We start from the raw sequence: 56132 nt of genomic DNA, 5'->3' as shown, positions 1-56132 counted from the left end.
CGCGCCAAGCGGCGCTGTCGTAGTAGGACTGCGGGCGGGTCCAGAACACATTGACGTTGACCATGTAGATCCGCCCGAAGCGCCCGGCTGTGACGGCGTTCTTCAGCACCTGCAAGGTTGGGTTGCGACGGTTCTGCTTCACGACGAAGAGTCGCACGCCGGCTTCGTCGCAGGCGCGGACCATGTCCAGGCCTTCCTGCCAGCGCGTAGCCATGGGCTTCTCGGTCATCACATGAAAACCAGCCTGCGCGACCTGGATGGCCTGGCGCGAATGCAGCCCGCTTGGCGTCGTGAGAATCACGCAGTCGGCCGTGGTGGCGGCCAGCATGTCCGTCAGGTTCCCGTGGCCCTTGGCACCGGTCGACGCGGTAGCGGCCGCCAGCGCGTCGGGCTCGATGTCGCATACGTCGACCAACTCGCAGTCGTCGGCGAGCTTCCTGATCGACTCGAAATGGTTGTTCGCAATCCGGCCGCAGCCGACCAGAGCGAATCGGACCTTGCGGCCGAGAATGGGTTTTAAAAGGGCGTTCATGCAGGGGCCTGCTCGGTATGGGGGAACTGGATTTCCAGGCAGAAACGGTTCTGCCGGGCAATCAGCGCTCTAGATCTGGCTCTTGGCGCGTTGGCGGACCAGCACCAGCGCGGTATGAGCAGCCACTGCGATCAGGGCCAGGGCAAAACCGGCCATCATCAGCTGGCTGCGCTTGGGTTTGTATTTGCGCTCCGGCACCTGGGCCACGTCGATGACCTGCAGTTGGCCACCGTCGCGGCTTTCATCCACGCGCGCCAGTTCGTACTGGCGGGCGATCAGGTCGAACAGCGTCTCCTGATACTTGAACTCGCGATAGGCGCCGATGTAGCCCGCCCCCGCGGTGGACTGCTCAGCCTGACCGGCACGCGCCAGTTCGCTGCGCAGCCGCGTGACCGCGGCGGTCTGCTGCTGCACCTCGGGCGTGTGCTCGGCCAGGCTGCTGCTGAGCATCTGCAAACGCACTTCGGCGCTGGTGAGCTCGGCGCGCAAGCGGGCCACGGCTTCCATCGCAGCCTTGGGTTCCGCCTTGAGAGTCTCGGCCGACACACCAACGCCCTGCAGCGCAGCCTGGGCGGCGTCGAGCTTGGTGCGCACCTGCTTCAACTGCCCCTCGAAGAAGGCTCGCCGCTGCTGTGCCTCGGTCAGGGTCAGGCCGGCGGTGAGCTTGCGCAGCTCTTCAACATAGGCGTTTGCCATGTCTGCAGCGCGCTTGGGATCGTGGTCGTCCACTTCAATGGAGATCACACCGTCCTTCTTGCCAAGATTGATCCGGGTGTTGCGCATGAGCTCAAGGCGAGCGTCGTGCGCCAGCTTTTCTTCGTAGACCGTCTTCAGGTCGAAGCGCTCAAGCATGCGGTCGGCGATGGTGCGGCTCTGCGCGAAGGTGACGTACTGGTCGCCGGTATTGCGAACACCGCCGGATATCCCGGCCAGCGCTCCAAGAGAAGCCAGGGCGCCGGCCGCGGCGCTCTGCTGCTGTTGGGGCGGCATGATGCTCGTGCGGGCCATGAACGTGGGCGCAATGAGGTAGCTGGCTCCCAGGCCCAGCACGGCAGTCGCGAGCGGTGCGACCACCAGCAGGCGCCATCGAGCGCCCAGCGCGCCTGCAAACTCGGAGAGGGTCAACTCGGATTCGACGGGCATGTTTGCCGCATTGTTGGGAAGCATCGAAAAACCTGCCCGTTAGTTCTTGAGAGTCTTCAATGCAGCAGCGCCCAGACCGAACTGGTACAGGATCTGCGTCCATTCCTTGGCTTCCTGGCTGAAGCTCGTGCGTGTCAGGTCCTCGGGCACGAAGACGGTGTCACCCGGCAAGGCGGCGAGTGTCGAGAAGCCGGAGCCCATGGAGATCCAGCCCGAGGACTGCTGTTTGGCGCTGACCACGCTGCCGTTGGCGCGGATCACGAAGGTGCTTGACGTGTCGGCGCCGCGGGTTGGGCCGCCAGCCAGGCGCAGCATGTCTTCAATGCTCGCATCCGGGCGGAACACGAAACTGCCACCATTGAAGACGCTACCGAATACGCCAACGGTGGTTGGCCTGGCAGGCACGGTAAGGCGGTCGCCGTCTTCGACCATCAAGTCTGGCAGGCGAGCGGCGTTGGGTGCGGTTTGCAGCACGATGCGGCCGGTCGGCTTGACGGCGCGCAGTCGGTCTATGAGTCGATTGGAGCTCTGCACTCGCGCGCCCTGCGCGTTCGCTTCATCGGCTGTCAGCGCCTTCTGACTCACTTGAACGCGAGCGAACTCGGTTTCGAGATCCCGCAGTGCGCGTTCATACTGAGTTTGCTGCGTGACGCGCACGCTTTCCCGGTTGAATTCGGCGCCGTAGACAAAGGCGCCTGGCGTCAGGCCACCGGCGGCATTGACGGCGTCCGTCAGGCTGCTTCCGGGCGGGAGGATGTATTCCCCTGGGCGCTGGACTTCGCCCTCAATTCGCACCCGCTTGTTCTGGCGGTGCTGGGGCAACAAGGCGGCCGTCGCGTTGAAGGCGCGCACCAGGTCGCCGCTCTTGAGCGTTGCGCGCAGTTGTTGCGGCAGGGTCAACTCGGTGATGCGAGCATCGTTGCGCGTATCCAGGCTTTCAACGGCCAGGCGCGACCGGTCGGCTACCGCATTGAAGCCTGCGCCCATCCGCAACAGGTCGTCAATGGTCTCGCTCGGCTTGAGTTCGAAGATGCCAGGGCGGTTGACGCTGCCAATCAGTGCGACTTGCTGCCCAACAGGCCCGATATGGACGACGTCCTCCGACTGCAGCACGCGATCCGCCGTTTTGTCGCCGCGCAGGAGCAGGTCGTACAGGTCGAACTGGCTGACCAGCTTGCCGCCGCGGCGCAATTCGATCTGACGCAGACTGCCAGCTGCGGAAGGCCCGCCTGCCTGGATCAGCGCATTGACGATGGTTGACAGGCTGCTGACTGCATAGGCGCCGGGCTTGAGCGTGAACCCCGTGACATAGACGCGGATGCTGCGCAGCCTGCCCAGCGAGGTGCTGAGTCGGTAGTTCTTGAACACCTGGCTCACCCGCTGGTCGATGGCTGTATTCAGGTCGCCATAGCGCAGGCCCGCCACCATGACCGGTCCGACCCGCGGAATGGTGATGCGTCCGTTCCGGTCGACGGTCAGGCGCAGGTCGGCCTCGACAGCGCCCCAAAGGTTGACCAGCAGCTCATCGCCCACGCTGACGACATAGTCGCCGGGAATCTGGCTGGAACCTTCGCCTGGCGTGCCGACGCGCGGGCTCAGCAGCTCCATGCCGAAGCGAGGCACTTCAACGTCTTCACCGACGGCACGCTGCACGTAGCGTTCGAACTCGCTCATCTCGAGAATCCGACGCGCATCGCGTTCCGAAGGATCGAGCGCGCGCAGCGACTCCCGCTGCGGCCCGCGCTGCGGCTCGCGCTGAGATTCCCGCGGTGCTTCGCTGCCCGGGTCGCTGCCTGCGGGGCGCGCTGGCGTCTGCGACGGTGCGACCAGCCGCACCGGCCCTACCTGTGAATCGTTGCTGTTGGTCTCGGCCGCACGGCTGCTCAGCGAGGTCATGCTGGCCAGCAGGCCGAATGCCAGCGAGGCCATCAGGTGGCAGGCCAGATGGGTGGACGCCCCGCGCTTTACCTTGGCGAATGTCTGAGTCACGGTGGATGGTGAATATTTAGGCAATTCCAAGAGACCGGGACTAGTCATGGGGGCTGCGTGAAGTTGAGAGGAGCAGCCCAGACGCCGGACGTCCGACGGGGCTCGAATCGGCGCGGATTCTAGCTACGCGCCTGGGGGCAACCCGGATAGCGCCCGGCGCAGTCTCCCGTCGTTACACTGCTGATGTCGGCCGAACGGTGGTCACAGCCGCTGCCCCGCATCCAGGCCTGCGCTCTTATTCCATGCTTCCGATTCTCGCCCTGAGCTTTGCGATTGCAGCTGCTGCAACGCTGCTCATCATCCGTTCATCGCACCTGCACGGTGCGCTGTCGGCCGACCATGACCTGTCCGGCCCGCAGAAGTTTCACTCCCGCCCCGTGCCGCGCATTGGCGGGCTTGCCATCTTCGGTGGCTTTGCCGTCGGCACGGTCTTGCTCACCTGGCGTTATCCGGCCATGCGCCACATGGCTGGGCTGCTGCTCGCGTGCAGCGCGCCAGCCTTCGCCTCCGGCGTCATCGAAGACCTGACCAAGCGCGTCAGCCCGCTGCGCCGCATGCTGGCCACGCTGCTGGCAGCCGCCCTGGGCGCCTGGCTGCTGGGCGCGCAGATCAAGGTGACCGAGATCCCCGGGCTGGACTTGATCGCGGCCACGACGGTGGGCGGCTACCTGCTTGCGCTGCTGGTTGTCAGTGGCGTGGCCCATTCGATCAACATCATCGACGGCATGAACGGTCTGGCGTCCATGTGCTCGGCCATCATGCTGGCGGGCCTGGCCTATGTCGCCCTGCAGGCGGGCGACCAGTTCGTCGCGGCCATGGCCATCGCGGTCATAGGCGCCGTGCTGGGCTTCTTCATGTGGAACTACCCGTTCGGCCTGATCTTCCTGGGCGACGGCGGGGCTTATTTCCTCGGTTTCATACTGTCGGAGCTGGCCATCCTGCTGCTGGTGCGCAACCCCGAGGTCTCGCCGATGTTCCCGCTGCTGTTGTGCGCCTATCCAGTCTGGGAGACGGTGTTCTCCATGTACCGGCGCAAGGTGGTGCGTGGCCGGCCGGTCGGCATGCCCGATGGCATCCACCTGCACAGCCTCATCTACCGCCGCCTGATGCGCTGGGCCATCGGCAGCCGGGACGCCGCCGTGCTGACGCGCCGCAATGCCCTGACCGCGCCCTATCTCTGGGTGCTGTGCAGCCTGTCCGTCGTGCCAGCGACGATCTGGTGGGACGACACCGTCATGCTGCAGGTCATCCTCGGGCTGTTCGTTGTCTTCTACGTGCTGCTGTATTGGCGCATCGTTCGCTTCCGCACGCCCCGCTGGATGGTGCTGAATACGCGAGCCGAATTACGGCCGCCGGTGACCCGGCCGGAGTAGGGCTGGCAGGCCTTTTCCCCTATCCGGGATAATCACCGGATGCAAGAAACCCCTGAGTCCGCAGTCGCGGTGCCCGCCGAGGCGCCCGCGCCTGCCCGTTTCGACACCCTGCCGCTGGACCCCAAGCTGCTGCGCGCGGTGGCTGATTCCGGTTATCTGACGATGACGCCCATCCAGGCCAAGGCGATTCCCATCGTTCTGGAAGGCCGTGACGTCATGGGCGCCGCCCAGACCGGCACGGGCAAGACGGCGGCATTCTCCATCCCCTTGCTGCAGCGCATGCTCAAGCACGAGAACCCCAGCGTCTCGCCGGCCCGCCATCCGGTGCGCGCCCTGGTGCTGGCGCCCACGCGTGAGCTGGCTGACCAGGTGGCAGAGAACGTCAAGAAGTACGCCAAGCACACGCATCTGCGCTCCGTCGTCGTCTTCGGCGGCATCGACATGAAGCCGCAGACGGCCGCGCTCAAGGCCGGCGTCGAGGTGCTGATCGCCACGCCGGGCCGCCTGCTGGACCACATCGAAGCGAAGAACTGTGTGCTCAACCAGGTCGAGTACGTCGTGCTCGACGAAGCCGACCGCATGCTGGACATCGGCTTCCTGCCCGACCTGCAGCGCATCCTCAGCTACCTGCCCAAGGCGCGCCAGACGCTGCTGTTCTCGGCCACCTTCTCGCCCGAGATCAAGCGCCTGGCCCAGAGCTATCTGCAGGACCCCATCCTGGTCGAGACGGCCCGCCCCAATCAGGCGGCCTCGACCGTCGAGCAGCGCTTCATCAGCGTCACCGATGACGACAAGCGTGCCGCAGTGAAGCAGATCCTGAAGGAGCGCTCCATCCGCCAGGCCATCGTCTTCGGCAACTCCAAGCTGGGTGTGGCCCGTCTGGCGCGCTCCTTCGAGCGCGACGGCCTGCGCACGGCCGCCCTGCATGGCGACAAATCGCAGGATGAGCGCCTGAAGTCGCTCGACGCCTTCAAGCGCGGCGAAGTGGACCTGCTCGTCGCCACGGACGTGGCTGCGCGCGGCCTGGACATTGCCGACCTGCCGGCGGTCTTCAATTTCGACGTGCCCTTCAATGCCGAGGACTACGTCCACCGCATCGGCCGCACGGGCCGCGCGGGGGCTTCGGGCCTGGCAGTCACGCTGGTCACCAAGTCTGACGCGCGCCTGGTGGCCGACATCGAGAAGCTGCTCAAGCGCAAGATCGACCTCGACCCCTTCGAGCTGCAGGACAGCCGCCCGCCGCGTTTCGAGCGCCCGCGCGAGGAGCGAGGAGAAGCTTCTTTCGAGGCCCGTCCCGCCGTGCGGCCCACCTATCGCCCGCCTTCCCCGCCCAAGGATCCCTTCTTCGACAAGCCCTACGAGGCCAGCGCTGCCGGTGAGGCACCAGCCTGGGAAAAAACCAAGGCTGCAGCGGCGCCGGCTGGCGCAGGCAAGGGCCTGTCCAGCTACATCAAGCCCAAGAAGCAAGTGGCCGCGTTGTTCGGTGCCAAGCCCGCGCCGGCGCCGGTCGAGTCCTAAGCCAGGATTGAAAACACGGCCGGGATGCGGTCGGGTACCTTGGTGCCGTTGGACCGCCAATCCGCCACGGTGGCGGTCTGCGTCCAGCCGCCTGGCAGCGTCAGGCCGACGCTGATCGACAGCCGCGTGCCGGGCTTCAGCGCTGCCAGCAGCGCCTGGCGCAGCGCCTCGTTGCGGTAGGGCGTCTCGATCAGCAACTGGGTCTGCTGGGCCTTGGCCGACAAGGCCTCCAGCTCGCGGATGCGTGCCGTACGAGGTGCGGCGTCCACCGGCAGATAGCCGACAAACGCGAAGCTCTGGCCGTTGAGCCCGCTGGCGGCCAGGGCGAGCAGCAGCGAGCTCGGCCCGGACAGCGCCACCACCTCGATGCCGTTCTCATGGGCCAGCGCGACCAGGCGAGCGCCCGGGTCAGCCACGGCGGGCAGGCCCGCTTCCGAGATCAAGCCGAGGTCGTGCCCCGCCAGCGCCGGGTCCAGCAGAGCCAGCCAGGCGACCGCGTCATCGCCGCCGCCCCTGCCGCCCTTGGGAGGGCGTGGCAATTCGACGATCTGCATGGCCTGCAGCGGCTGGACGAGCGGCGCAATGGCATCGACGCGCTTGAGCAGCGCTCGCGTGGTCTTGGCGCTCTCGGCAGCCCAGTGCGTCAGCCGCGCGGCCTGCTCAATGACCCGCTGGGGCAGCACCTCGCGCAGGTCCAGGGAATCGTCCACGCCGAAATCCAGCGTATTGGGCATCAGAATCAGACGGCCCTTGTTCATGCGAGAGGCTCCAGGCCGGCGCGCCGCAGCAGGGCGCAGGTGCGGATCAGCGGCAGGCCGATCAGCGCGGTCGGGTCGTCGGACTCGACGGCCTCCAGCAGCGCAATGCCCAGGCTCTCCACCTTGGCGCTGCCGGCGCAGTCATAGGGTTGGTCGGCGCGCAGATAGGCTTCGATGGCTGAGTCGCTGAGCTCACGCAAGCGCACACGAACTTCGGCGCGCTCAATGGCCGCCAGACCCGGTGCGACGACGGCGACGGCGGTCTGGAACACGACCTCGCGCCCGCTCATACGGCGCAGTTGCGCAGTGGCGGCCTCGTGGGAGCCGGGTTTGCCGATGGCCTCCCCGGCCAGGTCGGCAACCTGGTCGGAGCCGATGACGATGGCACCAGGAAACCGCGCCGCGACCACGCGTGCCTTGGTCAAGGCCAGCCGCTCGGCCAGGGCCGCCGGGGCCTCGCCGGGCAGGGCGGTTTCATCGACGTTGGGCGCAACCGCTTCGAACGGCAGGCGCAGCCGGGCCAGCAATTCCTGTCGGTAGCGGGAGGTCGAGGCAAGGATCAACTGGGGCATCGGGACATTCTCCCCCGCCTAAACTCTCGACCATGAAATCGCGCGCCTTTGTTCCCGAGAAGCTCGATGTCGCGGCTCTCGCTCATGATGACGCCAGCCTGTCTGGCGAATGGCCGGCGACGTTGCTGGAGCGGCTGGCCGACTCGGCCGCTCCCGAAGCGCCGGCCAGTGACTGGCCAGCGCTGCAGTGGAGCCTGCACGGCGAGATCCGCCAGCCCAAGGGCAGCAAGGCCCAGACTTGGCTGCACCTGACCGCCTCCGGTCAGGTCGCGCTGACCTGCCAGCGCTGCCTGCAGCCGGTCCACGAAGACATTGATATCGACCGCTGGATCCGCTTCGTCGACACCGAGGTCGAGGCGGCCGCGCTCGACGCGGACAGTGACGATGATGTGCTGGCCCTGCCGCGCCACCTCGACGCGCGCGAATTGATCGAAGACGAACTGCTGCTGGCCCTGCCGCTGGTGCCGCGCCACGAGATCTGCCCCGAGCCCCTGGCCCATGTGGACGAAGTGATTGAGCCAGGAGAGGAGGAGCGTCCCAACCCTTTCGCCAAGCTCGCAACCCTGAAGCGGGGCGGCAGCGCCTGAAGGCATGGCTTCAGGCGCTTGGCTCTCGCTGTCGACAGTAGCAGCTTGGCGGGTTTCTCATCCGGTGCTACACTCGTGGGCTTTTCTGCGGTCTGGAGTTCGAGCTTTGATCTCACTCCCCGGGGTTGTGACCACAAGGCCCCACAGTCCGCCCCCAAATCCCGCAGAGTCTGGAGAATTTCATGGCTGTTCAGCAAAACAAGAAGTCGCCTTCCAAGCGCGGTATGCACCGTTCGCACAATGCCCTGGTCACCCCGGGTACCGGCATCGAGCCGACGACCGGCGAAGTGCATCTGCGTCACCACATCAGCCCCACCGGTTTCTACCGTGGTCGCAAGGTGCTGAAGAGCAAGGCCGACGCGGCCTGATGGTGCCCGGTGCCGCCAGGCGCGGCGCCAAACTATCGATGAATCTGCCGACCCGGCCTGCGTACCGCGCAGCGCCGGGTTTGGTCTTTGTGGCTCACGAAAACCACTGACATGACCGCAGTACCCCCGCCTGAACCGATCCGCCTGGCTGTTGACTGCATGGGCGGCGATCACGGCCCCTCGGTCACGCTGCCGGCCTGCCGCGCCTTTCTGGACAAGCATCCGGGCGCCGAGCTCATCCTTGTGGGCAAGCCCGAGGAACTGGCGGCCGCTGCGGCCTGGCCGCGTTGCCGTGTCGTCGCCGCCAGCGAAGTCGTCACGATGGACGACCCCATCGAGGTCGCGCTGCGCCGCAAGCGTGACTCGTCCATGCGCGTCGCCATCCAGCAGCTCAAGGCCGACCGCGATGGCAACCCGGCTGTGGCCCATGCCTGCGTGTCCGCCGGCAACACTGGCGCGCTGATGGCCGTGGCCCGCTACCTGCTGAAGACGCTGGACGGCATCGACCGCCCGGCCATCGCCACCGTCATGCCCAACCAGCGCGGCCGCTTCACGACCGTGCTGGACCTGGGCGCCAACGTCGACTGCACGGCCGAACACCTGCTGCAGTTCGCCGTCATGGGCAGCGCGCTGGTGTCGGCCGTGGAGGGCAACGAGGAACCCAGCGTCGGCCTGCTCAACATCGGCGAGGAAGCCATCAAGGGCAGCGAGACCATCAAACATGCCGGCGAACTGCTGCGTGCCGCTGGTACGGCCGGCCAGTTGAACTTTTTCGGCAATGTCGAGGGCAACGACATCTACAAAGGCACGACAGACATCGTCGTCTGCGACGGCTTTGTCGGCAATGTCATGCTGAAGACGTCGGAAGGCCTGGCGACCATGATGGGCGGCTTCATCAAGGAAGAGTTCAATCGCAATTGGCTGACCAAGCTGGCCGGCTTGATCGCCATGCCCGTGCTGAATGCCTTCAAGCACCGTGTCGACCACCGTCGTTTCAACGGCGCCGCCCTGCTGGGCCTGCGCGGCCTGGTGTTCAAGAGCCATGGCTCGGCCGACGCCTTTGCCTTCGAGCAGGCCTTGGCCCGCGCTTATGATGCCGCCCGCAACCGGCTGCTTGACCGGGTCCACGACCGCATCGTCGCCACGCTTCAGGCCAAGGCGAATGATGCTGGAGACAACGCGGCGAACTCCGTCGCGCAGGCTGCATGAGCCCCATCGCCACCTCTACCACTCGCTATTCCCGCATTCTCGGCACCGGCAGTTTCCTGCCCGCCGACCGCGTGACCAACCAGGCGCTGGCCGATCGCCTCGCGGCCGACGGCGTCGAGACCTCGGACGATTGGATCGTCGAGCGCACGGGCATCCGCGCGCGCCATTTCGCGGCGCCTGACCAGACTGCCAGCGACCTCGCCTTGCCGGCCGCGCAGGCGGCGCTTGAAGCCGCCGGCATCGCTGCCGAAGAGATCGACCTCATCATCGTCGCGACGTCCACGCCTGACATGGTCTTCCCGTCCACGGCCTGCATGCTGCAGAAAAAGCTGGGCGTGCATGGCTGCGCGGCCTTCGATGTGCAGGCTGTCTGCTCGGGTTTCGTCTATGCGCTGAGCGTAGCCGACTCGATGATCAAGAGCGGTGCTGCCAACAAGGCTCTGATCGTCGGCGCCGAAGTGTTTTCGCGCATCCTCGACTTCAAGGACCGCACGACCTGCGTGCTGTTCGGCGACGGCGCGGGCGCCGTCGTGCTGGGTGCGAGCTCAGAGCCCGGCATCCTTGCGACCGAGTTGCATGCCGATTCGCGCCATGTTGACGTGCTATGCACGCCCGGCACAGTCGCCGGTGGCCAGGTGTTGGGCAGCCCTTTTCTCAAGATGGACGGCCAGGCCGTTTTCAAGCTTGCTGTCGGTGTGCTTGAGAAGGTGGCCCGCTCGGTGCTCGAGAAGGCCGGCCTGACCGAGGCCGACCTCGACTGGCTGATCCCGCACCAGGCCAATATCCGCATCATGCAGGGCACGGCCAAGAAGCTGAAGCTGGACCTGAACAAGCTCATCGCCACCGTCGACGAGCATGGCAATACGTCGGCCGCTTCCGTGCCACTGGCGCTGGACGTCGCGGTGCGCAATGGTCGCATCCAGCGTGGCGACACCCTCATGCTGGAAGGGGTCGGCGGCGGTTTCACCTGGGGCGCCGCCCTGCTGAAGTACTAGCCGTCCAGATGCTGCCGCATCGGCACCTCTGACTGCTACTGATTTGGAATTGTTCTCATGACCGCACCTTTCGCCGTTGTCTTTCCCGGCCAGGGCTCGCAGGCCGTCGGCATGCTCGACGCCTGGGGCGACCACCTGGAAGTCCGCCGCACACTGGAAGAGGCCTCGTCCGCCCTCGGCGAGGACATCGGTGCGCTCATCCATGCCGGTCCCAAAGAGCAGCTGGACCTGACCACCAACACCCAACCCGTCATGCTGACGGCCGGCATCGCCTGCTGGCGCGCTTTCGTCGCCGAGACGGGTGCGGTGCCCGTCGCTGCGGCTGGTCATTCGCTGGGTGAGTACACGGCGCTGGTGGCTGCCGGCGCGCTGAGCCTGGCCGATGCGCTGCCGCTGGTGCGCTTTCGTGCCCAGGCGATGCAGGAGGCGGTGCCTGTCGGCGCCGGCGCGATGTACGCCATCCTGGGGCTGGACGGCGAGGCTGTCCGCGCGGGCTGCGCCCAGGCCGCAGCCGAGACTGGCGAGGCGGTCGAGGCGGTCAACTTCAATGATCCCAAGCAGACGGTCATCGCCGGCAGCAAAGTGGGCGCCGACAAGGCCGCCGAGATCCTGAAGGCCGCCGGTGCCAAGCGCGCGCTGCCGCTGTCGGTGTCCGCGCCGTTTCACTCCAGCCTGATGAAGCCGGCCGCCGAGCGGCTGAAGGAAAAGCTGGCGACCGTGCAGTTCCATGCCGCCGCCTTCCCGGTCATCAACAACATCGACGTGGCCATCACCGACAACGACGCGACACTACGCGACGCCCTCTACCGCCAGGCCTTTGGCCCGGTGCGCTGGGTCGAGGTCGTGCAGGCGCTGAAGGCCCGCGGTGTCGGCCACATCATCGAGGCCGGCCCCGGCAAGGTGCTGACCGGCATGGCCAAGCGCATCGACGCCGAGCTGCAGGCCGCCTGCGTCTTCGACCCCGCTTCGCTGGCCGAAGCCCGTGCGCTGCTGGGAGGCGGCTGAAATGACTGAATCCGCACCCAAGGGCGTCGCCCTCGTCACCGGCGCCAGCCGCGGCATCGGCCGCGCGATCGCGCTGGCCTTGGCCAACGAAGGCTGGCGCGTCATCGGCACAGCCACCTCTGAATCGGGCGCCGCTGGCATCACCGAGGCCCTTGGCCCCCAAGGCGGTCGTGGCATTGTGCTGAACGTGACCGACGCGGCCGCCAGCCAGGCCGCCGTGGACGACATCGTCGCCAAGGAAGGCGGCCTGCATGTGCTGGTCAACAACGCCGGCATCACGCGCGACGGCCTGTCCATGCGCATGAAGGACGACGACTGGGACGCCGTCGTCGACACCAACCTGAAGGCGGTCTTCCGCCTCGCCCGCGCCGCCACCAAGCCGATGATGAAGCAGCGGTCGGGCCGCATCATCAACATCACGTCCGTCGTCGGCGCCTCCGGCAATGCCGGCCAGGCCAACTACGCCGCCGCAAAGGCTGGTGTGGCCGGCCTGACGCGCTCGCTGGCCCGTGAACTGGGCAGCCGCAACATCACGGTCAACTGCATCGCACCCGGCTTCATCGCCACCGACATGACCGAGGTCTTGCCCGAAGCCCAGAAAGCCGCACTGCTGTCGCAGATCCCGCTGGGCCGCCTGGGCGCCCCCGAGGAAATTGCCGCTGCGGTCGTCTTCCTGGCGTCACCGGGCGGTGCTTACATCACTGGTTCCGAGCTGCACGTCAACGGCGGCATGTACATGGCCTGATTTGGCCCGGGCGCCCTGATCTAGGGGAGCCCATCTAGAGCCCGTAGAATGCTGGGCTGTTTTCAGCAAATCCCTCCTGGAGGATTCATGAGCGATATCGAAGCACGAGTCAAGAAAATCATCGCCGAGCAACTTGGCGTGGCGGAAGCCGACGTTACGAACGAGAAGGCTTTCGTTGCCGACCTGGGCGCCGATTCTCTGGACACCGTGGAACTGGTGATGGCCCTCGAAGACGAGTTCGGCATCGAGATCCCGGACGAAGAAGCCGAGAAGATCACCACCGTGCAGCTGGCGATCGACTACGCCGTCAAGCACCAGAAGGCCTGAAGGCTTTCTTTCTCTCGCAACTCTGATCCGCACTGCATGAGCCGTCGCCGCGTCGTCGTCACCGGTCTTGGCCTGATCAGTCCCGTCGGCAATACCGTTGCCGAAGGCTGGGCCAATATCCTCGCCGGTCGTTCCGGCATCGCCACCGTCACCCGTTTTGACGCCAGCAATCTGGCGTGCCACTTCGCGGGTGAGGTCAAGGGCTTCAAGATCGAGGACTACATCCCCGCGAAAGAAGCTCGGCACATGGATATCTTTATCCATTACGGGCTGGCGGCGTCCATGCAGGCGGTGCGCGACGCCGGTCTTCCGACCGGCGATCAATTGACCGAAGAGCAGGCCGAGCGCATCGGCGTGCTCGTCGGGTCCGGCATTGGCGGCCTGCCGCTGATCGAGGACACCAAGACCGAGCTGATGAACCGCGGCCCCCGCCGTATCTCGCCGTTCTTCATCCCGGCTTCGATCATCAACATGATCTCGGGCCATGTCTCCATCCAGTTCGGTTTCCAGGGACCGAATTTGGCGATCGTGACGGCCTGCACCACGGGCCTGCATGCGATCGGCGAAGCTGGCCGCCTCATCGAGTACGGCGATGCCGACGTGATGGTCGCGGGCGGTGCCGAAGGCGCGGTGTCACCGCTGGGCATCGGCGGTTTTGCCGCTGCCCGCGCGCTTTCCACCCGCAACGACGACCCCGCGACCGCTTCCCGCCCGTGGGACAAGGACCGCGACGGCTTCGTGCTGGGCGAGGGCGCCGGCGTGCTGGTGCTCGAGGAGTACGAACACGCCAAGAAGCGCGGCGCCAAGATCTACTGCGAGCTGTCCGGTTTCGGCATGGGCGCGGACGCGTACCACATGACCGCTCCCAACGTTGATGGCCCCAAGCGCTCCATGCGCGCGGCGCTGCGCAATGCGGGCATGAACCCCGACCAGGTCCAGTACATGAACGCCCACGGCACCTCCACGCCGCTCGGCGACGTGAACGAGACCAACGCGATCAAGCTGGCTTTTGGCGACCACGCCAAGCAGATGGTCATCAGCTCGACCAAGTCCATGACCGGCCACCTGCTGGGCGGCGCGGGCGGCATCGAGTCGGTGTTCACCGCGCTGGCCATCCGCGACCAGGTCGCGCCGCCGACGATCAACATCTTCAACCAGGACCCCGAGTGCGACCTGGACTACTGCGCCAACGAGGCGCGGCCCATGAGGATCGACGTCGCAGCGAAGAACAACTTCGGTTTCGGCGGCACCAACGGCACGCTGATCTTCAAGCGCGTCTGATCGCGCTCGCCGGCGATGCGCCGCACGCCGCCGGTCGTCGTGCATCTGCAGCCCCAGCCGGCGGTGCAGGCCTTCGTGTCGTGCATCGCGGCCTTGGCCTCGGGTGGCCTGGCTGCCTGGGCACTCAGTTACCGGGCTCTGGCCTGGCCCATTCTGCTGGCCGTGCCTCTGGTCGCCTGGTGGGCCTGGCGCATGGCCGCCGTGCTGCCGCGACGGCTGCGCTGGGACGGCGAAGCCTGGTGGCTGGACGAGCCTGGTCGCGATGACGGGCCCCGAGTGCAACTGGCCGTGCTGATCGATCTGGATGCCTGGCTGTTGCTGCGCGCCAGCCCCGGCCCACGCTGGCTGCCTTTGTCGCGTACCCAGCAGCCCACGCAATGGACGGCACTGCGCGCGACGCTGTTCTCCGCACCGCGGGCGCCGCAATGAGTGACGCCGATGCCGATGCCCTGCTGGTGCGGGAAGCCCAGGGCGGCAGCCGCGCGGCCTTCGACATGCTGGTGTTGAAGTACCAGCGTCGCGTCGAGCGGCTGCTTTCGCGCAGCGTGCGCTCGCCCGAAGACGTGGCCGATCTCTGCCAGGAGACTTTCCTGGCCGTGTATCGCGCATTGCCGGCCTTTCGCGGTGAGAGCGCGTTCTACACCTGGGTCTACCGCATCGCGATCAACGCGGCCAAACGCCACAACGCCCAACGCGCCCGCCAGCGGCCCGTCGAATCCCTGGACGACGGCGAGGGAACTTTCGGCACCGACGCGACTCCAAGCGACGATGCGACCCCCGAGGCCCTGCTCGCCGGTCGCCAGCTGGCACGGGAACTGGACGACGCGGTCGCAGCCCTGGCCGAGGATCAGCGCCGGGCGCTGTTGCTGCGAGAGGTGGATGGCTTGAGCTACGACGAGATCGGCGACCTGATGAACTGCCCGCCGGGCACCGTGCGCTCGCGCATCTTCCGCGCCCGCGAGGCCGTCGCGGCGCGGCTGCGGCCGCTGCTGGGCGGCGGCGGAGGGCGGCGATGGTGAGCGCTGCCGACAACTCACTGAACGAAGCGCTGTCCGCCGTCATGGACGGCCGCGCCACGCCGGTCGATTGGGCGCGCGTGAACGCGGCCTGGGCGAGCGACCCGGGCCTGCGCGAGCGCTGGGCGCTCTGGCATGCGGCCGGTGATGGCCTTCGCGCCACCGAACTGCCGGAACTGCACCGGCAACCTCAAGCGCTGCTCGCAGCCCTGCATGCGCAATTACCGGCCGAGGTGGTCGACCACCCGCGCCGACGCGACTGGCTGGCGCCCGTCGCGGTGGCCGCCAGCTTCGTGGCCCTGGCCCTGGGCGTTGGCCTGCTGCGGCCTGCGCCTGCGCCGGACGCCCAGGTCGCCGCTGCACCGAACACAACACCGCGCGCGCAGGGACTTGGCGGCCTTAGCTTTGCGCAGACCGCTGCAGGCCGTACCCTGCCTGCCGTTGGCGCGGCGCGGGAGGCCGGATTGCCAGGAGAGGCGCCGGCAGAGATCATTGATTGGGGCTTGGCCCTGCCGGAATCCGCCGCCTCGCAGTCCCGTCCTTGAAGTGACGCTTCGATGCCCCATCTGCCTTGTCCTGCTGAATCCCTGGAACTCCCTTATGCACGCTGAGACCCGCCTTCACCCCGCGCGCGCGCGCTTTCTGTTTTCCGGCACGGCGCTGGCGCTTGCGCTGACGCTGGGGCAGGCACCCGCCGTGGCGCAGTCGCGCGAGCTGCCGGACTTCGCCGAGATCGTGGAGCGCGTCGGCCCAGCGGTCGTCAACATCCGTACCGCCGAGAAGGTCAAGATGGCCGAAGGCCAGGCGGAGATGAACGAGCAGATGCAGGAGTTCTTCCGCCGCTTCGGCATCCCTGTGCCCAACCAGCGCCGCGGCGCGCCGCGCGGTGGCGGCACGCCCGACGACGACGGCCCCATGCGCCGTGGTGTCGGCTCCGGCTTCGTCCTCAGCGCCGATGGCTACGTGCTGACCAATGCCCATGTCGTGCAGGGCGCTGACGAAGTCATCGTCACGCTGACGGACAAGCGCGAACTCAAGGCCAAGCTCATCGGTGCCGACCAGCGCTCCGACGTGGCGGTCGTGAAGGTGGAGGCGACCGGCCTGCCGGTAGTGAAGGTCGGCGACAGCAACAAGTCACGCGTCGGCGAATGGGTCATGGCCATCGGCTCGCCTTTCGGCCTGGAGAACACGGTGACGGCCGGCATCATCAGCGCCAAGCAGCGCGACACAGGCGATCTGCTGCCGCTGATCCAGACCGACGTGGCCATCAATCCTGGCAACTCCGGCGGCCCGCTCGTCAACATGCGCGGCGAGGTCATCGGCATCAATTCGCAGATCTACAGCCAGAACGGCGGCTACATGGGCATCTCGTTTGCGATCCCCATCGCCGACGCGATCCGCGTGGCCGATGAGCTGCGCGCTGGCGGGCGTGTCGTGCGCGGCTACCTGGGCGTGCTGCCGGACGACATCACCAAGGAAATCGCCGAGGCCATCGGTCTGGGCAAGCCGCAGGGCGCCGTGATCCGCTCCGTCATCGCCGGCAGCCCGGCCGAGAAGGCGGGAGTGGAAGGCGGCGACGTCGTCACCAAGGTCGACGGCAAGACCGTCGACAAGGCGGCCGACTTGCGCCGCCTCGTGGCCAATGTGAAGCCCGGCGCCAAGACGACGCTGACCGTCTTCCGCCGCGGTGCGACCAAGGATGTCGTCGTCACCATTGGCGAAGACGAGCGCAGCAAGAAGCCGGGTAGCGGCAGCGAAGGCGGCAACGAGCCAGCGCCGGCGGCGACGGCACCCAGCGCGGCCCTTGGCCTGAAGGTGTCGGAACTGACCGATGCGCAGCGCAAGGAAATGAAGCTCAAGTCCGGTGTCAAGGTCGACAATGCCGCGGGTGCAGCCGCTCGCGCCGGGCTGCGCGAGGGCGACCTCATCCTGTCGGTGGACAACGTCGAGGTGTCCTCGGTGAAGGCCTTCCAGGCCCAGATCGCCAAGGCGGACAAGAACAAGGCGATGAATCTGGTCGTGCGCCGGGAGGACGTCACCAGCTTCGTGCTGCTCAAACCGGTGCGGTGAGGCGGCAAAACCTGGGCTGTCTGCTCGGGCTTTCCGCGATGCGGTAAGCCCGCTGGGCGCCCCGACCCGGGTTGTCCACTGAATATGGAAGTTGGCGCTGGCTAACTCTTAGATAAAGGCGGGGATTGTTCGCGTCCGCCGCTAAAATGGCGGCTCGATGCGTCCTGGAACGGGTGTCTGACGGTGGAATCGACGCCCACCGGCAACGCCTTGATTTGATCCACAGGCGATCCACAGGAACTTGTGGATAACCTGTGGTTAAAATTCCTTGTTGGCAGCCTGCAACGACCGGAAAACCAATACTGGTGCGGCTTCCCGGCTGGGCCTTTTGGCTACAATGAAGGCCCAACAAGCAGTTGCCATACCTTTTGTTGGAAGGCACGTCGCCTCTTCGACGTGCCTTTTTTTTAGCTGTAGCACGCCGCTTCGCGGCTTCACATCGCAAGCGATGTGAGCTTGCGCTGCAACGGCCTTCGCCGTTGTGTCCTGCTCCGTTGGCGTGCCCCCGATCTCCATGAATCACATCCGCAACTTCTCCATCATTGCCCACATCGACCACGGCAAGAGCACGTTGGCCGACCGCATCATTCAGCGCTGCGGCGGCTTGAGCGATCGCGAGATGGAAGCGCAGGTGCTGGACTCGATGGATCTCGAGCGTGAGCGCGGCATCACGATCAAGGCGCAAACCGCGGCACTCCAGTACAAGGCCAAGGACGGCCAGATCTACAACCTCAATCTGATCGACACGCCGGGGCATGTGGACTTCTCCTATGAAGTCAGCCGTTCGCTGTCGGCCTGCGAAGGCGCACTGCTCGTCGTCGATGCCTCGCAAGGTGTCGAGGCGCAGACGGTGGCCAACTGCTACACGGCGCTGGACCTGGGCGTCCAGGTCGTGCCGGTGCTGAACAAGATGGACCTGGCATCCGCCGACCCAGAGAACGCCAAGGCGGAGATCGAGGACGTCATCGGCATCGACGCCGACGACGCCATCCCCTGCTCGGCCAAGACCGGCATGGGCATCGACGAGATCATCGAGGCCGTCATTGCCCGCATGCCGGCGCCGCGCGGCAACCCGGACGGCCCGCCGCGCGCGATGATCATCGACGCCTGGTTCGACAACTACGTTGGCGTCGTCATGCTGGTGCGCGTGGTGGATGGTGAGCTCAAGAAGGGCGAGCGCATCCGCATGATGAACACCAACACGGTGTACCCGATCGAGCACATGGGGGTGTTCACGCCCAAGAGCGAGAACCGCGATGGCTTGAAGGCCGGCGAGGTGGGCTTCATCATCTGCGGCATCAAGGAGCTGGCGGCGGCCAAGGTCGGCGACACCGTCACGCTGGAAAAGAAGCTGCCCAACAATGCCGGCCCGGCCACCGAGGCTTTGCCCGGCTTCAAGGAAATCCAGCCTCAGGTCTTCGCGGGCCTGTATCCGACCGAGGCCAGTGAGTACGACCAGCTGCGCGATGCGCTGGAAAAACTCAGCCTCAACGACTCGTCGCTGCGCTACGAGCCCGAGGTCAGCCAGGCGCTGGGCTTTGGCTTTCGCTGCGGCTTCCTGGGCCTGCTGCACATGGAGATCGTGCAGGAGCGGCTGGAGCGCGAGTTCGACCAGGATCTCGTCACCACCGCGCCCAGCGTCATCTACGAAGTCGAGATGAACGACGGCGAGGTCATCCAGGTCGAGAACCCGTCCAAGATGCCCGAGATCGGCCGCATGAAGGAGATCCGTGAGCCCATCGTCACGGTGCACCTCTACATGCCGCAGGATTACGTCGGCGTCGTCATGACGCTGGCCAATCAGAAGCGCGGCGTGCAGCTCAACATGGCCTATCACGGCAAGCAGGTCATGCTGACCTACGAGATCCCGCTGGCCGAGATCGTGCTGGACTTCTTCGACAAGCTCAAGAGCGCCTCGCGCGGCTACGCGTCCATGGACTACGAGTTCAAGGAATACCGCGCGGCCGACGTCGTCAAGGTCGACATCATGATCAACGGCGAGAAGGTCGACCCGCTGTCCATGATCGTGCATCGCAGCCAGAGCCAGTACCGCGGCCGCGGCGTGGCCGCCAAGATGCGCGAGCAGATCCCGCGCCAGATGTACGACGTGGCCATCCAGGCCGCCATCGGCGCCAACATCATCGCCCGCGAGAACATCAAGGCGCTGCGCAAGAACGTGCTGGCAAAATGCTACGGTGGTGACATCACCCGCAAGCGCAAGCTGCTGGAAAAGCAAAAGGCCGGCAAGAAGCGCATGAAGCAGATCGGCTCCGTGGAAGTGCCGCAAGAAGCCTTCCTCGCCATCCTGCAAGTCGACGATTAACTCCCCATGCCCCTTCAATCGATGAGCGTTCTCACCGGCGTTTTGTATGCGGCCCTGGTGGCCTACTTGGGCGGCTGGTACGCCGGCCGATGGAACGGCAATTTCGCGCTGCTGCTCTTTGTCCTGACGGCGGTGACGCTGTTCTACTGGCTGGCCGAGCGCTTTCATTTCGCGCCGGCGCGCCGCGCTGCAGCCGACGCGCTGGTGTCCAACGACGCCAAGCGCCGCGAGAACCTGGCTGCTCAGGGCATCGCCCGGGTGGATGGCGACGTGGAGCCCGCCCGCCAGCAAATCCTGCAGCAGCCCTGGTGGCTGGACTGGACCGCCGGCCTGTTCCCGGTCATCCTCGTCGTCTTCCTGCTGCGCAGCTTCTTGTTCGAGCCGTTCAAGATCCCATCGGGCTCGATGGTGCCGACGCTGCTGGTCGGTGACCTCATCCTGGTCAACAAGTTCCACTACGGCATCCGCCTGCCGGTGATCAACAAGAAGATCATCCCGAACAACGACGTCAAGCGTGGCGATGTGATGGTCTTCCGCTACCCTGAAGACCCGAGCACCGACTTCATCAAGCGTGTGGCCGGCATCCCGGGCGACGAGATCAGCTACGTCAACCAGAAGCTCTATATCAACGGCCAGGCCGCGCCGGTGCAGCCCCAGGGCAATTTCTATGACGACAGTGGCTCGCCGCGCGTCTACCGACCCCGCTTCCTGGAGAAGCTCGGCGACAAGGAGCACGAGATCCTCGTGCAGCCGCAGGCCCAGACCTTCTTCCGTGCCGACCGTGCCGACGGCCCCTTCCCTTTCCAGGAGAATTGCCGCTACACCATCGAGGGCGTAACCTGCAAGGTGCCCGCCGGACACTACTTCATGCTGGGCGACAACCGCGACAACTCGCGCGATTCGCGCTTCTGGGGATTCGTGCCGGATGAAAACATCGTCGGCAAGGCCTTCTTGGTGTGGATGAATTTCGGTAACCTCAAGCGCATCGGTACCTTCTTCAATTGACACCCAGATGAGCAGCAGCCTCCTTTCGTCGCCGACCTCCTCTCGCCGCCAGCGTGGCGTCACGCTGTTCGGCCTGCTGTTCTGGGGCATCGTTCTCGCCGCCACGGCCGTCGTCGGCATGAAGGTCTTCCCGACGGTGCTGGAGTACTACACCGTGCAGCGCGTGGTCGACCGTATCTCGGCCGGCAACCCCTCCACCGTGCCTCAGGTGCGCCAGGAGTTCGACAAAGCCATCGCCGTCGAATACTCGATCCAGAGCCTCAAGAGCAGCGACCTCGTCGTGACCAAGGACGGCAATGACCGTGTCGTCATCGAGTTCGCCTGGGACAAGGAGATTGACCTCTTCGGGCCGGTCTACCTGCTGATCAAGTACCACGGCAAGTCGCGTTGACCTTGCTTCCGCTTCGATGAGCGCCGTGCTTGAGGCCCTGCAACAGCGCCTGGGCCATCGTTTCCAGCGACCCGAATTACTGGCACGCGCCCTGACCCATCGCAGCTACGGCGCCGATCACAACGAGCGCCTGGAGTTTCTCGGCGACGCCGTGCTCAGCCTGGCCGTATCCAGCCTGCTGTACGAGCGCTATGCCGGCTCCGACGAAGGCGACCTGACCCGCGTGCGCGCCCATCTCGTGCGCGAGGAAAGCCTGCACAAGTTGGCGCTGGCCATGGGCTTGCCGGCGGTGCTGAAGATGTCCGACGGCGAAGCCCGTGGCGGCGGCGCGCAGCGCCCGTCCATCCTGGCCGACGCTGTCGAGGCCGTGCTGGGCGCGGCCTACATCGACGCTGGCTACGACGCTGCTTTGGCCATCGTGCGCCGCCTGCTCGGCGAGACCATCACGACCGCCACCAGCGCCGGCGACTTCGCCAAGGACGCCAAGACCGCGTTGCAGGAATGGCTGCAGGCCCGCCGCATCGCCGTACCCAGCTACCGTATCGTCGCGACGCGCGGCCAGGCCCATGCCCAGACCTTTGAGGTCGAATGTGCGGTGCCGGCCCTGGACGTGGCCGAACTCGGCGAAGGCCGCTCCCGCCGCACCGCCGAGCAGGAGGCTGCCAGCCGCCTGCTGGATAGACTCACCGCCGAACGAGGCAAATCATGACCACCGACGCTGTACCCACTGCCGCTGCCACCGCTGACGGTCCTCCCCAGCGTTGTGGCCTCATCGCCATCGTCGGTCGCCCCAATGTCGGCAAATCCACGTTGCTGAACGCCCTGGTCGGGCAGAAGGTCAGCATCACGTCCGACAAGGCCCAGACGACGCGCCACCGCATCACCGGCGTGCGCACTGTCGAGGAGGCGCAGTTCGTCTTCGTTGACACGCCCGGCTTTCAGACCAAGCACAACGCCGCGCTCAACCGCACGCTCAACCGCACCGTACACGGCGTGCTGGCCGACGTTGACCTCGTGCTCTTCGTCGTCGAGGCCGGCCGCTTTGGCCTGGACGACGCCAAGGTACTGGGCCTGCTGCCTGAAGACAAGCCGGTCGTGCTGATCGCCAACAAACTGGATGCCGTGCACCGCCGCGCGGAGCTGGCCCCCTGGCTCAAGGGCATGCAGGAGCGCCGCAACTTCAGCGAGTTCGTGCCGCTGTCGGCCAAGAAGGAATCCGACGTCACCCGCCTCTTCAAGATCCTCAAGCCTTATCTGCCCGAGCAGGGCTGGTTCTACGAAGAGGATGCGTTGACCGACCGCAGCGAGAAGTTCCTCGCCAGCGAAATCATCCGCGAGAAGCTGTTTCGCCTGACCGGCGACGAACTGCCCTACACCTCCACCGTCATCATCGACAAGTGGGAAGAGGAGGGCGAGCTGCGGCGTATCAGCGCCAGCATCGTCGTCGAGCGCGACGCCCACAAGGGCATGATCATCGGCCAGGGCGGCGAGCGCCTGAAGCGCATCGGCTCGGAGTCGCGCCAGGAACTGGAGCATCTGATGGATGGCCGGGTCTTCCTCGAGCTGTGGGTCAAGGTGCGCTCGGGCTGGGCGGATACCGAAGAGCATTTGCGCAGCTACGGCTACGAGTGATCGTCAAAGACAACACGGCCACAGAGGCACGGAGACACAGAGGAAAACCTTGAATTTCCCTGTACCTCTGTGCCTCTGTGACCTTGTTCATCGGCCGAGCCGATGCGGCTGACGCGCCCGCCTGCGGTCCAGCAGGCCTACGTGCTGCACCAGCACGACTGGAGCGAGTCCAGCCTCATCCTCGACCTGTTCACGCGCGAGTCCGGCCGGCTCGCCGTCGCGGCCAAGGGCGCCAAACGGCCCTACTCGCAGCTGCGCGCCGTACTGCTGCCGTTGCAGCGCATCTCTGTCAGTCTCTCCAAGCCCGCCAAGGCGGAGGGTGGTGAGGTGCAGACCCTGCGCAGCGCGGAGTGGGGCGGCGGTGCGACCCTGCCGGCGGGTGCGGCGCTGTTCTCGGGCTACTACCTGAATGAGCTGCTGATGAAGCTGCTGGCCCGCCACGACCCGCATCCCCGGCTCTTCGACGCGTACGCCGACACGCTGGCCCATCTGGCCGAGGGCGACGCGGCGCTGCGTGCCTTCGAGATCAGGCTGCTGGCCGAGCTGGGCCTGCTGCCCGACCTCAGCGTCGTCACGACCACGCAGACTGCCATCGACCCCGTGCGCCGCTACCAGCTCTCGCCCGAGTCCGGCCTCATCCCGCCCACCAGCGACGCCAGCTTGCCCGGCACGCTGCTCATCCAGCTCCAGGCCGCGCTGCTGCACGGCAGCCCCGCCGCGCTGCGTCAGGCCTGCGCGGTGGAGCTGCAAGGCCTGAAGACCACGCTGCGCGGCTTGCTCCACTACCACCTTGGCCACCAGCAGCTGCGTACCCGCTCGCTGATGGTCGACGTGCAGCAATTGCTGGACGGGGCTAGGGTCAGCCGCAGCTAGGGTTGCGCCGCGGCTAGGGCCAGACGCAGCTTTCGGCGCGGCCAGGTACTGCCAAGAATGCGCGGCATGAGCTGGTGCTGCATGACTGCCCGGCGCCTTGCAATCCGACCGAGAGCCCACCATGCCGCCCAACACCGTCGACAGCGCCGTCAAGGACATCCGCCACCACATGGAGACGGGCTGGTTCAACCCCGTCACCAACGGCGACATCAAGAGCGTCAAGTCCATCCTGTCCAACCTCGACGCGGCGGACAGCCGGGCGGTCATGGCGAAGCTCGGCGCGGACGAGTTGCGCCAGATCGCCGACGAGATGAACGACGACTCGTGGTTCGGCAATGGCGGGCTGAGCCAGGGCGAGCGACGCGACTTCTTCAACGAGATGGCCCGCGACCTCAGCGGCGCTGATCTGGCCAAGCTGTCACAGGCATTCGACCGCACCACCGGCCGCCAGACCTCGCGCGACCGCCTGCTGTCCGACGACAACATCACCGACCTGGCCGCCGCCGTCGGTCAGCACGGCAGCAACCAGACCAAGCTCGACTTCGTCAAACAGCTGGCCGGCGCCTCGACAGACCAAACCGCCATCGACACGATGAACGAGTCGCGCCTGCACGATCCGCAGGCTCGCGCGATCGCCGAGGTGATCGGCAGCATGGATTCCGCCACCGCCCAGCAGGCCCTGCAGGGCCTGCTGCCCGAGCAGCGCCAGGCGGTGCTGAAGGCGGCCACCAACGAGACCCTCCTCGTCGCGGGTGGCATGGGTGGCGGCGTCGGCGCGGTGCGCACCGACACCAAGTCGCTGGAGCAGTTGCTCAAGGTCGCCAGCGGCATCGGTGATGCCGACACCAAGGCCCGCGTCTTCGCCGACGCCGCTTCGGTGATGACCGATCTGGCGGGCCGCGGCCGGCCCGACGCCGCCGAGAACGTGCGGCGCAGCATGGGCCAGCTGATCCTGAGCGACACCAATGGCGTCATGCGCGAACTGGCCGCCAACCGCGAAACGGCCAACGGCTCGGCGCTGGCGGCCTATGCCAAGGCTTCGCTGAACGCCAAGGACTTCAATACCCTGGGCGAGATCCAGGCGCAGATCTCGCTGGGCAACGGCAAGAACGAGAACCCGGCCGCGCGCTTCGAGGCCCAGACTGCTGCTCCCGGTGGCGGCCAGCGCTTCGTCAACGCGGAGACGGCCGGCTACTACGCCGGCGCCGTGAGCGCAGCGGTCAAGGACATCACCCAGGACGCGAAGGAGCAGGGCGACCTGATCAATGCGACGCTGAAGAGCGTGCTGACGGTTGTCGACAAGACCGCGGGCCGTGCCAATCCGGCCGTGGGCATCGCCGCCTCGGTGCTGAAGGAATGGACCCAGTTCGGCGTCAAGGCCGCCATGGACGCCAAGATCAGCGACCAGGTCAGTGCCGACGACAAGCTATTCTGGGCGCTGGTGCCCAGCGTCGCCACGCGCACCCTGCCCAACGGCCGTCCCGATCTGGAGCAGGCCGCCAGCAGCGGCGCCGGTGCGGCCTTCAACGGCACCTGGATCGTCACCCGCGAACATGCCAAGCCATGAGCCCCAACTTCCCACCGACCCGGCCCGCCGCGCCTGCCTGCTCGCCGGCCTGGGCTTGCTGATGATGAGCACCGCCGCCACCGCAACGCCGGTCGTGGCGCTGCCCACTCCGCCGGCCGGCGCCGTGGCGGTGGACTGGGATCATTTCGGTGAGCCTTCGCTGTCCGCCGCTCGCCGTGCCAACGTGGTTGTCAGCAAGGCGATGCAGGCGCGGGTCGTGGACACCCAGCTCTACCGGCTGCCCGGCGATACCGCCTGGGAGGTCGTGCTGGGCCATTACCAGCAGGCTGCCACGCCGGCCTGGAAGCTCGCCGCCAGTGCCGGCCGCGTGGAGACCGGCAACCCGGCCTGGCAGCAGCGCTTCACGGCCGCCGGGGACGCGAAGCGCGGTTTCTCGGTCGTCTGGCTGCCGGCCGGTGGTGACGTGCGCGACGGACTGCTGATGGTGCTCAGCACCTCCCCCTGACGCGCCAGGGGTTGTGACGCTCCACTACGATGGGGGCATGAACCCGCTTGCCCACGCCGGCGCCCGCTGCGCGCTGTCCGTTAACGTCAACAAGGTCGCGCTGCTGCGCAACACCCGCCACCTGGGCATTCCCAGTGTGCTGCGTGCTTCGGAGCAATGCCTGCTGGCAGGCGCCCAGGGCATCACTGTCCACCCCCGCCCCGATGCGCGGCACATCCGTGCCGGCGACGTCGACGACCTCGCTGCCTTCCTGAAGGACTGGCCCCAGGCCGAGTTCAACATCGAGGGCAACCCGACGCAGAACCTGATGGACTTCGTGCGCAAGCACCGGCCCCATCAGGTCACCTTCGTGCCGGACTCGGAAGAGCAGTTCACGTCCGACCATGGCTGGATGCTGCCGCAGGACGCCGGGCGACTGAAGCCGTTGATCCATGAAGCGCAAAGCCTGGGTGTGCGCGTCAGCCTCTTCATGGACCCGAATCCGGCCGCGATGGCGGCCGTGGCCGAGCTGGGCGCGGATCGCATCGAGCTCTATACCGAGACCTTTGCCAGCGCCTTCGGTACCGAACGCCAGGACGCCGTGCTGGCCGGTTTCACGGCCACGGCCGAGGCGGCGCTCAAGGTCGGGCTGGGCATCAATGCCGGCCACGACCTGAATCGCGACAACCTCAGCCTGTTCCTGCGCCATGTCCCGGGTGTACAGGAGGTGTCCATCGGCCATGCCCTGATCGCCGATGCATTGGAGCTGGGCTACGCCGATACGGTGCGCGGCTATCAACAGGTCATTGCCACGGCCTACCAGTGATTTACGGCATCGGCACCGACGTCTGCGACATCCGGCGCATCCGCGCCACGCTCGCCAGGCGCGGCGAGCGCTTCGCCGAGAAGGTGCTGGGGCCGCACGAACTGACCGTCTTCAGGGAGCGCCGCGCCAAGGTCGACGCGCGCGGCGAGGCCTATCTGGCAACGCGCTTCGCCGCCAAGGAGGCCTTCTCCAAGGCCATTGGCATGGGAATGCGAATGCCCATGACCTGGCGGGCCATGGAAGTTGTCAAGGCGCGCAGTGGCAAGCCCGAGATCGCATTGCATGGAGCGCTGGCCGATTGGTTCGCCGCCCGGGGCTTGAGCGCCCATGTGACGGTCAGCGACGAGCAGGACTATGCCGTCGCCTTTGTCGTCGTGGAGAAGTCGGCGCCTTAGGGTCGAGTCCTGGCGCCCCCGCTCAGGGCGCCTTCTTGACCGCTGGCTTGGCGGCAGCGGGCTTGGCGAGGGACTCGCCCTTGGACTGCACGACCATGTCCATGTCCATGAACATCCGGCCGTTGTCGGGCCCGTTCATCGTCATCTTCATGTCCATGGCGAGCTGGCTGGCCAGCGGCAGGCGGTCGGCCAGGCGCAGCGAGCTCGTGCCTTTGCCACCACCCGTGATCTGCATGTGCAGCATCGGCGGTGCAGCGTCCGCGGCCGCGCCGCTGGCCGCGGATGCAGCAGCCGCGGGCCTGGGCAGCGGGGTGTCGATGTTCATGTTGAGATCCATGCTCAGGTCGAAATGCGCCACACCCTTGTCCACGCGGGCCAGCGTGTAGCGCACCAGGCCTTGCATGCCGCCGGCGCCGCCTGGCAGCGGCATGGGCAGGGCCATGTTCAGCGGCACCTCAACGCTGTCGCCGACCTTCAGCGGGCGCTGGCTCAGGGCCTTGAGCAGTTGCAGGGACTCGCTGATCGCGGCCTTGCCCTGGTTGCTCATGGCCTCGCTCAGCTCGGGTGAACCGCCCTCGACCTTCTGCACCTCGAAGCCGAAGTCCTTGGGGTTGAAGCGCGCTGCAATGCGCATGTCGGTCTTGCCTAGACTGGGCAGCGGTGCGGGCTTGCCACCGATTTCCACGCTGCCGCCCTTGGCGCCGACCGACAAGCTCAGCGGCAGCCAGCCCTCGCCGTCCGCAGCGCCGACCTGCATGGTCTGCTCCATGTGCATGCTCATCTTCATCGGCCCCATCAGCGCCATGCCCTCGGCGGCTTGAGCCGCCTTGGCGCGCTGCTCGTCCGTCGCGTCGGGGCCGGCCTCGACGCGCATCTTCATGACGGCCTGCAGGTCGATCTGCTGTCGTTGATGCTGGCCGGCACGCGGCGTGGTGTCGAAGCTGACGGCGGCGGGCGCGCTCGGTGCCGCCTGGGCGGCGAGGTTGAGGCCGAGCAGGGCGCCAAGCAAAGGCAGGCGCAGCGGGGAGGCGATGGTCACGAAAGCAACTCCATGAAAAGCGGTGCCGAATTGGCAACCGAGCGGTATCGTAGAAAGGGCGAAGGGACGACCGGCATCAGCTGGCCTGGGTAATTTCACCCAAGCGAACTTATGCGGTCCTGATCAGCGCGATGGCTGGAAGAGCAGCCGCTCCGCCAGGTCCCGGCGGGCCGGGGGCTGGCCCTGCAGGCGGTCCAGCATGGCGATGGCGGGGTCGCAGCTGGCAGCGACGCTGGGTTTGGCCGCCTCGGGCGCGTCGACCCACAGGCGCGACAGCATGCCCATGGCCGTCGGCCCCACGGTGCGCTCAAGGACCTCGATCTCAAGGGCGCTGACCGGCTTGGGCTGCCGGTGTGGCAGCGTGCCATTGGCCACGTCCTGCAGCCATTGGGCTTCGCGCACCTGCAAGGCCTGCGGGAGCTGCGGGCGCACGCCCATGCGCCCGTCGAGCAGGTCGCGGCAGGCCCCGGCACTGACGCCAGCGGGTGGTGTGCGCAGGGCCTTCAGCTGGTCGGACACCAGTTGCACATAGCGGTGGCGCAACACGGCGTCGGTGCCGCCGAGCAGATCCGGCATCTGGCGGGCCAGGGGCGACAGCACGGTGGCTTGCACCTCCTCCTCGCTGGCGCCGGCCTGGTGGGCGGCCAGCATGCGCTTGGCGATGTCGTCCACGGTGCCTGGGGTGCGCTTGTCCAGCGCCTCCCACACGGGGTGCATGTGCAATGCATCGTCGAAATCGGCCAGCGTGGCATTGGCGGCCGGCAGTGGCACCGCCAGTGTGGGTGGCGCTGGCGCGATCAAGGCGTAGGAGACCAGCTCGTCGCGCGGCACGAACCACATGCTGCGCGACGGCGTACGCAGCGTCTTGTCGATCATGGGCTGCGGCAGGCCCAGCTCGGTGTAGGTCTTGGCCAATTGCTGGTTGGCCAGTTCCTCGAAGACCGGGTTGTAGGTGCCGGTGGATGCGCGATGAAAGCCCAGCTCGCCCGTGGCCGTCATATGGCGGGGCTGCCCGGCCAGGAAGACAAGGGTGCAGGCGCTGGCGCAGGTGCCCACCGCGCGGCTGGCCTGGCCGCGCGCCTTCAAGGCCGCGGCCATGCGCTCAGCCTCGCGCACGCGGCCGCCAGGTGACGCCAGTTCCACGCGCTTGAGGTCCCGTGCTGCCTCGCTGTTCAGCAGTTGGCGCAGTCGCTCGCCGTCGCCCATGCCGATGACACCATCCAGCCGCAGGCTGCGGCCATCGGCGGAGAAGCTGAACTTGGCCTGCCCCAGCGGGTCGACGCCGCGGGCCATGGACCAGTACTCGCCCACGCTGGGCAGGAAGCCGAACACCACCGAGGCCAACAACTGCAGGGTGCTGAGCGCCAGCGTGATGCGCGCCAGCCACCCCCAGAGTGCCGAGCCGCTTTCGCGCAGATAGTTGGCCGCGGCACGCCAGGCGCCGACGATGCACCACAGGTTCAGCGCCAGCAGCAGCGGCATGGTCACCAGCAGCGAGATGGCGCTGACCTGTAGCGAGTCGCCCTTGACGCTGATCCAGGTCATCAGGCCCGTCAGCAGGAAAGCCAGTGGCGTGGCGACGAGGAAGTTGTTGACCCAGTAGCTGCGCACCAGGCTCATCTCGCCATGCCAGTGGCGGGCGAAGTAGCCGCGCTTGGATTCGCGGATCACGCGGGTGCGCGGCGACCGGGCGCCCGCCGGACGCGGGCGGTTCGAGGACTGCTGCCAGGCCGCAGCTTCGGGCGCCGGCTCAGGCGCGGCGCGTGGTGCATGGTGATCGACCAGCGTGGGATCGACGTAGGGGCGGCGATTTTGAGCGTCTGTCATGTGCCGCGCAGCTTACTGAGCCAGGCGCTGAAACCAAGGTGGCTATTCACCGCCGCACTTCAGCTGCGGTAATTGTTCAGCATCGGATAGCGCCTTGCCACGAGCGCAAACAGGGTCGCGGCCACGAGCGCGAAGCCGGCGAAGAAGAACATCAGGCAGGCGGTCTCGCTGTAGCCGGTCGACTTGATCGCCTGCAGCGCCGCCGGGCTCTTGATGCTGACGTTGGACAGCAGCACCCACAGGTTGCCGATGGTCACCGACAGGCTCCAGAAGCTCATGATCGTGCCCTTCATGGACAGCGGTGCCTGGCTGTAGGCGAACTCCAGCCCGGTGGCCGAGACCAGCACCTCGCCCAGCGTCAGCAGCGCATAGGGCAGCATCTGCCAGACGATGCTGACCGTCGTGCCTTCGTCCAGCCACAGCTGCAACACGCCGGCGACGATCCAGGCCGCACCCGCCAGCGCGATGCCTGCGCCCATGCGGCGCAGTGCCGTCACCTGCAGGCCCATGCGTTGCAGCGTGGGATAGAGCACCAGGTTGTTGAAGGGGATCAGGATCATCACCAGCGCCGGGTTCAGCGCCTGCATCATGGACGACTGGAACCAGGCGGGCTTGGCCATCTGATCGGCCTGCAGCACCCAGGTCGAGGCCTTCTGGTCGAACAGCGACCAGAACGGCGTGACCAGCGCGAACAGCACCAGCACGCGCAGCACGCTACGCACACCGTCGACAGCCTCGTCCGGATGCACGCCGCGCGCGCGCTCCAGCTGCATCGCCGCGCCCACGCCGCCAAAGCCCATCACCAGCACGAGGGCCAGGCAGACCGCCGGCACGAGGCCCAGGCCATCGATGCGGCTCAGCGAGTAGGCCGCACCAACGAGACCAAGCGATGCCACGGCGGCGCCAGCGCCGCCGGCCTTCAAGGCCGTCCAAACCACCTTCAAAAAGCTGTGCGGGTTGGCGCCGCGCGCCGGCTGGTGCACATACTTCTTGCGGCCGCTCCACAGGATGACGGTGGCGGCCAGCATCAGCAGACCCGGCAGCGCGAAGGCGACGCTGGCGCCATAGTTCTTCAGGATGAGGGGCATCAGCAGCGACGCGAAGAAGCTGCCGAAGTTGATGATCCAGTAGAAGGCGTCATAGACCTTCTGCGCCAGCGTCCGGTTGCTCTTGTCAAACTGGTCGCCAACGAATGAACTCACCAAGGGCTTGATGCCACCCGAGCCGAGCGAGATCAGGAACAGGCCGAAGTAGAAGCCCCGGATGTTGTCGTCGAACAGGGCCAGGCAGGCATGCCCCGCGCAGTACAGGATGCTGAACCAGAAGATGGTCGGGTACTTGCCGAAGAAGCGGTCGGCCAGCCAACCGCCCAGCAGCGGGAAGAAATAGACACCGATGACGAAGGTGTGGAACACCTCCTTGGCCTCGGCCTTGCGCAGGTCCTCGGGAATGGCCAGCAGCAGGCTGGTCATCATGAAGACCGTCAGGATGTTGCGCATGCCGTAGAAGCTGAAGCGCTCGCATCCTTCGTTGCCGATGATGTAGGGGATCTGCGGCGGCATCTTGGCCGCGGGGCTTGCCGCGGTGGCGGCGTCTGCGGTGACAGTGGTCGTCATGGGGGCCTCGGAGTTGGGGCTCTGAAAAAGAGAAACGCCGCCCGGCTTGTGGCCGAGCGGCGTTGGAGGGTGGGATCAGCCGACCCGAATCATGCCTCGAAAGGCAGCTTCACCTGGCTGAGATCCTTGCGGGTTTCCACGAGCACCAGCGGGCCCTCGTCGACAACGGCGACCGCTGCCGGCTCGCGGCCCAGCGGGGCCGGTGCGGGCTCGGCCGCGATGGCGGCCTGCACAGCGGCGATCTTGTCGGCGTCGGAGTTGACCCATTGCAGGCCGGCACCTTCGGCGATGGATTGAAGCTCGCCCATCGGCAGCTTGAAGGCTTGGACAACCGGCGCCGGGGCAGCGACCGGAGCCGGTGCGGCTGCCACGGCTACGGGCGCCTGGACCGGCGCAGCAGCATTGGCCATCGCGTCTTCGATCAGCGAACTCTGCATCGGCGCGGCGGCCGAAGCGGCCTCCTCGCCAGCAGTGGCTTCCTGGCCTTCGACGGCACCTTCCTCACGGCGGCCTCGGTTGCGATTGCGACCGCCGCGACGGCGGCTTTCGCGGCCATGGCCCTCGGCGTCATCACCTTCGACGGGCGGCGTGGTTTCGGCGCCCGCGTCAGCAACAACTTCAGCCGGTGCTTCGACGCCGGCTTCTGCCGTGCCTTCGGTGCCCGTCTGATCGTCGCGCTCGCGGCCACCACGGCGGCGGCGGCGGCCACGGCCCTGGCGCTCTTCACCGGCCGGCGTGTCGCCAGTCGGAGGCAGGGCGGCTTCGGCCTGGCTGTCGACAAAGGCCGGCGGCGCGTCGTGGACGGCGGCCAAGTCTTCGCTCAACGGCGCGGCAACCGGCAAGGCGGCCACGGTCTCGACCGGCGGGCGCTCCTGGCGCTCGCCACGAGGGCGGCGCTCACCACGCTCCGGGCGGTCACCACCGCGTTCGGTGCGCTCACCACGTTCAGCACGCTCACCACGTTCGGTGCGCTCGCCGCGCTCCGGGCGTTGCTGCTGTTCAGGCTTGTCAGCGCCTTCGGCGCGCGGCTTGCGGTCACCGCGTTCGGCACGCTCACCGCGGGCTTCCTGCGGCTTGCCATCGCGGCGGCCACCTTGGCCACGCGGCTCGTTGCGCTCACCGCGTTCGCTACGCTCGCCGCGCTCACCACGGCGGCCACCGTCGCGGCGGCCGTCACGGCCACCTTCGCGCTTGGGCTTGTCCGTTGCGGCGGGCGCCGCTGCGGGCGCCTGGACAGCAGGTGCCGGGGCCGGCGCGGCATCGCCACCGCCGAAGAAGCTGAACAGGCGGCTGAAGAAGCCCTTGGCCTGCGGTGCTGGCGGCGGGGGCGCAACGACGGGCGCCGGTGCGGGCGCGGCCGCGACGGGCTCGGGCTTCGGTGCGGCGACCGGCGCGGGCTGCTCGGGCAGGATGCCCTTGATGACCGGCTCCTGCTTGTTCTTCTTCTCGACGTCGCCGCGACGCGTGATGCCGACCTCGTCGGTCGGCTCCTCGATCATCGTGTAGCTGGCCTGCAGGTTCTCCAGGCGCGGGTCGTCGTGGCGCAGGCGCTCGAGCTTGTAGTTCGGCGTCTCGAGGTGCTTGTTGGGCACCAGCAGCACGGTGACGCGCTGCTTGAGTTCGATCTTGGTGATCTCGGTGCGCTTCTCGTTCAGCAGGAAGGAGGTCACTTCCACCGGCACCTGCACGTGCACGGCGGCGGTGTTGTCCTTCATGGCCTCTTCCTGGACCATGCGCAGGATCTGCAGTGCCGAGGACTCGGTGTCGCGGATGTGGCCCGTGCCGTTGCAGCGCGGGCAGGTGATGTGGTTGCCTTCGCTGAGTGCCGGGCGCAGGCGCTGGCGGCTCATTTCGAGCAGGCCGAACTTGCTGATGGAGGCGAACTGCACGCGGGCGCGGTCCTGGCGCAGCGCGTCGCGTAGGCGCTGTTCCACGTCACGGCGGTTCTTGCTCTCCTCCATGTCGATGAAGTCGACGACGATCAGGCCGCCCAGGTCGCGCAGGCGCATCTGGCGGGCGATTTCGTCGGCCGCTTCGAGGTTGGTGCGGGTGGCCGTCTCTTCGATGTCGGTGCCGCGGGTCGAGCGGGCCGAGTTGACGTCGACCGACACGAGGGCTTCGGTGTGGTCGATGACGATGGCGCCGCCGGACGGCAGGTTCACCGTGCGGCTGAAGGCCGTCTCGATCTGGTGCTCGATCTGGAAGCGGCTGAACAGCGGTGCGTCGTCGCGGTAGCGCTTCACGCGATGGCCCTGGTCGGGCATCACGTGGTTCATGAACTGGCTGGCCTGCTCGTACAGGTCGTCCGTGTCGATCAGGATCTCGCCGATGTCCGACGTGAAGTAGTCGCGGATCGCGCGGATGACCAGGCTGGATTCCTGGTAGATCAGGTAGGCGCCCTTGCCGCCCTTGGCCGCGTCATCGATCGCGGTCCAGAGCTTGAGCATGTAGTTCAAGTCCCACTGCAGCTCGGGCGCCGTGCGGCCGATACCGGCGGTGCGTGCGATCAGGGACATGCCCTTGGGGTACTCGAGCTGGTCGAGGTTTTCCTTCAGCTCCTCGCGGTCCTCGCCCTCGATGCGGCGCGAAACGCCACCGCCGCGCGGGTTGTTGGGCATCAGCACCAGATAGCGGCCGGCCAGGCTGACGAAGGTGGTCAGCGCCGCGCCCTTGTTGCCGCGCTCTTCCTTCTCGACCTGGACCAGCAGCTCCTGGCCTTCCTTGATCGCGTCTTTGATGGTCGCGTTCTTGACGTCGGTGCCCTCGCGGAAGAACTGGCGCGAGATTTCCTTGAACGGCAGGAAGCCGTGGCGGTCCTCGCCGTAGTCGACGAAGCAGGCTTCGAGCGAGGGCTCGACCCGCGTCACGACGGCCTTGTAGATATTGCCCTTGCGCTGCTCGCGGCCTTCGATTTCGGTCTCGAAGTCCAGCAGCTTCTGGCCATCAACGATCGCGAGGCGCCGCTCTTCCGGCTGCGTCGCATTGATCAGCATGCGTTTCATGTCATCACTCCTCTCGCGCCGGGCGGCTTGTCAGCCGCCGCGAAACGCGCACGTTCATCGCGCCGCCAAGCCAAAGCGCTGGCGGCTAAAGATGCACGGGCAATGACTCGAGAACCGAGGAAGGAATCGCCCTGGACCGAAAGCGCGGCCGACCGTGGGGGTCAGCGCGCAGTTGGCGTTGGCGCGTGCGCCGCAGCAGCGGTCATGCGAGCCGAGCCGCCGGCTCCCGCGCGCACCCGCCCGGCAACAAGCCGGGGCAGGGCGGCCACACCGGGATCTAGCCGGGGCCGCAGAGGTGCGTGTGGGGGGAGGGGCATGCTCATCTGCATGGGCTGCTGGACGCTGGTGACAGCTCGCGCGGCCCGAAGGCCAGGTGCTCTGTCGCCATGGAAACCTTGTTATCTGCGGGCGCCGGGTTCCTTGAAACAATCAAGGGCAGCGGGGCTCGCGGGTTCTTGTGTCATCGCTCTGCCGCGTCGGACAGCGGGCCGTTCACTCACTCGGGGAGGAAACCTGCCGGCCGTCTTTCGCGTTGCATCGCCTGTGGCCGCCAGGGCTGTGCCCCGTCGGCCACACGTTACCGCCGCTAAAATCAAACAAATCAAATACTTACGGCAGCAACGTGGTGAAAAGGATTATAGGGGTAGGCCAAGTGCCACCCGACACCACGCAAACCCCTGCCACGGCGCCAGCCGTGCGCCGGGTCACGGTGGACGAAGGCTCCGCCGGGCAGCGCTTGGACAACTTCCTGCTGCGCGAACTCAAGGGTGTGCCCAAGACCCACGTCTACCGCGTCATCCGGGCCGGCGAAGTGAGGGTCAACAAAGGCCGGGCCCAGGCCGACACCCGGCTGGAAATTGGTGACGAGGTGCGCATCCCGCCGGTGCGCCTGCCCGAGCGCCCGGCTCAGCCCGAGGCGCCGGCGCGTGAGTTTCCGGTGGTGTTCGAGGATGAGCACCTGCTTGTCATCGACAAGCCGGCCGGCGTGGCGGTGCATGGCGGCTCGGGCGTCAGCTACGGCGTCATCGAGGCGCTGCGCCGCTCGCGGCCGACGGCCAAGTTCCTGGAGCTGGTGCACCGGCTCGACAAGGAAACCTCCGGCCTGCTGATGATTGCCAAGAAGCGCAGCGCGCTGGTGGCACTGCAGGATCAGCTGCGCGAGCGCGAGACGGGCAAGACCTATGCCGCCCTGGTCTGGGGCGACTGGCCGGCCAAGCTCAAGGTCATCGACGTGCCGCTGGTCAAGTTCGTCGGCGGCGACGGCGAGCGCTGGGTGAGGCCGGGCAAGGCGGATGAGGAAGGCGCCAAGCGGTCGATCAGCCTGGTGAAGGTCGTCCAGCGCACGCCGCATTTCAGCCTGCTGGACGTGACCATCAAGACCGGCCGCACCCACCAGATCCGCGTCCACCTGCAGCAGGCCGGTCACGCCATCGTCGGCGACCCCAAGTACGGCGACTTCGAGCGAAATCGCGAGCTGGCGCGCGGGCGTGCCAAGTTCGACCGCATGTTCTTGCATGCGCGAAGGCTGCAGTTCCAGCATCCGGCGACGGGGGAGACGGTGACCTGCGAGGCGCCATTGCCTGCCGATTGCCGAAGCCTGGTGGACAGTGCCGCATGAAGTTGTGGCGGGCGCTTGAGCGGTTGGGCCGGGCGGCCTTCATCGTCGCGGCCTCTCTGGGCGGCTCGTGGGTGGCCGCCATGACGATCATGCCGCCTGCGCCCATTCCCCTGCAATTCGAAGCGCGCACCGATCGACTGACACGCGACGGCCTTGTCGCCCTGAACGAGTTGGCGGTGCGTGCCGCGCAGTGCCCGGCGAACGAGCTGGCCCTGCACTTGTCGCCGGCCAAGAGAGCGCAGACGGCGCTGGCCAAGCGCCGCGTGGCAACAGTTCAGAAGCGGATGGAGCAGTTGGGGCTGAAGCTGGTGGTCGAGATGAAGCCGTTGCGCGATGGGCAGGCCCGCCCCCGGCACCGCGACACGCTGTTGGCGGATGTGGGCGCCGCCGACGACGTTTGGTGCGACCTGCGAGCGGGATCGCAGGCATTCGCCTGGGCCGAGGCAATGGGGCAATACGTCGAGGGCGCCGAGCCGAGGATGCCGGCCTTCTGGCAGCGCTTGTCCAAGCAGGGCAGGTCGGGCCTCGCAATGCCTCTGGCGGTCGCGGCTGTTTGCGCAGGGCCCGGTTGTACGCGGCATCCGGAGCTCTACCATTGGTTGGCCGAGCAGTCCCTGCGGGAGGCGTCGATGCAAACTCGGCGTTGGTGGTTGCTTCAGCTCTGGGCGCGTGCCGAGGGCGCCGAGGTGGAGCGATTTCGGCAGCGCTGGGGCCTGGCGCCTTTGACGCTCCAAGAGCGAGCCGGCCATGCGCACGAATTGGCTGCTGGCGGCCTGCCGTGGGCGGTGATCGAGCAGCGATTGCGCGAACCCGAGGTGATGTCCTACTTCGGTGAGCAGCCAATGATCCTGGGCGGGCCTGGGCCGCATTGGCTGTTGGGCGTGGCGACCCAGCAAGGCCAGCTCGATGCTTTTGACCGGCTCATCGAAGCCGCCGGGCCGGCCAAGGGCTGCTTCGTCATGGCAGCCTTCTGGGAAGCAGGCGGGGATCAGGAGCAATTCGAGGCGTGGAGGCCGCATTTCGCAAGCTGGGCGCGTGGCGCCACCGTGCCGTATCAGCCGAAGAACTCTCCAGTCAGCTGCAATCCCGTCGCCGCGGTGCTGAGGGAAGCCTTCTGCACTGGCAATGCGGCCGATGTGGCAGCGCGCTACGAAGCCATCTGGGACATCCTGCTTGAGGCCGGCGTGACACTCGAATCGCCCGCAGTCCGGCTGTTCACCGAACCGGCCGCCGAAGGCGCCCGTCAGCCTTGCCGGCTGGAGCCGATCCCCGGTTATGCATCTCGCTTGCGCCAAGTCGAGCGCCCCTGAGTCTCAAGGCGAAAGCCCGAACATCGACAATCCCTTCATGACCTCCCGCCCGCAACAATTCGACCTGATCGCCTTCGACTGGGACGGCACCCTGTTTGACTCCACGGCGCTGATTGCCCGCTGCATCCAGCGCGCCGCCGTGGACATCGGTCTGCCCGAGCCCGGGTTCGAGAACTGCCGCTATGTCATCGGCCTGGGCCTGCGCGATGCGCTGGAGCATGCCGTGCCCGGCCTGGCCGAGGAGCGCTACCCCGAGCTGGGCCTGCGCTACCGCCACCACTATCTCGCCTCGGAGCACGAGCTGTCGCTGTTCGAGGGCACGCTCGAGATGCTGGAGGCCTTGAAGGCGAGGCATCACTGGCTGGCCGTGGCGACCGGCAAGAACCGCGCGGGCCTGGACCGCGTGCTGGCGTCCAGCGAACTGGGTCATTTGTTCGACGGCACGCGCACAGCCGACCAGACGCGTTCCAAGCCGCACCCGCAGATGCTGCTGGAGCTGATGAAGGAGTTCGGCACCGAGCCCGAGCGCACGCTGATGATCGGCGACACAACGCACGACCTGCAATTGGCCGTCAATGCCGGCGTGCCCTGCGTCGCGGTCAGTTTTGGCGCGCATGACCACGAGACCTTTGCCGAGTTCAAGCCGCTCTTCGTTGCGCACTCGACACGCGAGCTGCATGACTGGTTGATCGCGCATGCCTGAGCCCGAAGTCGCGCCGCTGCAGCACCTGTGCGCTTCGGCCGAACTCGTGGAGCGCGGCAAGGCCGTCAGCTTCGACGTCATCCAGTGGCGCGAGCCGGTGCGGGCCTTCGCGCTGCGTTTCGACGGCAAGGCGGTCGCCTACCTGAACCGCTGCGCCCATGTGCCCACCGAGATGGACTGGCAGGAAGGCGAGTTCCTGGACAGCGACAAGCGCTTCATCATGTGCAGCATCCATGGCGCCGTCTACGAACCATCGACCGGCCAATGCGTCATGGGCCCCTGCAACCGCGGCCGCTTGACGAAGATCGACCTGACCGAGCGCGATGGCGAGGTCTACTGGCACCCGACCCGCGACACCAAACCCGCTTTTGAAGATTGATATGAGCAGCACCTCCGACGACTCCCTGCCGCCCCCGATGCCCGAGCCCGTCGGCGTGCCGGTACAGCTCACGCCGCAAAACGAGACGCTGCTGGCCCAGCTGGCGCGCGACTTCCTGCGCGAGCGGCGGCTGGAGCGACGCTGGCGCACGGTGTTCCGGCTGTTCTGGCTGCTGCTGGCGGCCCTGCTGGTCTACAGCCTGTGGCTGCAGGGCAAGCACGTGACGCCGTCGACGACGCCGCACACCGCCCTGGTCGAGGTGCGTGGCGAGATCGCCGCCGACACCGAGGCCAGCGCCGAGCAGTTGCTGGCCGCGCTGAAAGACGCCTTCAAGGACGACGCGGCCCAGGCCGTCGTGCTGCGCATCAACTCGCCCGGTGGCAGCCCGGTGCAGGCCGGCATCGTCTACGACGAGATCAAGCGGCTGAAGAAGCAGTACGACAAGCCGGTCTACGCCGTCGTCGAGGAGATGTGTGCCTCCGGCGCGTACTACATCGCCGCAGCGGCCGACGAGATCTATGTCGACAAGGCCTCGGTCGTCGGCTCCATCGGCGTGCTGATGGATGGCTTTGGCTTCACCGGTTTGATGGAGAAGGTCGGCGTCGAGCGCCGCTTGCTGACCGCCGGCGAGAACAAGGGCATGCTGGACCCGTTCAGTCCGGAGAACCCCAAGCAGCGCGCCTACGCGCAAGCCATGCTGGACCAGATCCATCAGCAGTTCATCGCCGTCGTGCGCGAAGGCCGCGGCAAGCGGCTCAAGGAGACGCAGGAGACCTTCTCGGGCCTGTTCTGGAACGGTGAGCAGGCCGTCAAGCTGGGCCTGGCCGACCACTTCGGCAACCTCGACTATGTGGCCCGCGAGGTCGTCAAGGCCGAGGACGTCATCGACTACACGCCGCGCGAGAACGTCGCTGAGCGCCTGGCCAAGCGTTTTGGCGCGGCCATGGGCGCCGGTGCGGTGAAAGCACTGAAAGAGATGGCGCCGATCCGCTGATCGCGCAACAAAAAGGCCGCAGCCATTGCGGGCTACGGCCTTGCGCGGAGCGCTGATGCGCTTACTGCGTCTTGGTTTCGGTCTTGGCAGGCATGTCGCCGGTCTTGGCGGCAGCGTGCTTCTTCGCATGGTGCTTGGGCGCGTGCTTGGCAGCGCTGGCTGCATCGGCCGGCGTGGCGGCGACTGCAGGCGTGGCGGCGGTGGCCGGTGCGGCCTTGGTAGCCGGTGTTGCCGCCGTGGCGGGTGTCGCAGCGGTGGCCGGCGTGGCAGCCGGAGTCTGGGCCAGGGCCACGCCCGAAGCGAGCGTGATGAGGGCAGTGGCGATCGTGGTCTTCAGCGTGTTCATCTTGAGGGCTCCAAGGTGGTTCGGGGATTTCGGTTCGGCTTGCGCAAGCTTGGGGTGACAACGACGCCTCGCCCGGCATCGTTGACCACGTTGCAAAGCCTTACACCGGCAGAATCGGGCGCATGAACACCGCATCCCACTTCGACTGGAGCGCTGGCTATTCAAGCCGGCGCAGCCCGCTGTTCGCGCGCAACATCGTCTCGACCTCGCATCCACTGGCGGCCCAGGCCGGGTTGCGCATGCTGCAGGCGGGCGGCAACGCGGTCGATGCGGCGATCGCGACGGCGGCCTGCATGACGCTGGTCGAACCCTGCAGCAACGGCCTCGGCTCGGATGCGTTCTGCATCCTTTGGGACGGCAAGCGGCTGCATGGCCTGAACGCATCCGGCCCAGCGCCGGCAGCGTGGACGCCGGAGTTCTTTGGGGAGCAGGTCATGCCCAGGAGAGGCTGGGGCTCGGTGACCGTGCCTGGCGCCGTGGGCGGCTGGATCGCACTGAGCGAGCGCTTCGGCAAGCTGCTGTTCGCCGATCTGATGCAACCCGCCATCGAGATCGCCGAGCGCGGCTATGCGGTGCCGCCGATCGTGCAGGGCAAGTGGGCGATGGCGGCGGCGTTGAGCGAGCTCACATCGCAGCCCGGCTTTGCTCGGGCTTTTCTGCCGCAAGGGCGAGCGCCCGAGGTGGGCGAGCTGTTTCGCTTTCAGGAAGCGGCGCGCAGCCTGAAGCTGATTGCGGAGTCCAAGGGCGAGGCGTTCTACCGCGGCGAGATTGCGAAGGCGCTCGTTCGATTTGCGGGCGAGACCGGCGGCGCGCTGACCGAGGCCGACCTGGCGGGCTATCAGCCTGAGTGGGTTACACCACTGGCGAAGGACTTTGCGGGCCATACGTTGCACGAGATCCCGCCCAACGGCCAGGGCATCGCCGCACAGATGGCGCTGGGCCTGCTGGCGCATTGCAATGTGACGGCGCACGAGGTCGACAGCCCCGAGGCCCAGCATCTGATGATCGAAGCGATGAAGCTGGCCTTTGCCGACGTCTACCGCTACGTGGCCGAGCCCGGCGCGATGACGGTCAGCGCGGCCCAGTTGCTCGATCCCGACTACCTTGCTTCGCGCGCCAAGCTCATCGACCCGCAGCGCGCCCAGGCCTTCGGTGCCGGCAACCCCATCAAGGGCGGCACCATCTATCTGACCGCGGCCGACGAGTCCGGAATGATGGTCAGCTTCATCCAGAGCAACTACATGGGCTTCGGCTCTGGTCTGGTGCTGCCGGGCTATGGCATCAGCCTGCAGAACCGTGGCCATTGCTTCACGCTGGAGGCCGGCCACGCCAACCAGGTCGCACCGGGCAAGCGGCCCTTCCACACCATCATCCCGGCCTTCCTGACGAAGGACGGCGCGCCCGTGATGAGCTTCGGCGTCATGGGCGGCAACATGCAGCCGCAGGGGCATCTGCAGACGCTGGTGCGCATGCTCTGCTACGGCCAGAACCCGCAGGCTGCCTGCGATGCGCCGCGCTGGCGCTTCAACGAAGGTTTGTCGATCAACGTCGAGCTGCACATGCCGGCGGCGACCATCGAGGCGCTGCGCGCGCGCGGCCATGAGATCGGCGACATCCACGACAGCTACCAGGACTTCGGCGCCGGCCAGTTCATCTGGCGGCTGGGTGATCCGGGTGTCGAGGGCTATGTGGCGGCCAGCGATCCGCGGCGCGATGGCGCGGCCGTAGGCTACTGAAGTGGAGGTCTTGCGCCTGAACCCCGGGGACGACCTGCGCGGCGCGCTGGAAGGCCGCACCGGCTTTGTCGTCGCCGGCATCGGCAGCCTCGTTCATGCGCAATTGCGCTTCGCTGGCGAACCGGAGCCGACCACCATCGCCGGGCCGCTCGAAATCCTGACGCTCAGCGGCAGCCTGACGCCCGATGGCGCGCATCTGCATGCCAGCGTGTCCGATGCGGCGGGTCGCGTGTTCGGCGGCCATGTGTGTGTCGGCTGTGAGGTGCGCACGACGGCCGAGTTGCTGATTGCGTCGCTGCCTACCGGCTCGCTGTCGCGCGAATTCGATTCGGCCACCGGCTACGCCGAACTTGTCGTCCGCAAGCCGTGACCACCGGCACGCGACACCGCGCGGCCGCGCTGCTAGCATGCAGCGCATGACCAAGTTGCTCGACCTCGACTGACGCCCCTGCGCGTCGTTTCATCCCGGCGGGGCTGACCCGCCCGTCGAGTCCTGTCGGAGCCTCAAGCGTCATGTTCTCCAAGTTTTTCACCCTCGCGCCCGGCGACCTGCTGCGCGACGCGGTCTACCGGCGGCTGTGGTCGTCCATCCTCATCTCCTCCCTTGGCGGCCAGGTCACCATGCTGGCCCTGCCGCTGACCGCTGCGGTGCTGCTCAACGCCAGCCCCACGCAGATGGGCCTGCTGCAGGCGATGGAGATCCTGCCCTTCGTGCTGTTCTCGCTGCCTTCGGGCGTGCTGCTGGATCGCATGCGCAAGCTGCCGGTCTATGTGGCCGGCGAGACCCTGCTCGCTTTTGCCGTGGCCACGGTGCCCTTGGCCGCCTGGATGGGTTGGCTGGGCATGGGCTGGCTGTATGTCGTCGGTTTCGTGCTGGGCACCGTGCACACGACAGCTGGCAGCGCCGCGCAGATCGTGCTGACCCAGGTGGTGCCACGCGAGCGGCTTGTCGAGGCGCATGCCAAGAACGCCTTGGCCGGTTCTGGCGCCGAGGTCGTCGGGCCGGGCCTGGCCGGCGTGCTGATCAGGCTGCTGGGCGCTCCGCTGGCCCTGGCCGTGGATGCCGTGGCCCTGCTCGCGTCGGCAGTCATCCTGCGTGGCATCCGCGTGCAGGAGCAGTTGTCTGCCACGCGCGGCGCTTTCTGGCCCTCGTTGAAGGAAGGCCTGGCTTTCGTGCGCTCGCACAAGCTGCTCATCAGCCTGGCCACCGCCACCGGTGGCTGGCAGCTCTTCCACAACGCCGCCCTGGTCGTGCAGATCCTGTTTGCAACGCGCGAGCTGCAGCTCGCGCCGCAGACGGTCGGCTTGTCCTACGTCGCGCTGGGCGCCGGTACCGTGCTGGCCAGCATCTTCGGCCACCGCATCAGCCGCCGCATCGGCCCGGGGCCATGCCTGGTGCTGGGTTATGCGGCCTGCGGCGTCGGCTGGCTGCAGCTGGCGCTGGCGCCGGCGGGTCATCTGGGCGTGGTCAGCTTTGGCGTGATGCTGGTCGCCTTCGGCTTCGGTGCCGTGCTGATCTTCATCAACTTCCTGTCGCTGCGCCAGGCTGTCACGCCGGCGCCCATGCTGGGCCGCATGACGAGCACGATGCGCTGGCTCATCCTGCTGCCTGCCGGGCCGGGCGCACTGATCGGTGGCTGGCTGGGCGAGCACATGGGCCTGCGCTCGGCGCTGGCCTTCTCGGGCGTAGGCGCGTGCCTGCTGGCGGCCCTGGCCTGGCGTCACCCAGTCATCCGCGGCGTGCGCGAACTGCCCAAGCCGGTTGAAGTGGTGACAGCATGAGCCCCGCTCGGCAGCCCGAAGGGGCTCAGCTCCCGCCCGGCGGGACAGCGCGCAGCGCGAAGGGTGCCCATGAGTCTTGATCCGCTGTTGATCGACATTCCCGAGCGCCTGGACGGCGAGCGCACCGTGCTGCTGATGCCGCGTGCCGGCGTCGGCGCGGAGCTGGCCGTCGTCATCACGCAGGCGATCTCGCATCTGCGCCCCTGGATGCCGTGGGCCCAGGAGGCGCCGACGGCGGAGAGCTCGGAGATGGTGGTGCGCCGCATGCAGGCCGACTTCATCGCCCGACGCGACCTGTGCTTCCACATCTACGCCCGCCGCGCCGATGGAAGCCCGGGTCGGCTGCTGGGCGGCACCGGCCTGCACCGCATGGACTGGGCGGTGCGGCGCTTCGAGATCGGCTACTGGATCCGCCCCGAGGCGGCGGGCCAGGGCCATGTCAGCGAGGCCGTGCGATTGCTGACAGGCCTGGCCTTCGATGTGCTGTCCGCGCGCCGTGTCGAGATCCGCTGCGATCCGCGCAACGTCAGGAGCCGCGCGGTTGCCGAACGTTGCGGCTTCGAGCTGGAAGGCATCCTGCGCAATGAGGCGCTTGGTGTCGACGGGCATCCCCGCGACACATGCGTCTACGCGCGCGTGTCCTGAACTTGCCAGACCTTCCCTAGCAGCGTCGACCTCCAGAGCACGACCTTGGGGGGCGGCGGTCTGAGCGGCGCGCAAGATGCCGATGGCGCGGGGGACAAGGTCAGGCAGAGGCATTCGTCGCCGCCGAAGCAGCCGACTCGTGTCACCGTGCCGGCATAGGGATTGGACACGACGGGGTGCGGGCGCATGCTGCACAGGCGCTCTCATCCGCCTCACCCGAAGGTCCCACCATGTCAATCATTTGTGCTGTGCGCCCTCTTGCCCGGCCACGTCTGGCCACCCTGGCTTTGGTGGCTGCCGCCTTGACGTGCAGCCCGTCTGCCCGCGCGGTCGCTGACTTCGATGAGGTCATGCTCTACATGACCTCTGGCAGCTTTGTTGCCGGAGGCACGGCCACCACCACTTTCTTCTTCGGCTCGAAGCCAGCGGTCGATTTGAGCGCGGTCACCTTCCAACTCAGCTGGGACAACGCCTTGGCGACGCCCGTGGCGAGCGGGCCAGGGTCGGTGGCAGCGTGGGCCGCATTGCTGGATGCCAAGGGCGACGTCACTCTTGACTTCGGCGTGCCCCAGGTCATCACGCTGCAGTGGACGGCGGATCCGGGGGGCGGCTCTGCGAGCTGGATCAACACCGATTACAGCCATCCAGTGACGGCGACGTTCGGCTTTGAGACCAGCGCTTCGCTGTCAACGCCGTTCGCGGTGCGTTTCGAGCTGACGGACATCAAGAATTTCGCGGGAGAGACCATGAGCACCGGGTCCGGATTCTTCAACGGCGCGACGCTGTCGCCTGTGCCGGAGCCCAGCGGTTGGCTGGCCTTCACCGGCGGGCTCGTAGGTCTTTGGTCGCTGCGCCGCCGGTGGTGCGAGACGACCGCCCGCGGACTCCCTCTATGACTGAAACAGCAGCCGCCCTCCCGGTTTACAGACCAAGTGGTGGGCAACACGTACTTGCCTGCTTTTTCCGAATCCAATGCAACGTTGTGGAATGGCGGTGTCAAAACCCTTCTCGGCACTTTGGGTGGCAGTGAAACTTTCGCTTTGGGCATTAATAATTCCGGCCAAATAGTGGGCGCGGGATATCACGAAAAATGCGGCGAGGCATGCCATCTTGTGGCACGGCACTATCGCTGCGGATTTACGTACGCTGGGCGGTACTGACAGCTTTGCTCGAGCGATAAACGATCGAGGCCAAGTGGTGGGTGACAGCGATATCGCTGGCGATGCTGGCTCACACGCCGCCCTGTGGGACGGCGCCACCGTCACCGATCTCGGTGCCTTCAACGCCGCTGACATCAACAACGCAGGTGATGTTGTAGGGCGTAGCGCAGACCGTCGCGCTGTCCTGTGGAGTAAGGACACTCTGATCGACCTGAACAACTTGCTAGACGCATCCACAGTGGATGCGGGTTGGCGTTTAGAAGCCGGGGTCATTCACCTTGGCTGCCTTTGCTCTAGTTTGCGCGTGGCATGGTTCAAGGCGACGGTATGGGGCGGCGGGAACAACGAACTTCGTCTCTCGCAGCCGGGAAAAGGTGGCTGTCTGCTAGTTCGGCGGCGAGGGCATCATTGTTGTTGATTTACTGGTCACACGACCGACGTGCCGTTGCGCTCAATGATGGCGGTCAGCCTCTGCGCCGTTTCAGAATCATGCCCACCAACGCAAGTCCGGCCATCAGCAGGGAAATGCTTGCCGGTTCTGGGACCGGATTCAGCACCTGGGTCGAGCTGATATAGGCGGAAACACTCACATTCCTGCTTTCGTTCGAGTCGTTCGAAACGGTCACCGACAACGTCTTCTCGCCGGTGAATGAGAATCCATTATTGCCACTTATCAATTTCTGAAATGAATCATCGTCATATTGGCCATCCGTTGACGCGCTGAGGAGACTATTGACCATCGCCGTATTGACAAGGCTCGGGTCGACCGGAATGGTGGAAGACGCCGCGAGCTTGGCGTCTGCAACGATGGTCAGCTGAGTTTTGGCTGAGAGCATGAAGCTGGGATACCACCCCGTGTACGCGTAGGTGCCGGTACCCGAATGCGGTGGCGCCATCGAATCCAGCGATGAATTGACGAAAGTCGTCAGGCGAAGGCTGTTCAGGCTCGTGTTCACCAGCTCGATCTCACCTGTCTGATCCCCGCGGGTCAGCGAGCGAGAGAAGCCTGTAAAGGGCACTGCGGTTTGCACGGACAGTTGATCCGTTATTCCCTCGGGTGTGGTTGTCCAGATCGTTGCGTCTGATGTACTCGTCTTTAACGTGAGGGAAGGTGAAATTCCGTCACCCAGATCGAGGTCGATCAGCTCGAAGTGAAAGCCGCTCAACGAGGCGGTGGCTTGAATATCGGCTTGACACGACAGGCTCGCTGCCAAAAAGCCGCACACGGCAAGCATCCTTTTCATACAGGTCTCCTTTGAGCCTTTTCTGAAACTTGGAAGACGTTCTCGCATTTCGCCCGTAAAGCCCATCCCTAGTCATGCTGCTTAAGGCGTTAGGGACTGGCGGGCTCACCGCACGGAAGGACGCGACGGACGAGTTGCTGTGGGCATCCGCGCAACGTGGCCTTTTACTCGCGCATCGCGCAGTTGATCAGCGCACCGCCGCTGCCGGCGGCGAAACGCTGATCTCGCCGAGGCTGACGCGGGTGTCGATGCGGGCATCGGGCAGATCCCAGGGGACGGCGAGCACCGGGTTCGGGCCGCAGCTGGTTCGGCAGGTCCAGGACGAACCGGCGCCGCTGCTCAAGCCGATGACATGGACGGCCGTGCGGGTCGCGAGCACGTCGCCCAGGGACGGCGAGCCGATGATGTCCTGGTGAATCTTGGACCCGATGACGGTGTGGAAGCTGCCGGCCAGCACGACGGCGCTGTGCGCGGGATGCCGGGCGAGGGCCGCGGTGACGGTGTCGGCCATGCCGCGGTCCTCCCGGGCCTGCACGAGCTTGGGATCGCTGGCGGGCGCGGAGGCAGCGGCATCGGAACTCCAGGGCTGCACCATGGCGATCAGCTCGACAGGTTGCCCCGCCTGGCGCCAGCGCCGCACCTGCTCCAGCAGCTTGAGCATCGCCGCGCTGCTGCGTCCGTCCTGCGCGGGCGCTGCCCAGTCCTCCTCGCGGAGCAGTGCGCGGACGTCATCGGCGCGGCCGGCCGATGCCAGGTAGCGGGCCAGCGCCGGCTGTTCAAGGCTGACTCGTTCCACCGCCAAGATGACGGGGCGATCGAGTGCCAGCAGGCCGCAGACCAGCCGGGCCACGAAGGCCGGCGATTGCTCGTTGCCATGGGTCTCGCCGACCAGGATGACCCGTTCGGTGATGCGGTCGAGCTGCAGCTGCGGATCGGTTTCGCAGTTGGGTGCGGCGGCGCGGGCCACTGCTGCGAGCAGCCCGAGGGTCGCGGCGCAAAGGGTCTTGAGCAGGGGCGAGTTCATTGAGGTCCGAGTTCGCGAACGGCGTCCGTGATGATTCCGTCAATGCCGTCGGCAATGAGCCGCTCGGCTATCGCCGCGTCGTTGACCGTGTAGACCAGCGCCCGCCAGCCCCTGGCATGCAGGCGCTCGATCAGCGCGCGGTCCATCAGTCGGTAGTTCGTGATGACGGCGACGACGCCCAGCGCCTCGGCGGCCTCGGGCCAGCCGTCCCACAGCTTGTCCAGCAGCAACGCGCGTGGCAAGGCGGGCTCGGCGTCGCGGGCTGCAGCGATGGCTTCAGGCTTGAAGCTACTCAACAGCGGTGGCAGTGCGCCGGCCCACAGCCGAGCGGCCTCGCGGGCGACGGCCGCGCCGGTACGGGCCTCCTCGCCGGGGCAGGGCTTGATCTCGACATTCAGCGCGCAGCCGTTGGCCTGGCAGAAGGCGGCGATCTGGGCGAAGCGCGGCAGCGGTTCGGCGGCAAACGGGGGGCTGTGCCAGCTGCCGGCGTCGAGCCCGGCCAGCTGTGCCCAGTCTGCTGAAGCCGGCGAGCCCTGGCCGCTGGTCGTGCGGTCCAGCGTGTCGTCGTGCAGCAAAAAGGCCTGGCCGTCCTGGCTGAGCTTGACGTCGCACTCAAACGCACGAAAGCCAAAGCCTGCGCCCATGCGGAAGGCCGCCAGCGTGTTCTCCGGCGCCAGCTTGCCGGCGCCTCGATGGGCCAGCCACAGCGGATAGGGCCAATGCGTCTTCACAGCCTTTGTCCCGTCTTGGCGTCGAAGCGGTGCAGGTGCACGGGGCTGAAGGCCAGGTGCAGCCAGTCGCCCGGCTGCGGTGGGGGCAGGGTGGCGTCCAGGCGCAGCGTGAAGGGCGTGCCGGCGCCCAGCTTGCCATAGACCAGGCGCTCGGCGCCCAGCATCTCGATCATCTCCACGCGCAGGGGCCAGCCCCGGTCGGCCAGGTGCGCATGCTCGGGGCGCAGGCCCAGCGTGAGTTCGCCTTCCACGCCCGGCGGCACGTCGAGCTCGGCGCCGTCGATGTAGAACTGCCCGCCGTGCTGTCGGCCCGGCAGCAGGTTCATGGCCGGCGAGCCGATGAAGCTGGCGACGAAGGTCGAGGCCGGCTGGCCGTAGACCTCTTCGGGCGTGCCCATCTGCTCGATGCGGCCGCCGTTCATGACGATGATGCGCTGCGCCAGCGTCATGGCCTCGACCTGGTCGTGGGTGACAAACAGCGAGGTGACGCCCAGCTCGCGGTGCAGCTTCTGGATCTCCAGCCGCGTCTGCACCCGCAGCTTGGCGTCGAGGTTGGACAGCGGCTCGTCGAACAAAAAAACCTGCGGGTCGCGCACGATGGCGCGGCCCATGGCCACGCGCTGGCGCTGGCCGCCGGACAGTTCGCGCGGCTTGCGTTCCAGCAGATGGCCCAGCTCCAGGATCTTGGCGGCGCGCTGCACGCGCTCGTCGATCTCCGCCTTGGGCATCTTGCGCAGCTTGAGGCCATAGGCCATGTTCTGGCCGACGCTCATGTGCGGGTAGAGGGCGTAGTTCTGGAACACCATGGCGATGTCACGGTCCGCCGGCTCGACGTTGTTGACGACCCGAGAGCCGATGGCGATCTCGCCCTCGCTGACCTCCTCCAGCCCCGCCACCATGCGCAGCAGCGTGGACTTGCCGCAGCCCGAGGGGCCGACGATGACGACGAACTCGCCGTCGTGGACCTCGGCGTCCACGCCGTGGATGACCTGCACCGCCTTGGCGCCGTGGCCATAGCGTTTGAAGAGTTTGCGGATGGAGATGGCAGCCATTTATTTCTCTGTATCTACCAAACCTTTGACGAACCAGCGCTGCATCAGGATCACGACCAGCGCGGGCGGGATCATGGCGAGCAGGGCCGTGGCCATGACGAGGTTCCAGTCGTTGGCCGCCTCGCCGCCGCTGATCATGCGTTTGATGCCGATGACCACGGGGTACATGGACTCGTCGGTGGTCACCAGCAGCGGCCAGAGGTACTGGTTCCAGCCGTAGATGAACTGGATGACGAAGAGGGCGGCGATGCTGGTGGTGGACAGCGGCAGCAGCACGTCCTTGAAGAAGCGCAGCGGCGAAGCGCCGTCGATGCGCGAGGCTTCCACCAACTCGTCGGGCACCGTCAGGAAAAACTGGCGGAACAAAAAGGTGGCCGTGGCCGACGCAATCAGCGGCACGGTCAGGCCTGCATAGCTGTTGAGCATGTGCAGGTCGGCCACCACCTGGTAGGTGGGCCCGATGCGCACTTCCACCGGCAGCATCAGCGTCACGAAGATGGCCCAGAAGAACAGCTGCCGCAGCGGGAAGCGGAAGTAGACGATGGCAAAGGCCGACAGCAGCGAGATGGCGATCTTGCCGACGGCGATGACCATGGCCGTCACGAAGCTCACCCACATCATGCGGGCCACCGGCGCGCTGGAGCCCGAACCGGTGCCGCCGCCCAGGGCCGTGGCCATGTTGTCGAGCAGATGCCCGCCCGGCACCAGCGGCATGGGCGCATGCAAGATGGCCTCAGACGTCTGCGAAGCGGCGATGAAGGTCACGTAGAGCGGAAAGGCCACCACCGCCACGCCCAGCAGCAGGATGGCGTGGGCCAGCCAGTCCAGCCAGGGTTTTCTTTCGACCATCAGTAGTTCACTTTCTTCTCGACGAAGCGGAACTGCAGGATGGTCAGGCTGACGACGATGACCATCAGCACGACGCTCTGCGCCGCCGAGCCGCCCAAGTCCAGGGCCTTGAAGCCGTCGTGATAGACCTTGTAGACCAGGATGGCCGTCTCCTTGCCGGGGCCGCCTTGCGTGGCGGCGTCGACGATGCCGAAGGTGTCGAAGAAGGCGTAGACGATGTTGATCACCAACAGGAAGAAGCTGGTGGGCGACAACAGCGGGAAGGTCACGTCCCAGAAGCGCCGCCAGGGGCTGGCGCCGTCGATGGCCGCCGCCTCGATGAGCGAGCGCGGGATGGACTGCAAGCCGGCCAGGAAGAACAGGAAGTTGTAGGAGATCTGCTTCCACACCGCGGCCATGACGATCAGCGTCATGGCGTGGTCGGGGTTGAGCAGGTGGTTCCAGTCGTAGCCCAGGGCCCGCAGCCCATAGGCCACGATGCCGATGGACGGCGCGAACATGAAGAGCCACAGCACGCCGGCGATGGCCGGCGCCACGGCATAGGGCCAGATCAGCAGGGTCTTGTAGATGCCGGCGCCGCGCACCACGCGGTTGGCCATGACGGCCAGCAGCAGAGAAATCGACAGGCCCAGCACCGCCACCAGCAAGGAGAAAACCGCCGTGGTCTTGAACGAGTCGAGATAGCTCGCGTCGGCCCACAGCGCCTTGAAGTTGTCCAGGCCAACCCATTCGGTTGACAGGCCGAAGGCGTCCTGCTGCTGCAGAGATTGCAGCAGCGCCTGGGCCGCCGGCCAGAAGAAGAACACGCCGATGACCGCCGCCTGCGGCGCCAGCAGCAGCCACGGCAGCCAGCGGGAGCGGAAGACGACGCGTTTTTCTTGCGCCATGTCAGTGCCCGCTCGGCCGTCCGGAGGGCACTGGCGCCCCCTCGGGGGGCAGCGAGCATGGCGAGCGTGGGGGCCTCATCTCAGTTCAGAGCTTGGCCGTTCTAGCGAATTTTTCGAGCTGCTCGTTGCCGCGCTGAATGGCGGCATCGATACCTTCCTTCGCGGTCTTCTTGCCGGCCCAGATCAGCTCGAATTCCTCATCGACGATGGTGCGGATCTGCGGGTGGTTGCCCAGGCGCACGCCACGCGACTTGTCGGTGGTCTTGCGGATCATCTGGTTGACGGCCACGTCGCTGCCCGGGTTGGCCTTGTAGAAGCCGCTGGCCTCGGTAGCAACAAAGGCCGCCTTGGTGGCCGGCAGGTAGCCGGTGCGCTTGTGGCTTTCGGATGCGACATCGGCCCGCGCCAGGTACTCGAAGAACTTGGCCACGCCCTTGTACTCGGCCGGCTTCTTGCCTGCCATCACCCAGAGGCTGGCGCCGCCGATGACGGTGTTCTGCGGTGCGCCGGGCACGTCCGGGTAGTAGGGCAGGGCGGTGATGCCGAAGGCGAACTTGGCGTTCTTCTTGATGTCGCCGTAGATGCTGGACGAGGCCGTGGTCATGGCGCACTCGCCCGACACGAAGGTGGCGTCGGACGTATTGCCGCGGCCCTTGTAGACGAAGAGCCCTTGCTTGGACATGTTGGCCAGGTTCTCGATGTGGCGCAGGTGCAGCGGCGTGTTGAAGGCCAGGCGTGCGTCCAGGCCGCCGAAGCCGTTGTTCTTGGTGGCGAACTCGACGTTGTGCCAGGCCGAGAAGCTCTCCAGCTGCGTCCAGCTCATCCACGATGTGGTGAGGGGGCACTTGCTGCCGTTGGCCTTGAGCTTGGCGGCGGCGGAGGCCACTTCGGGCCAGCTGGTGGGCGGCTTGTCGACGCCGGCGGCCTTCAATGCGTCCTTGTTGTAGAAGAAGACCGTGGTCGAGCTGTTGAAGGGGAAGCTCAGCATCTGGCCGTTGGGAGCCGTGTAATAGCTGGCCACTGCGGGCACATAGGCGCTGGGGTCGAAGGGGACGCCGGCCTCCTTCATGATGTCCGCCACCGGCTTGATGGCGGCCTTGCTGGCCATCATGGTGGCCGTGCCGACCTCGAAGACCTGCAGGATGTGGGGTGCATTGCCGGCCCGGAAGGCGGCGATGGCCGCGGGCATGGACTCGTCGTAGGTGCCCTTGAAGGTGGGGATGACCTTGTAGTCCTTCTGGCTGGCGTTGAAGTCTTTGGCCAGGTCGTTGACCCATTCACCGCGCGCGCCGCCCATGGCGTGCCACCACTGGATCTCGGTCTGGGCCTGGGCCGGGCTGGCCAGGCCCAGGGCAGCGCCCAGCGCCATGACATAGGCGAACGACTTCATTGCAGTGTCTCCATGCGGTGTTTTGCGGGCCAGCATAGCGCCGCTTGATGAGCGACGAATGGCGGGCAAACACGGTGGCGCCCTGGGGGCAACCCCCCTCGGTTAGGATTCCAACCCTTGCCGCGAGGGGCCGTGGCCACAAGCCGGGTAGTCCTTGCCCGCCCTGCTGCCGACCCGAGCCGCTGCCCGCCCGAACCAGCCTGCGAAGGCTACTTTTCCGGTCACGCCGGTTGCCATGAACGCTCCGCATCCCCTGATGCCCACCGCTGAAGCGGCTGAGAGCGCAGCCCCCCGGTTGCGCGAGATTCCCTACAACTACACGTCGTTCTCCGACCGCGAGATCGTCATCCGCCTGCTGGGCTCCCGGGCCTGGGAGCTGCTGGACCAGTTGCGGTTAGAGCGCCGCACGGGCCGCTCCGCGCGCATGTTGTACGAGGTGCTGGGCGACATCTGGGTGGTGCAGCGCAACCCGTATCTGCAGGACGACCTGCTGGACAACCCTCGCCGCCGTGGCCAGCTGATCGAGGCCCTGCACCATCGCCTGGGCGAGGTGGAGAAGCGCCGTGACGCCGCTGCCGATGCGCAACGCGACGCGTCGGTCGGTGAGCTGCTGAAGGCGGCGCGTGGTGCAGTGGCCGAGTTCGCACTGATGTTTGAGCGCGTGGCTGAACTGCGCAAGCGCTCGGCCAAGAAGCTCGCCAAGCACACGGCCAAGGACAACATCAAGTTCGACGGCCTGTCGCGCGTGTCCCATGTGACAGACGCGACCGACTGGCGCGTCGAGTACCCCTTTGTCGTGCTGACGCCTGACACCGAGGCCGAGATGGCCGGCCTGGTGGGCGCCTGCTTCGAACTGGGGCTGACCGTCATCCCGCGTGGCGGTGGCACGGGCTACACCGGCGGGGCGATTCCGCTGGTGTGGAACAGCGCCGTCATCAACACCGAGAAGCTGGAAGCGCTGCGCGGCGTCGAGATGCTGCGCCTGCCAGGCCTGGACCGTGAGGTGCCCACCATCTTCAGCGAGGCCGGTGTCGTCACCCAGCGTGTGGCGGACCTGGCCGAGGCCAACGGCTTCGTCTTCGCCGTGGATCCGACGAGCGCCGAGGCCAGCTGCATCGGCGGCAACGTCGCGATGAACGCGGGCGGCAAGAAGGCCGTGCTGTGGGGTACGGCGCTGGACAACCTGGCCAGCTGGAAGATGGTGACACCCGAGGCCAAGTGGCTGGAGGTGATCCGCCTGAACCACAACCTCGGCAAGATCCACGACGTGGAGCTGGCGAGCTTCGAGCTGCGCTACTTCGACGCGTCGGGCACCAAGCTGGAGAAAACAGAGCGCCTGGACATCCCCGGCCGCGTCTTCCGCAAGGAAGGCCTGGGCAAGGACGTGACGGACAAGTTCCTCGCTGGCCTGCCGGGCATCCAGAAGGAAGGCTGCGACGGCCTGATCACCAGCGCACGCTGGATCGTGCACAAGATGCCGGCGCATGTGCGCACGGTCTGCCTGGAGTTCTTCGGCAACCCCAAGGACTGCGTACCGAGCATCGTCGACATCAAGGACTACATGTTCTCGATTGCCGACACCGGCGTGCTGCTGGCGGGCCTGGAGCATCTGGACGACCGCTACCTGAAGGCGGTGGGCTACGCGACCAAGAGCAAGCGCGGTGGCCTGCCCAAGATGGTGCTGGTGGGTGACATCGTGGGCGACGACGCCGATGCGGTGGCGCGTGCCACCAGCGAGGTCGTGCGCCTGGCCAATGGCCGCTCAGGCGAGGGCTTCGTCGCCGTCAGCGCCGACGCGCGCAAGAAGTTCTGGCTGGACCGCAAGCGCACCGCGGCCATCAGCAAGCACACGAACGCGTTCAAGGTGAACGAGGACGTGGTCATCCCGCTGCACCGCATGGGCGAGTACACGCTGGGCATCGAGCGCATCAACATCGAGCTGTCCCTGCGCAACAAGCTGGCGCTGGTGACGGCGCTGCAAGCCTTGTTCCTGACGGGCAAGCTGCCGCTGGGCAAGAGCGACGACGCGGGTGACATCCCGAGCGCAGAGTTGCTGGAAGACCGGGTGCAACAGGCGCTGGCCTTGCTGCGCGAAGTGGGCGACCTGTGGCAGCAATGGCTGGATGGCCTGGACAGCGGATTCTTCGAGGGCTTGCAGACGCACGAACTGCGCGCGTCGTGGAAGACGCAGATCCTCAAGCCCCTGCAGGCCCTCTTCAACGGCGCAGCCTTCGAGCCGCTGATTGCCGAACTGAAGCGCATCCACAAGGAAGTTCTGCGCGGCCGCGTCTGGGTGGCCCTGCACATGCATGCCGGCGACGGCAATGTGCATACCAACATCCCCGTCAACAGCGACAACTACGAGATGTTGCAGACGGCGCATGCGGCCGTGGCGCGGATCATGACGCTGGCGCGCTCGCTGGACGGTGTCATCTCCGGCGAGCATGGCATCGGCATCACGAAAATCGAGTTCCTGACCGACGACGAGATCGCCAACTTCACGGCCTACAAGAAGCGCGTCGACCCCGAAGGCCGCTTCAACAAGGGCAAGCTGCTGAAGGATGCTTCCCTGCCGGCCGACCTGCGCAATGCCTACACGCCGTCCTTCGGTCTGATGGGGCACGAGTCGCTGATCATGCAACAGAGCGACATCGGCGAGATCGCCAACTCGATCAAGGACTGCCTGCGCTGCGGCAAGTGCAAGCCGGTCTGCGCCACGCATGTGCCGCGAGCCAACCTGCTCTATTCGCCGCGCAACAAGATCCTCGCCACCTCGCTGCTGGTCGAGGCCTTCCTGTACGAGGAGCAGACGCGCCGCGGCGTGTCGATCAAGCACTGGCAGGAGTTCGAGGACGTGGCCGACCACTGCACGGTCTGCCACAAGTGCCTCTCGCCTTGCCCGGTCAAGATCGACTTCGGCGACGTGACGATGAACATGCGCAACCTGCTGCGCAAGATGGGCCAGAAGACCTGGCGGCCGGGCAATGCGGCGGCCATGTTCATGCTGAACGCGACCAACCCCGAGACCATCAAGTTCATGCGCACGGCCATGGTGGGCATCGGCTTCAAGGCGCAGCGCTTTGCGGTCGACCTGTTCAAGCTCGCGGGGCGCAAGCAGACCAGCGCGCCGCCGGCCACGCTGGGTGCCGCGCCGATCAAGGAACAGGTCATCCACTTCATCAACAAGAAGCTGCCCGGTGGCCTGCCCAAGAAGACGGCGCGGGCGCTGCTGGACATCGAGGACAAGGACTACGTGCCCATCATTCGCCCGCCGTCGATGGCGAGCGAGACCGAGGCGGTGTTCTATTTCCCCGGCTGCGGCTCGGAGCGGCTGTTCAGCCAGGTGGGCCTGGCCACGCAGGCCATGCTCTGGCATGCCGGCGTGCAGACGGTGCTGCCGCCCGGCTATCTGTGCTGCGGCTACCCGCAGCGCGGCTCGGGCCAGTTCGACAAGGCCGAGAAGATGATCACCGACAACCGGGTGCTCTTCCACCGCGTCGCCAACACGCTGAACTACCTCGACATCAAGACGGTGGTGGTGTCATGTGGCACCTGCTTCGATCAACTGCAGGGCTACAAGTTCGAGGACATCTTCCCGGGCTGCCGCATCATCGACATCCACGAGTACCTGCTGGAGAAGGGCATCACGCTCGGCTCCAAGACCAGCTACCTGTACCACGACCCCTGCCATTCGCCGATGAAGCTGCAGGAGCCGATGAAAACGGTGAAGGCGCTGGTGGGTGACAACGTCGTGAAGAGCGAGCGCTGCTGCGGCGAGAGCGGCACGCTGGGCGTGACGCGGCCAGACATCTCGACGCAGGTGCGCTTTCGCAAGGAAGAGGAACTGCGCAAG

The 56132-nt window shown here is 66.6% G+C and carries 53 protein-coding genes (2 of these 53 running past the window's edge); 36 read left to right on the top strand and 17 right to left on the bottom strand.

Features of this window, described 5'->3' with window-relative positions:
* The 3 genes from ASC91_RS26035 to ASC91_RS26025 all read right to left on the bottom strand — a co-directional run.
* Positions 1 to 532: the 5' portion of a Gfo/Idh/MocA family protein gene (locus tag ASC91_RS26035; protein ID WP_056204304.1), read on the bottom strand. Its footprint begins 530 nt before the window's first position; 532 of the gene's 1062 nt are visible here — the first part of the coding sequence; its start codon is at positions 530 to 532; its stop codon lies off the left edge, out of view.
* A gap of 69 nt (positions 533 to 601) precedes the next feature.
* A complete protein-coding gene (locus ASC91_RS26030) occupies positions 602 to 1675 on the bottom strand; it encodes a Wzz/FepE/Etk N-terminal domain-containing protein (RefSeq protein ID WP_082533035.1) in 1074 nt (357 codons plus the stop codon).
* 39 nt (positions 1676 to 1714) lie between these two features.
* A complete protein-coding gene (locus ASC91_RS26025; RefSeq protein ID WP_162247869.1) occupies positions 1715 to 3664 on the bottom strand; it encodes an SLBB domain-containing protein in 1950 nt (649 codons plus the stop codon).
* A 242-nt stretch (positions 3665 to 3906) separates the two neighbouring features.
* Between ASC91_RS26025 and ASC91_RS26020 the strand changes: the two genes are divergently transcribed.
* Positions 3907 to 5037, top strand: a complete 1131-nt coding sequence (locus ASC91_RS26020) for a glycosyltransferase (protein ID WP_056204295.1) — start codon at positions 3907 to 3909, stop codon at positions 5035 to 5037.
* A 39-nt stretch (positions 5038 to 5076) separates the two neighbouring features.
* The gene (locus ASC91_RS26015) at positions 5077 to 6555 is read left to right on the top strand and encodes a DEAD/DEAH box helicase (protein ID WP_082533021.1); all 1479 of its coding nucleotides are present in this window, start codon (positions 5077 to 5079) and stop codon (positions 6553 to 6555) included.
* On the opposite strand, the gene ASC91_RS26010 is transcribed toward ASC91_RS26015, so the two are convergent.
* The gene (locus tag ASC91_RS26010; RefSeq protein WP_056204290.1) at positions 6552 to 7313 is read right to left on the bottom strand and encodes an SAM-dependent methyltransferase; all 762 of its coding nucleotides are present in this window, start codon (positions 7311 to 7313) and stop codon (positions 6552 to 6554) included. The two genes, ASC91_RS26015 and ASC91_RS26010, sit on opposite strands and share 4 nt — an antisense overlap.
* Positions 7310 to 7885, bottom strand: a complete 576-nt coding sequence (locus ASC91_RS26005) for a nucleoside triphosphate pyrophosphatase (protein WP_056204287.1) — start codon at positions 7883 to 7885, stop codon at positions 7310 to 7312. Before ASC91_RS26005 ends, ASC91_RS26010 begins: the two co-directional genes overlap by 4 nt.
* 32 nt (positions 7886 to 7917) lie before the next feature.
* Here ASC91_RS26005 and ASC91_RS26000 point away from each other — a divergent pair, with 32 nt between their 5' ends.
* The 22 genes from ASC91_RS26000 to acpS all read left to right on the top strand — a co-directional run bounded on the left by ASC91_RS26000 (position 7918) and on the right by acpS (position 26945).
* Positions 7918 to 8472 (top strand): DUF177 domain-containing protein, encoded by a 555-nt coding sequence (locus ASC91_RS26000; RefSeq protein ID WP_056204284.1) that lies wholly within the window; start codon positions 7918 to 7920, stop codon positions 8470 to 8472.
* Between the two features lie 182 nt (positions 8473 to 8654).
* Positions 8655 to 8840 (top strand): 50S ribosomal protein L32, encoded by a 186-nt coding sequence (rpmF, locus tag ASC91_RS25995; RefSeq protein ID WP_056204281.1) that lies wholly within the window; start codon positions 8655 to 8657, stop codon positions 8838 to 8840.
* A 111-nt stretch (positions 8841 to 8951) separates the two neighbouring features.
* Complete coding sequence (gene plsX, locus ASC91_RS25990; RefSeq protein WP_056204278.1) at positions 8952 to 10049, top strand: phosphate acyltransferase PlsX; 1098 nt, start codon at positions 8952 to 8954, stop codon at positions 10047 to 10049.
* Positions 10046 to 11044 carry a beta-ketoacyl-ACP synthase III gene (locus ASC91_RS25985; RefSeq protein WP_056204275.1) on the top strand — a complete coding sequence of 333 codons (999 nt, stop codon included), beginning with the start codon at positions 10046 to 10048 and terminating at the stop codon, positions 11042 to 11044. Before plsX ends, ASC91_RS25985 begins: the two co-directional genes overlap by 4 nt.
* 57 nt (positions 11045 to 11101) lie before the next feature.
* Positions 11102 to 12049 (top strand): ACP S-malonyltransferase, encoded by a 948-nt coding sequence (gene fabD, locus ASC91_RS25980; RefSeq protein ID WP_056204272.1) that lies wholly within the window; start codon positions 11102 to 11104, stop codon positions 12047 to 12049.
* Between the two features lies 1 nt (position 12050).
* The gene (gene fabG / locus ASC91_RS25975) at positions 12051 to 12794 is read left to right on the top strand and encodes a 3-oxoacyl-ACP reductase FabG (RefSeq protein ID WP_056204269.1); all 744 of its coding nucleotides are present in this window, start codon (positions 12051 to 12053) and stop codon (positions 12792 to 12794) included.
* Positions 12795 to 12881: 87 nt separating this feature from the next.
* Entirely contained in the window at positions 12882 to 13121 is a 240-nt protein-coding gene (gene acpP, locus ASC91_RS25970) for an acyl carrier protein (RefSeq protein WP_056204266.1), read from the top strand.
* 36 nt (positions 13122 to 13157) lie between these two features.
* Positions 13158 to 14402 carry a beta-ketoacyl-ACP synthase II gene (fabF, locus tag ASC91_RS25965; RefSeq protein WP_056204262.1) on the top strand — a complete coding sequence of 415 codons (1245 nt, stop codon included), beginning with the start codon at positions 13158 to 13160 and terminating at the stop codon, positions 14400 to 14402.
* 15 nt (positions 14403 to 14417) lie between these two features.
* Positions 14418 to 14831: a hypothetical protein gene (locus tag ASC91_RS25960; RefSeq protein WP_056204259.1), complete on the top strand. Its 414-nt coding sequence runs from the start codon at positions 14418 to 14420 to the stop codon at positions 14829 to 14831.
* Positions 14828 to 15421, top strand: a complete 594-nt coding sequence (locus ASC91_RS25955; RefSeq protein ID WP_056204256.1) for a sigma-70 family RNA polymerase sigma factor — start codon at positions 14828 to 14830, stop codon at positions 15419 to 15421. Before ASC91_RS25960 ends, ASC91_RS25955 begins: the two co-directional genes overlap by 4 nt.
* Positions 15415 to 15963, top strand: coding sequence for an RseA family anti-sigma factor (locus tag ASC91_RS25950; protein WP_056204253.1), 549 nt, complete (start codon positions 15415 to 15417; stop codon positions 15961 to 15963). The genes ASC91_RS25955 and ASC91_RS25950 overlap by 7 nt, the downstream gene beginning before the upstream one ends.
* A 55-nt stretch (positions 15964 to 16018) precedes the next feature.
* Positions 16019 to 17488, top strand: a complete 1470-nt coding sequence (locus ASC91_RS25945; RefSeq protein ID WP_056204250.1) for a Do family serine endopeptidase — start codon at positions 16019 to 16021, stop codon at positions 17486 to 17488.
* A gap of 514 nt (positions 17489 to 18002) precedes the next feature.
* On the top strand, positions 18003 to 19811 hold the full coding sequence (gene lepA / locus ASC91_RS25940) for a translation elongation factor 4 (RefSeq protein WP_056204249.1): 1809 nt from the start codon (positions 18003 to 18005) through the stop codon (positions 19809 to 19811).
* A gap of 21 nt (positions 19812 to 19832) precedes the next feature.
* Positions 19833 to 20816, top strand: coding sequence for a signal peptidase I (gene lepB, locus ASC91_RS25935; protein WP_082533020.1), 984 nt, complete (start codon positions 19833 to 19835; stop codon positions 20814 to 20816).
* Positions 20817 to 20823: 7 nt separating this feature from the next.
* The gene (locus tag ASC91_RS25930) at positions 20824 to 21207 is read left to right on the top strand and encodes a DUF4845 domain-containing protein (RefSeq protein WP_056204243.1); all 384 of its coding nucleotides are present in this window, start codon (positions 20824 to 20826) and stop codon (positions 21205 to 21207) included.
* A gap of 16 nt (positions 21208 to 21223) precedes the next feature.
* Positions 21224 to 21916, top strand: coding sequence for a ribonuclease III (rnc, locus tag ASC91_RS25925; protein WP_056204240.1), 693 nt, complete (start codon positions 21224 to 21226; stop codon positions 21914 to 21916).
* The gene (gene era / locus ASC91_RS25920) at positions 21913 to 22839 is read left to right on the top strand and encodes a GTPase Era (protein WP_056204237.1); all 927 of its coding nucleotides are present in this window, start codon (positions 21913 to 21915) and stop codon (positions 22837 to 22839) included. The genes rnc and era overlap by 4 nt, the downstream gene beginning before the upstream one ends.
* A 102-nt stretch (positions 22840 to 22941) precedes the next feature.
* A complete protein-coding gene (gene recO / locus ASC91_RS25915) occupies positions 22942 to 23712 on the top strand; it encodes a DNA repair protein RecO (protein ID WP_056204234.1) in 771 nt (256 codons plus the stop codon).
* A gap of 121 nt (positions 23713 to 23833) precedes the next feature.
* Positions 23834 to 25279: a hypothetical protein gene (locus tag ASC91_RS25910; RefSeq protein ID WP_056204231.1), complete on the top strand. Its 1446-nt coding sequence runs from the start codon at positions 23834 to 23836 to the stop codon at positions 25277 to 25279.
* Positions 25266 to 25745 (top strand): hypothetical protein, encoded by a 480-nt coding sequence (locus ASC91_RS25905; RefSeq protein ID WP_056204228.1) that lies wholly within the window; start codon positions 25266 to 25268, stop codon positions 25743 to 25745. Before ASC91_RS25910 ends, ASC91_RS25905 begins: the two co-directional genes overlap by 14 nt.
* A gap of 37 nt (positions 25746 to 25782) precedes the next feature.
* Positions 25783 to 26550, top strand: coding sequence for a pyridoxine 5'-phosphate synthase (locus ASC91_RS25900; protein ID WP_056204223.1), 768 nt, complete (start codon positions 25783 to 25785; stop codon positions 26548 to 26550).
* Positions 26547 to 26945, top strand: a complete 399-nt coding sequence (acpS, locus tag ASC91_RS25895; RefSeq protein WP_056204219.1) for a holo-ACP synthase — start codon at positions 26547 to 26549, stop codon at positions 26943 to 26945. The genes ASC91_RS25900 and acpS overlap by 4 nt, the downstream gene beginning before the upstream one ends.
* Before the next feature lie 22 nt (positions 26946 to 26967).
* On the opposite strand, the gene ASC91_RS25890 is transcribed toward acpS, so the two are convergent.
* From ASC91_RS25890 to ASC91_RS25875, 4 genes are all read right to left on the bottom strand, one after another.
* The gene (locus tag ASC91_RS25890) at positions 26968 to 27984 is read right to left on the bottom strand and encodes a hypothetical protein (RefSeq protein WP_056204208.1); all 1017 of its coding nucleotides are present in this window, start codon (positions 27982 to 27984) and stop codon (positions 26968 to 26970) included.
* Between the two features lie 123 nt (positions 27985 to 28107).
* On the bottom strand, positions 28108 to 29811 hold the full coding sequence (locus ASC91_RS25885; RefSeq protein WP_056204205.1) for a hypothetical protein: 1704 nt from the start codon (positions 29809 to 29811) through the stop codon (positions 28108 to 28110).
* A 59-nt stretch (positions 29812 to 29870) separates the two neighbouring features.
* Entirely contained in the window at positions 29871 to 31427 is a 1557-nt protein-coding gene (locus ASC91_RS25880) for an oligopeptide:H+ symporter (protein WP_056204202.1), read from the bottom strand.
* An 89-nt stretch (positions 31428 to 31516) separates the two neighbouring features.
* A complete protein-coding gene (locus tag ASC91_RS25875; RefSeq protein ID WP_056204198.1) occupies positions 31517 to 34429 on the bottom strand; it encodes an Rne/Rng family ribonuclease in 2913 nt (970 codons plus the stop codon).
* 625 nt (positions 34430 to 35054) lie between these two features.
* Between ASC91_RS25875 and ASC91_RS25870 the strand changes: the two genes are divergently transcribed.
* Genes ASC91_RS25870 through sppA form a run of 5 tightly spaced genes read left to right on the top strand, consistent with a single transcriptional unit; the run spans position 35055 to position 39433 of the window.
* Entirely contained in the window at positions 35055 to 36047 is a 993-nt protein-coding gene (locus ASC91_RS25870) for an RluA family pseudouridine synthase (protein ID WP_394326341.1), read from the top strand.
* A complete protein-coding gene (locus tag ASC91_RS25865) occupies positions 36044 to 37357 on the top strand; it encodes a hypothetical protein (RefSeq protein WP_056204192.1) in 1314 nt (437 codons plus the stop codon). Before ASC91_RS25870 ends, ASC91_RS25865 begins: the two co-directional genes overlap by 4 nt.
* A 37-nt stretch (positions 37358 to 37394) precedes the next feature.
* A complete protein-coding gene (locus tag ASC91_RS25860) occupies positions 37395 to 38060 on the top strand; it encodes an HAD family hydrolase (RefSeq protein WP_056204541.1) in 666 nt (221 codons plus the stop codon).
* Positions 38053 to 38439 carry a Rieske 2Fe-2S domain-containing protein gene (locus tag ASC91_RS25855; RefSeq protein WP_056204189.1) on the top strand — a complete coding sequence of 129 codons (387 nt, stop codon included), beginning with the start codon at positions 38053 to 38055 and terminating at the stop codon, positions 38437 to 38439. Before ASC91_RS25860 ends, ASC91_RS25855 begins: the two co-directional genes overlap by 8 nt.
* A 1-nt stretch (position 38440) precedes the next feature.
* Positions 38441 to 39433, top strand: coding sequence for a signal peptide peptidase SppA (gene sppA / locus ASC91_RS25850; RefSeq protein WP_394326340.1), 993 nt, complete (start codon positions 38441 to 38443; stop codon positions 39431 to 39433).
* 61 nt (positions 39434 to 39494) lie between these two features.
* Here sppA and ASC91_RS25845 read toward each other — a convergent pair whose 3' ends face one another.
* Positions 39495 to 39779, bottom strand: coding sequence for a hypothetical protein (locus ASC91_RS25845; protein ID WP_082533018.1), 285 nt, complete (start codon positions 39777 to 39779; stop codon positions 39495 to 39497).
* Positions 39780 to 39901: 122 nt separating this feature from the next.
* Between ASC91_RS25845 and ASC91_RS25840 the strand changes: the two genes are divergently transcribed.
* From ASC91_RS25840 to ASC91_RS30980, 6 genes are all read left to right on the top strand, one after another.
* A complete protein-coding gene (locus tag ASC91_RS25840) occupies positions 39902 to 41515 on the top strand; it encodes a gamma-glutamyltransferase family protein (protein WP_056204187.1) in 1614 nt (537 codons plus the stop codon).
* A 10-nt stretch (positions 41516 to 41525) separates the two neighbouring features.
* Positions 41526 to 41885 (top strand): PPC domain-containing DNA-binding protein, encoded by a 360-nt coding sequence (locus tag ASC91_RS25835; protein WP_235532105.1) that lies wholly within the window; start codon positions 41526 to 41528, stop codon positions 41883 to 41885.
* Positions 41886 to 42028: 143 nt separating this feature from the next.
* Positions 42029 to 43297 carry an MFS transporter gene (locus ASC91_RS25830; RefSeq protein WP_056204180.1) on the top strand — a complete coding sequence of 423 codons (1269 nt, stop codon included), beginning with the start codon at positions 42029 to 42031 and terminating at the stop codon, positions 43295 to 43297.
* Positions 43298 to 43366: 69 nt separating this feature from the next.
* Positions 43367 to 43942 carry a GNAT family N-acetyltransferase gene (locus ASC91_RS25825; RefSeq protein WP_157282119.1) on the top strand — a complete coding sequence of 192 codons (576 nt, stop codon included), beginning with the start codon at positions 43367 to 43369 and terminating at the stop codon, positions 43940 to 43942.
* A gap of 350 nt (positions 43943 to 44292) precedes the next feature.
* Positions 44293 to 44838, top strand: coding sequence for a PEP-CTERM sorting domain-containing protein (locus ASC91_RS25820; RefSeq protein WP_162247868.1), 546 nt, complete (start codon positions 44293 to 44295; stop codon positions 44836 to 44838).
* A gap of 214 nt (positions 44839 to 45052) precedes the next feature.
* Positions 45053 to 45520 carry a hypothetical protein gene (locus ASC91_RS30980; protein WP_162247867.1) on the top strand — a complete coding sequence of 156 codons (468 nt, stop codon included), beginning with the start codon at positions 45053 to 45055 and terminating at the stop codon, positions 45518 to 45520.
* A 46-nt stretch (positions 45521 to 45566) separates the two neighbouring features.
* Here the strand turns inward: ASC91_RS30980 and ASC91_RS25815 are convergent, their stop codons facing one another.
* The 7 genes from ASC91_RS25815 to ugpB form a co-directional block, all read right to left on the bottom strand.
* Positions 45567 to 46346: a PEP-CTERM sorting domain-containing protein gene (locus tag ASC91_RS25815; RefSeq protein WP_056204170.1), complete on the bottom strand. Its 780-nt coding sequence runs from the start codon at positions 46344 to 46346 to the stop codon at positions 45567 to 45569.
* A gap of 187 nt (positions 46347 to 46533) precedes the next feature.
* On the bottom strand, positions 46534 to 47370 hold the full coding sequence (locus ASC91_RS25810; protein WP_056204167.1) for a hypothetical protein: 837 nt from the start codon (positions 47368 to 47370) through the stop codon (positions 46534 to 46536).
* Positions 47367 to 48101, bottom strand: coding sequence for a glycerophosphodiester phosphodiesterase (gene ugpQ / locus ASC91_RS25805; protein WP_056204164.1), 735 nt, complete (start codon positions 48099 to 48101; stop codon positions 47367 to 47369). The genes ASC91_RS25810 and ugpQ overlap by 4 nt, the downstream gene beginning before the upstream one ends.
* Positions 48098 to 49153 (bottom strand): sn-glycerol-3-phosphate import ATP-binding protein UgpC, encoded by a 1056-nt coding sequence (locus ASC91_RS25800; RefSeq protein WP_056204161.1) that lies wholly within the window; start codon positions 49151 to 49153, stop codon positions 48098 to 48100. The genes ugpQ and ASC91_RS25800 overlap by 4 nt, the downstream gene beginning before the upstream one ends.
* Entirely contained in the window at positions 49154 to 50002 is an 849-nt protein-coding gene (gene ugpE / locus ASC91_RS25795; protein WP_056204159.1) for a sn-glycerol-3-phosphate ABC transporter permease UgpE, read from the bottom strand.
* Complete coding sequence (gene ugpA / locus ASC91_RS25790; RefSeq protein WP_056204156.1) at positions 50002 to 50889, bottom strand: sn-glycerol-3-phosphate ABC transporter permease UgpA; 888 nt, start codon at positions 50887 to 50889, stop codon at positions 50002 to 50004. Before ugpA ends, ugpE begins: the two co-directional genes overlap by 1 nt.
* Before the next feature lie 85 nt (positions 50890 to 50974).
* A complete protein-coding gene (ugpB, locus tag ASC91_RS25785) occupies positions 50975 to 52279 on the bottom strand; it encodes a sn-glycerol-3-phosphate ABC transporter substrate-binding protein UgpB (protein WP_056204153.1) in 1305 nt (434 codons plus the stop codon).
* 235 nt (positions 52280 to 52514) lie between these two features.
* Between ugpB and ASC91_RS25780 the strand changes: the two genes are divergently transcribed.
* A protein-coding gene (locus tag ASC91_RS25780; RefSeq protein WP_056204150.1) for a DUF3683 domain-containing protein crosses the window boundary here: on the top strand, positions 52515 to 56132 show its 5' portion. It continues 237 nt past the right edge of the window; 3618 of the gene's 3855 nt are visible here — the first part of the coding sequence; the start codon lies at positions 52515 to 52517; its stop codon lies beyond the right edge, outside the window.

Source organism: Pelomonas sp. Root1237 (assembly GCF_001425055.1).
Lineage (GTDB): Bacteria > Pseudomonadota > Gammaproteobacteria > Burkholderiales > Burkholderiaceae_C > Pelomonas.
Note: the sequence above shows the minus strand (reverse complement) of the source record. Positions and strands in the feature narration are given on the sequence as shown.

Bases quoted from the DNA above. Each gene is read 5' to 3' on its own strand.
- era (WP_056204237.1), top strand. From the start codon at position 21,913: ATGACCACCGACGCTGTACCCACTGCCGCTGCCACCGCTGACGGTCCT.
- ASC91_RS25875 (WP_056204198.1), bottom strand. From the start codon at position 34,429: ATGAAACGCATGCTGATCAATGCGACGCAGCCGGAAGAGCGGCGCCTC.
- ugpE (WP_056204159.1), bottom strand. From the start codon at position 50,002: ATGGTCGAAAGAAAACCCTGGCTGGACTGGCTGGCCCACGCCATCCTG.
- ASC91_RS25900 (WP_056204223.1), top strand. From the start codon at position 25,783: ATGAACCCGCTTGCCCACGCCGGCGCCCGCTGCGCGCTGTCCGTTAAC.
- ASC91_RS25955 (WP_056204256.1), top strand. From the start codon at position 14,828: ATGAGTGACGCCGATGCCGATGCCCTGCTGGTGCGGGAAGCCCAGGGC.
- acpP (WP_056204266.1), top strand. From the start codon at position 12,882: ATGAGCGATATCGAAGCACGAGTCAAGAAAATCATCGCCGAGCAACTT.
- ugpB (WP_056204153.1), bottom strand. From the start codon at position 52,279: ATGAAGTCGTTCGCCTATGTCATGGCGCTGGGCGCTGCCCTGGGCCTG.
- ASC91_RS26010 (WP_056204290.1), bottom strand. From the start codon at position 7,313: ATGAACAAGGGCCGTCTGATTCTGATGCCCAATACGCTGGATTTCGGC.
- plsX (WP_056204278.1), top strand. From the start codon at position 8,952: ATGACCGCAGTACCCCCGCCTGAACCGATCCGCCTGGCTGTTGACTGC.
- ASC91_RS25905 (WP_056204228.1), top strand. From the start codon at position 25,266: ATGCCAAGCCATGAGCCCCAACTTCCCACCGACCCGGCCCGCCGCGCC.
- ASC91_RS25985 (WP_056204275.1), top strand. From the start codon at position 10,046: ATGAGCCCCATCGCCACCTCTACCACTCGCTATTCCCGCATTCTCGGC.
- ASC91_RS25840 (WP_056204187.1), top strand. From the start codon at position 39,902: ATGAACACCGCATCCCACTTCGACTGGAGCGCTGGCTATTCAAGCCGG.
- ASC91_RS26005 (WP_056204287.1), bottom strand. From the start codon at position 7,885: ATGCCCCAGTTGATCCTTGCCTCGACCTCCCGCTACCGACAGGAATTG.
- ASC91_RS25960 (WP_056204259.1), top strand. From the start codon at position 14,418: ATGCGCCGCACGCCGCCGGTCGTCGTGCATCTGCAGCCCCAGCCGGCG.
- fabD (WP_056204272.1), top strand. From the start codon at position 11,102: ATGACCGCACCTTTCGCCGTTGTCTTTCCCGGCCAGGGCTCGCAGGCC.
- ASC91_RS26020 (WP_056204295.1), top strand. From the start codon at position 3,907: ATGCTTCCGATTCTCGCCCTGAGCTTTGCGATTGCAGCTGCTGCAACG.
- ugpA (WP_056204156.1), bottom strand. From the start codon at position 50,889: ATGGCGCAAGAAAAACGCGTCGTCTTCCGCTCCCGCTGGCTGCCGTGG.
- ASC91_RS26030 (WP_082533035.1), bottom strand. From the start codon at position 1,675: ATGCCCGTCGAATCCGAGTTGACCCTCTCCGAGTTTGCAGGCGCGCTG.
- ASC91_RS25815 (WP_056204170.1), bottom strand. From the start codon at position 46,346: ATGAAAAGGATGCTTGCCGTGTGCGGCTTTTTGGCAGCGAGCCTGTCG.
- ASC91_RS25930 (WP_056204243.1), top strand. From the start codon at position 20,824: ATGAGCAGCAGCCTCCTTTCGTCGCCGACCTCCTCTCGCCGCCAGCGT.
- ASC91_RS25865 (WP_056204192.1), top strand. From the start codon at position 36,044: ATGAAGTTGTGGCGGGCGCTTGAGCGGTTGGGCCGGGCGGCCTTCATC.
- lepA (WP_056204249.1), top strand. From the start codon at position 18,003: ATGAATCACATCCGCAACTTCTCCATCATTGCCCACATCGACCACGGC.
- ASC91_RS25825 (WP_157282119.1), top strand. From the start codon at position 43,367: ATGAGTCTTGATCCGCTGTTGATCGACATTCCCGAGCGCCTGGACGGC.
- rnc (WP_056204240.1), top strand. From the start codon at position 21,224: ATGAGCGCCGTGCTTGAGGCCCTGCAACAGCGCCTGGGCCATCGTTTC.
- ASC91_RS25860 (WP_056204541.1), top strand. From the start codon at position 37,395: ATGACCTCCCGCCCGCAACAATTCGACCTGATCGCCTTCGACTGGGAC.
- ASC91_RS25910 (WP_056204231.1), top strand. From the start codon at position 23,834: ATGCCGCCCAACACCGTCGACAGCGCCGTCAAGGACATCCGCCACCAC.
- ASC91_RS25945 (WP_056204250.1), top strand. From the start codon at position 16,019: ATGCACGCTGAGACCCGCCTTCACCCCGCGCGCGCGCGCTTTCTGTTT.
- rpmF (WP_056204281.1), top strand. From the start codon at position 8,655: ATGGCTGTTCAGCAAAACAAGAAGTCGCCTTCCAAGCGCGGTATGCAC.
- ASC91_RS25845 (WP_082533018.1), bottom strand. From the start codon at position 39,779: ATGAACACGCTGAAGACCACGATCGCCACTGCCCTCATCACGCTCGCT.
- fabG (WP_056204269.1), top strand. From the start codon at position 12,051: ATGACTGAATCCGCACCCAAGGGCGTCGCCCTCGTCACCGGCGCCAGC.
- ASC91_RS25810 (WP_056204167.1), bottom strand. From the start codon at position 47,370: ATGAACTCGCCCCTGCTCAAGACCCTTTGCGCCGCGACCCTCGGGCTG.
- ASC91_RS26000 (WP_056204284.1), top strand. From the start codon at position 7,918: ATGAAATCGCGCGCCTTTGTTCCCGAGAAGCTCGATGTCGCGGCTCTC.
- ASC91_RS25830 (WP_056204180.1), top strand. From the start codon at position 42,029: ATGTTCTCCAAGTTTTTCACCCTCGCGCCCGGCGACCTGCTGCGCGAC.
- ASC91_RS25950 (WP_056204253.1), top strand. From the start codon at position 15,415: ATGGTGAGCGCTGCCGACAACTCACTGAACGAAGCGCTGTCCGCCGTC.
- ASC91_RS25855 (WP_056204189.1), top strand. From the start codon at position 38,053: ATGCCTGAGCCCGAAGTCGCGCCGCTGCAGCACCTGTGCGCTTCGGCC.
- sppA (WP_394326340.1), top strand. From the start codon at position 38,441: ATGAGCAGCACCTCCGACGACTCCCTGCCGCCCCCGATGCCCGAGCCC.
- ASC91_RS25800 (WP_056204161.1), bottom strand. From the start codon at position 49,153: ATGGCTGCCATCTCCATCCGCAAACTCTTCAAACGCTATGGCCACGGC.
- ASC91_RS26015 (WP_082533021.1), top strand. From the start codon at position 5,077: ATGCAAGAAACCCCTGAGTCCGCAGTCGCGGTGCCCGCCGAGGCGCCC.
- lepB (WP_082533020.1), top strand. From the start codon at position 19,833: ATGAGCGTTCTCACCGGCGTTTTGTATGCGGCCCTGGTGGCCTACTTG.
- fabF (WP_056204262.1), top strand. From the start codon at position 13,158: ATGAGCCGTCGCCGCGTCGTCGTCACCGGTCTTGGCCTGATCAGTCCC.
- recO (WP_056204234.1), top strand. From the start codon at position 22,942: ATGCGGCTGACGCGCCCGCCTGCGGTCCAGCAGGCCTACGTGCTGCAC.
- ASC91_RS25880 (WP_056204202.1), bottom strand. From the start codon at position 31,427: ATGACGACCACTGTCACCGCAGACGCCGCCACCGCGGCAAGCCCCGCG.
- ASC91_RS25820 (WP_162247868.1), top strand. From the start codon at position 44,293: ATGCTCTACATGACCTCTGGCAGCTTTGTTGCCGGAGGCACGGCCACC.
- ASC91_RS25885 (WP_056204205.1), bottom strand. From the start codon at position 29,811: ATGACAGACGCTCAAAATCGCCGCCCCTACGTCGATCCCACGCTGGTC.